The organism is Sphingomonas liriopis (genome assembly GCF_024211255.1).
Lineage (GTDB): Bacteria > Pseudomonadota > Alphaproteobacteria > Sphingomonadales > Sphingomonadaceae > Sphingomonas > Sphingomonas liriopis.
The window spans coordinates 1-50,049 of the sequence record NZ_JAMLDY010000025.1; the positions used below are offsets into that span (position 1 = coordinate 1).

Here is a 50,049-nt window from a genome sequence, read left to right on the forward strand (position 1 = left end):
GCGCGAGACGGTCGACGGCTGGCGATCCAGAGTTGCAGCGATTTGCCGGATCGATTGCCCGGCTTCATGAAGCCGGGCAATCGAACATCGTTCTTCAAGCGATAGCTGGCGATAGGTCGACATAGCAGCACCTGTCTCAGGTGTTGCACTTCGTTTGTGAACTCAGGGGGGGCCACCGATCCGCGCGCCCGAAGACCTGGGATGTGCGGAACCGTGGATGCCGGAACAAGTCCGGCATGACGGGGTCAGTGGGGCTGACGGTATACAGAGCCACCGTCCTGCGTCGCCGTCACACCAACAGCGTCGCCAACCCCATCGCCAGCCCCGCATGCACCATCGCGATCAGGTCGAGGTACGTCGCGAACGGCTGTTTGCGCGTCTTGTGCCGGAAGCGCTGCCGTGCCCATAGCGCGCCCGGCGATCCGCCCAGTGCGGCAAGGCCCAGCAACGTCGATTCGCGCACCCGCCAGCCACCGGACGTTGCGCGCGCCTTGTCATGCATGAAGGCCAGCACCGTCAGCAGATTGATCGCGACGAAGGCGGGCAGCAGCGCGACCGTCACCTATTTCGCCGGCGGCAGCGGGGTATATTGCGCCGAGACGAGTTTCCAGCCAGCGCCGCTGCGGACGGCGACGTAGCGGACGCGCAGCGCGCGGGTGAGCGACGTGCCGTCGGGCCGTGCCATCGTGAACGACAGGCGTTCGGTCTCGATGCCGAACGCGCCGTGCAGCGTGGTGAGCCGTTCGCTGCTCTGCAGGGCCGGCCCCGGCTTGCGCTGGTCGGGGGCGTAGAAGCCGAGCACCTTGGCACGGTCATCGACGTCGCCGATCGGCGAGATTTCCTGATAGTCGGACGCCAGCGTCTCGGCGAGCTGCGCGCTATCGAAAGCGGCGCGCGCAGCGTTGAAACGGTCGACCACCCGCTCCAGCGCTGCGGCGTCGGGCGTGGCCGCCGCCGCGACGGGCGTCACCATCGTCGTGGCGACCAGTGCGGCGGCAAGACTGAATGGCATCCGGCAGGCTCCATCGTGCAGGTGATGCACGCGAGTAATACGCTGCCGGCGACCGGGTCAAGCCGCCGTGGGCGCTCAGATCATGCCGAGCGCCTGCATGTACACCTCGAGGATCGCTTCCTCCTCCTGATATTCTTCCTTCTTCTTCTTGCGGATCGACAGGATCTTGCGGATCGCCTTGGGGTCGTAGCCGCGGCCCTTGGCCTCGGCCATCACGTCCTTGATGTCGTCGGCGATGCCCTTCTTCTCTTCCTCGAGCCGCTCGGCGCGCTCGATCAGCAGGCGCAGTTCGTCCGCCGCGACCTGACCGCCGCCCATGCCTTCTTGCCGTTCGTCCGCCATCGTCCCACCCCGCCGCAGATCCCTGCGGCCCTTCTGATTCGCGTGAAAAGGATACCGGTCGCGACCGGTAGGGGCGGGCGTCTAGGCGTTTACCACGTCGGGCTCAACCCCGGCCCTCATCCCCGGCCAGGCTCGGTCATCGCCGGCGGATCGCTCGCCGGGAACGATTCGTCGAGCGCCTCGTCCAGTGCTTCCTCGCGGGCCCCGTCATCTGTGGCGTTGCGCTTCAGGCTCTCGTCCATGCGGGCGAGCTGTTCGGGCGTCGCCTCGGTCTGGTAGCGCGCCTTCCACTCCGCCTGCGGCATGCCGTAGATCGTCTCGCGCGCCTCCGCCTTGTTCATGCCGCCCGCCTCCTCGATCCAGTCGGACAGGCAGTTGCGGCAGAAGCCCGACAGGCCCATCAGGTCGACGTTCTGCGCGTCGGTGCGGTGGCGCAGATGGCGGACCAGGCGGCGGAACGCCTGCGCGGCGACCGCATCGGGCAGCGCGGCAAGTTTGTCGGTCATGGGAGCCTTTCCGAAGTTGATCGACGTTAGATAGGGTTTAGAGGGGGGCGCGGCCATTCCCCAGGAGCCCCTTTCTATGACGACTGCCATTGCGCCCCGATCGCGGAAAGTGCGCGTGCTCGCGACGCTCGGTCCGGCGAGCAACACGCCGGAGATGATCGCGACGCTGTTCCAGGCGGGCGCCGATGCCTTCCGCATCAACATGAGCCATGGCGACCAGCAGTCGAAGGTCGCGGTGATCCAGGCGATCCGCGGGCTCGAAAAGCAGTTCCAGCGCCCCACCACGATCCTCGCCGATCTGCAGGGGCCCAAGCTGCGCGTCGGCAAGTTCGAGGGCGGCCGGACGGTGCTGGAGAGCGGCAGCACCTTCGTGCTCGACCGCGACGAGACGCCGGGCGACGCCACCCGCGTCGAGCTGCCGCACAAGGAGATCTTCGCCGCGATCGAACCGGGCGCGCGGCTGCTGCTCGACGACGGCAAGCTCGTGCTGCGTGTCACCGATCACGGACCCGAGCGGATCGAGACGATGGTCGAAGTCGGCGGCGCGCTGTCGAACAACAAGGGGCTGAACGTTCCCGACGTCGTGCTGCCGATGGCGGCGCTGACCGAAAAGGATCGCAGCGACCTCGCCTTCGCGGTCGAGCAGGGGGTCGACTGGATCGCGCTGTCGTTCGTGCAGCGGCCCGAGGATCTCGCCGAGGCGCGCAAACTGATCGGCGGCAAGGCGGCGCTGCTCGCCAAGATCGAGAAGCCCGCGGCGATCGATCGGCTCGAGGAGATCGTCGAAATGTGCGACGGCGTCATGGTCGCGCGCGGCGACCTCGGCGTCGAACTGCCCCCGCAGACGGTACCGCCGCTGCAGAAACGGATCGTCGAGACGTCGCGCCGGCTCGGCCGCCCGGTGGTGGTCGCGACGCAGATGCTCGAATCGATGATCCAGAGCCCGTCGCCGACGCGCGCCGAAGTGTCCGACGTCGCCACCGCGATCTACGATGGCGCCGACGCGATCATGCTGTCGGCGGAAAGCGCGGCGGGCGCGTGGCCGGTCGAATCGGTCGCGATGATGAACGCGATCGGCATCTCGGTCGAGGGCGACCCGATGCATGGCGACCGCATCCACTTCACGGTGACGCGCCCCGATCCGACCACCGCCGATGCGCTGTCGGAAGCCGCCAAGCAGATCGCCAGGACGGTGTCGGCGACCGCGATCATCTGCTTCACCACCTCGGGCTCGACCGCGCGGCGGATCGCGCGCGAGCGGCCGTCGGTGCCGCTGCTGGTGCTGACGCCCAGCAAGGACACCGCGCGGCGCCTCGGCCTGTTGTGGGGCACGCATGCGGTCCACACCCGCGACGTCGAATCGTTCGAGGACATGGTCGGCAAGGCCAAGCGCATGGCGCTGCGCACCGGCATCGCGCATGCGGGCGACCGGGTGATCGTGATGGCCGGCGTGCCGTTCCGCACGCCGGGTTCGACCAACGTGCTGCATGTCGTGCACATCACCGGCGATGAGTTGCGGGATTACGTGTGATCGTTCCGGTCGCTCCCCCACTACCGTTCGCCCTGGTGAGCAGGTCGTCGAGGCCCCCGGCCTCGACTGAAACGTCCGGGGGACGTTTCACCTGCTCACTGTCGAAGGGCTGCTGACTGCAAGCGCGTCGCTCGTGGATAGAGGGCTTCGACAGGCTCAGCCCGAACGGTTTTTGGGGCGCTCGACGCCCTCCGATTGCGACCTGACGCCCGCATGACAGCCAATTCACTGGCACCACCCCGGCCATGACGGCACAGGCGGCGCCATGGAGTTCGAGGTCAGCGCCGAGGCGAAGGACAAGCGCCTCAACCGCCGCGTCGCGGTCACCGTCGTCATCCTGTCGGTCGCGATGGGGCTGGGCAATATCAAGGACGGCAATATCGTCCAGGCGATGGACCAGGCGCAGGCGCGTTCGGTCGATCTGTGGAACGAATATCAGGCGACGCGCACCAAGTTGCGCGTGACCGAGATCGCGCAGCTGCAACTGGCGGCGATGCATGGCGCGCCCTCGCCGCAGCTCGCCGCCGATGCCGCGCGCTATCGGGGCGAGGCGCCGCGGCTGGCGGCGCAGGCAAAGGCGGCGAGCGCGCGCTACGATGCGCTCAACGTCCACGACGACCAGTTCGACGCCAGCGAGGCGGCGATCGCCACCGCCATCTCGATCTGCGCGGTCGCGGCGCTGGCGGAGAGCGGCTGGCTGCTGGTGGCGGCCTGGGGATTCGCGGGGTTCGGACTGTTCCTGTCGCTGTGTGGGTTCGCGGGATGGGGGTTTCATCCCGATGTGTTGAGTAGCGTGCTGGGGTGACCCGACATCTTCTTCCGTTCGTGCTGAGCCTGTCGAAGCACATGGTTCCACGGGCGAGCATCGGGTTGGTGGCACCGGCCCTTCGACAGTGAGCAGGTGAAACGTCCCCCGGACGTTTCAGTCGAGGCCGGGGGCCTCGACGACCTGCTCACCAGGGCGAACGGAAGCGGAGGGCGGGGCACGCGACTCCTACGTTACGTGTGGATGACCAGCGCCCGAGCCGTTAAAGGCGGTACATTATGTACCGTCCCGCTTTGTCCGTCGTCATCCCCTGCTACAACGAGGCCCCGTGCCTCGAGTTGCTCCACGCGCGCGTGTCCGCCGCGGCGCGTGCGGCGGTGGGGGACGATCACGAGATCGTGCTCATCAACGACGGCAGCCGCGACGACAGCTGGGCGGTGATGCAGCGGCTCGCCGCGCAGGACCCGCGGCTGGTGGCGATCAACCTGTCGCGCAACCACGGCCACCAGCTGGCGCTGACCGCGGGACTGGACCTGTGTTCGGGCGCGCAGATCCTCATCATCGACGCCGATCTGCAGGATCCGCCCGAACTGCTGACCGACATGCGCGCGACGATGGCCGCGCAAGGCGCGGACGTCGTCTATGCGGTGCGCCGCAAGCGCGAGGGCGAGACGATCTTCAAGAAGGCGACGGCCGCCGCCTTCTACCGCGTGCTCGACCGCGTCACCGATACGCCGATCCCGCTCGACACCGGCGATTTCCGGCTGATGAGCCGGCGCGCACTCGATGCGTTGCTGTCGCTGCCCGAGCAGGCGCGTTTCATCCGCGGCATGGTGGCGTGGGTGGGGTTCCGGCAGGTGCCGTTTCCCTACGACCGTGCCGAACGGCATGCGGGCGAAACCAATTATCCGCTCGGCAAGATGGTGCGGCTCGCGTTCGACGCGGTCACCGGTTTCTCGACGGCACCCTTACGCTTCGCCAGCCACGCCTCGGTGATCCTGGCGGGGGCGTCGCTGCTGCTGCTCTTTTACATCCTGTGGGGGTTCTTCGAAGGCTCGCCGGTGCAGGGCTGGACCTCGACGATGCTGGTGGTGACCGTGCTCAGCGCGGTGCAGATGTTCGTGCTGGGGATGATCGGCGAATATCTCGGGCGGCTGTACATCGAATCGAAGCGGCGGCCACTGTATCTGGTCGCCGACATCGCCGGGCCCGTGAAGGGGCATTCGACGCTGGGGTTCAACGCCGCCGAGCCGTCGCCGGAATTCGAGGTGGAGTGAATCCACCTCCCTCTCCCCCTCGGGGAGAGGGCATCAAAGTTACTGCGGCTCGGCAAGCGTCACGATCGACACGCCGGGGGTCAGCGGTACGCGGCCCACCACATGGCGTTCCAGGCGGAAGATTCGTTCGAACAGCGCGTTCAAAGGCTTGGCCGGGGGCGAATCGTCGCTGTCGTCGCGGCCTGTGAGGCGGCCGGCGATGCGCGCCGCCGCCGCCAGCGGGAAGAGCAGCGAGTTGAAATAGGTGAGCTTGCGTGAGCGCAGGCCGGCCGCTTCGATGGCCTTGACCAGCGATGCCTTGGAATAGCGGCGATGGTGATGGTTCACCACGTCGTGCGCGCTCCACAGCCACTGGTGCGCGGGTACCGCGATCAGGATCTTGCCGCCGGGCTTGAGCAGGCTGGCCATGCCCTTCAGCGCGGCGACGTCGTCCGCGATATGCTCGACCACGTCGAGCACCGCGACGAGATCGTAGCTCCCGCGCGTGACGCCGGGCAGGTCGGGCAGCGGCGCGTCGCCGACCGGCTTGCCGAGCCGTTCGCCGGCGATGGCGCGGGCGGCGGGGTCGATCTCGATCGCATCCACCTCGCCGAAGCTCGCCAGCATCGGCAGGTTATGGCCGGTGCCGCAGCCGATCTCGAGGATGCGCGCGCCCTTGGGGACATTGCCGTAGCGGGTCAGGTAATCGCTCAGGATGTCGCGGCGGGCGCGATACCACCAATGGGTGGAATCATGCGCGGCCATGCGGTCGTAGACGATGCGATCCATCAGAAGTCCTTGGCCATGTTACGCGAATACCAGCCAGCGATTGAGGATGAAGGTGAAGACCGTGGCCAGCGCCACGGCGGGGAGCAATGGCGCCCAGGCGGGCAGCCCGAAATGCGCGGTGCCGATCCAGGTGACGAGCGCATTCAGCGCCATGCCCGACGCCTGCACGCCGACGAACTGCGCCTGTTGCCGCATTCCGGGCGAGCGCGTGCCATGCCCCTTGAAGCTCCAGCGGCTGTGCAGGATATAGCCTGCACTGACCGCGACCGCGAAGGCGAAGGGGACGGCATAGACCGCATGTTCGCGGCGAAAGACCCAGGCGGTGAGCGGCAGGTAGACCGCCGAATAGATCAGCGTCGAGATACCGCCGGCGATCCCGAAACGGACGATCTGCCCCAGCAGGCCGCTGTTGCGCCATTCGTCCAGCCGTCCGGATGCTTCCCTCGCCATCGCGCCCGCCCTAAAGGCAATGCATCGCGAACGAAACAGTCCATTCGAGGGTCAGCCGCTTGAACACCACTTCCCGCAGGTCGCTGGACGATATCCTCGTCCGGCACTGGATCGCGCTGACCCTGCTGGCCTGGGCGATGGTGGCGACCTGGTACGTCTGGCACGACTGGAACATGGTGCGCTGGCTGTCGCTGGGCGACACCGACGACAATATGCGGCTGATGCAGGTGCGCGCGTGGCTGGCGGGGCAGCCGTGGTACGACCTGCGCAACTATCGGCTCAACCCGCCGGTCGGTTTCGACATCCACTGGAGCCGGATCGTCGACCTGCCGATCGCGGGGCTGATCCTGTTCTTCCGCCTGTTCACCAGCAACGCCTGGGCGGAGCGGCTGGCGTGCGGCATCGCGCCGCTGATCCCGCTGTCGATCGCGATGCTCGGCGTCGCCGCGACGGTGCGGCGGCTGATCCATCCACTGGCGTGGCCGCTTGGCGTGCTGTTCCTGCTGGGCACGTCGGCGACGATGCTGATGTTCCTGCCCGAACGGATCGACCATCACGGCTGGCAGCTGGCGATGCTGAGCCTGACCGTCGCCGGGCTGTGCGATGCCCAAGGCGCGCGCGGCGGGCTGATGGTCGGGCTCGCCAGCGCGGTCAGCCTGTCGATCGGCCTCGAAATGCTGCCCTATTGCGCGATGGCGGGGGCGATCCTGACGCTACGCTGGGTGTGGGAGCGCGCCGAGGCGATACGGCTGCAGGCCTATGCCTTGAGCCTCGGCGGCGGCAGCGCGATCGGCTTTGCGGCCTTTGCGTCCAACGCCAATTACGCGATGCGCTGCGACGCGCTGACTCCGGTATGGCTCAGCGTCACCGTCGCGGCGGGCGCGCTCTTGTTCCTGATGGCGCGGCTCAACCCGCAGGCGCGGGGGGTGCGCATCGGCCTTGCCGTGGCGGCGGGGGCGGTGATCGCGGCGGGCTTCGTCCACTTCTTCCCCCAATGCCTCGGCCGCCCCGAGGGCGTGTCGCCCGAGCTGCAGAAGAACTGGCTCGACAACGTCCGCGAGGCGAAGCCGATCTACAAACACCCCTTCCGCCTGGGCTTTCCGATCGCGGCGCTGCCGGTGGTGGGCGTGATCGGCGTGATCCTCGGCACCTGGCGCGCGCGGCGCAGCCCGATGCTGATCGGCTGGAGCGCGGTGGCGCTGTTCGTCACCTTCGCCTGCGCCATGCTGCTGTGGCAGGTGCGCGCCGGGCCCGCGGCGCAACTGCTCGCGGTGCCGGGCGCGACGTTGCTCGGCTGGATCGTGCTGCCGTGGCTGCTCGAGCATCGCTCGATGCCGGTGCGGATCGGCGGCACGGTGGCGGCGTTTCTGATCGTCTCCGGCCTGTTCGCGGGCCTCATCATCAAATATCTGCCGGTCGACCGGCCCAACGCCTATACCAAGCGGGTCAACGGCGCGACGGGCAGCTGCGTGCGCTATACCGTGCTGAAGGCGCTCGACCGCTATCCGGCGCAGACGATCTTCACCTTCACCGATCTGGGGCCGCGGCTCATCACCGTGACGCACCACGATGCGATCGCCGGGCCGTACCATCGCAACGGCGATGCGATCCTCGACGTGCAGCATGCCTTCGGCCGTTCGGCGGATGAGGCGCATGCGATCATCCGCCGCCATGGCGCGACGATGTTGCTGATCTGCCCCAACCATTCGGAATCGACCAATTACCGCGCGCGCAATCCGGGCGGCTTCTACGACCAGCTGGCGCACGGGCAGGTGCCGGCGTGGCTGACGCCGCTGCCGCTGCCGCGCAACTCGCCGCTGCGCCTGTTCAAGGTGGATTGAAGGTCATCCTCGTCCTACGGGCGGCGGGGGCGTCCGATCAGGCGAGCGCGGGTTCGCCTGTCGTCGCCTCACCGAGCAGCCCCTGCCGCTTGGCGACGATCGCGGGGACCAGCGCCTGCCCCGCGACGTTGACGGCGGTACGGCCCATATCGAGGATCGGATCGATCGCCAGCAGCAGCCCCGCGCCCTCCAGCGGCAGGCCCAGCGTCGACAGCGTCAGCGTCAGCATGACGAGCGCGCCGGTGAGGCCGGCGGTCGCCGCCGATCCCAGCACCGAGACGAGCACGATCAGCAGATAGTCGGTGCCGTGCAGCGGGATGCCGTAATATTGCGCCACGAACAAAGCCGCGATTGCCGGATAGATGGCGGCGCAGCCGTCCATCTTGGTCGTCGCGGCGAACGGCACGGCGAAGGCGGCATAGCTGCGCGGCACGCCCAGCCGTTCGGCGACCTGTTCGGTGACCGGCAGCGTCGCGATCGACGAGCGCGAGACGAAGCCCAGCTGGATCGCCGGCCAGGCGGTGGCGAAGAAACGCCGCGGGCTCATCCCGTTGGCGAGCAGCAACAGCGGATAGACGACGAACAGCACTAGGGCGAGGCCGATATAGACCGCGATCGCGAAGGTGCCGAGCGCCGACAGCGACTGCCAGCCGTAGCGCACCACCGCGCTGCCGAGCAGCGCACCCGTGCCGATCGGCGTCAGCCGCACCACCCAGCGCAGGATGCGGCGGAAGATCGCGAGCGCCGAGGCGTTGAATGCGAGGAACGGTGCGCCCGCATCGCCGGTGCGCACCGCGGCGACGCCGATCGCGATCGCGACGACGATCAGCTGGAGGACGTTGAACGACAGGCCGGTCTTCGCCGCGCCGTCGGCGAGCTTGGTCGAGGCTTCGAGCCCGAGGATGTTGACCGGCACCAGCCCGCGCAGGAAATCGAGCCACGACCCCGCGGTATCGGGCCGCACCGCCGCGGCGGCGCTCACCCCCGCCTGCGCGCCCGGCTGCAGCAGCGTGCCGAGCGTCAGCCCGATCGACACCGCGATCAATGCGGTGATCGCGAACCAGACGAACGTGCCCGCGACCAGCTTCGCCGCATCGTTGAGGTCGCGCAGCGCCGCGATCGACGCGACGATCGCGGTGAACACCAGCGGCACGACCAGCGCTTTCAGCAACTGGACGAAGATGTCGCCGATGATCTTGAGCGCATCGGCGAGGCCGGTCGCGTCATACTGGCGCGCGACGAAGCCCAAGGCGAGGCCGATGGCCATGCCGATGAACACCTGTACGCCGAAGGAGGGTCTGGTCATCGCCCCGATGTAGGCGCTCGGGACACGCGGACGAGCCAAGAAATGGCCGTGCGCCCCTAAACCAAGGCTTGCCCGCCCTGTCGATCCGCGCGCGACGGGTGTAGGGGATCGCGATGGACCGTACGCCTGCCGCTGCCCGTATCGACCGCCGCTGGCTCGCCGAGGCGGTGCGGCGGATCGAGGCGGACTATAACCGCTCCGCCGACACGCACCTGATCCGCCTGCCGCTGCCGCGTTGTCCGGGCGTGACGCTGTACCTGAAGGACGAGAGCAGCCACCCGACCGGCAGCCTGAAGCACCGGCTCGCGCGCTCGCTATTCCTCTACGCGCTGTGCAACGAATGGATCGGCCCGGACACGGTGGTGATCGAGGCATCGTCGGGATCGACCGCGGTGTCGGAGGCGTATTTCGCGCGCATGCTCGGGCTGCGCTTCATCGCGGTGGTGCCGGCGCAGACCGCCGCGCCCAAGCTCGACGCGATCCGCTTCCATGGCGGCGAGATCCACGCGGTCGACGATCCGCGTACCGTCTACGACGCCGCACACCGGCTCGCGCGGGAAACCGGCGGACATTACATGGACCAGTTCACCTATGCCGAGCGCGCCACCGACTGGCGCGGCAACAACAATATCGCGCAGAGCATCTTCGCACAGATGGCGCACGAGGAGCATCCCGTGCCCGCCTGGGTGGTGTGCGGCGCGGGGACCGGCGGCACCTCGGCCACGATCGGCCGCTTCATCCGCTACCAGCGTCACACGACGCGATTGTGCGTCGCCGATCCGGTCGCATCGGTCTTCCACCGTCATTTCGCCGATCCCGCCGTCATCGCCTTGCCCGACGGCTGCGCCAGCCGCGTCGAGGGGATCGGCCGGCCGCGGCTGGAGCCCAGTTTCATCCCCTCGATCGTCGACCGGATGATCGCGGTCGAGGATGCCGCCAGCCTGGGCGCGATGCGCGCGCTGTCGGAGGCGCTCGGGCGCAGCGTAGGCGGCTCGACCGGTACCAACCTGCAGGCGTGCGCGACCATCGCCACCGAGATGGCGGCGGCGGGCGAGCAGGGCAGCATCGTCACGTTGCTGTGCGATGGCGGCGACCGTTACGCCTGCACCTATTACGACGACGCCTGGTGCGCCGGGCACGGCATCGCGTGGCAGCCGGCGGCGGCGGCGATGCGCGCCTTTCTCGACCCGCGGGGCTGAACCGTCAGGCGGTGGCGGCGAGCGCCGCGTCGATGTCCGTCGCGGCATGGCGTTCGCGCAGGAAGGTGCCGGGTTCGCCGGTGATGCGGTTGACGATGCGGCCGCGGTGCACGCCCTCGCGCGCGGCGATCCGGTCGGACCAGCGGGCGAGGTTGGCGTATTCGCCGACACTCAGGAAGTCCTGCGCGCCATAGGCACCATTGAGCAACCCGCCGTACCAGGGCCACACCGCGATATCGGCGATCGTGTAATCGTCGCCGGCCAGATAGGTGCGATGCGCCAGATGCGTGTCGAGCACGTGGAGCTGGCGCTTGGCCTCCATCGCATAGCGGTCGATCGCATATTGGATCTTGAACGGCGCATAGGCGTAGAAATGGCCGAAGCCGCCGCCGACGAAGGGCGACGACCCTATCTGCCACATCAGCCAGTTGATCGTCTCGACCCGCGCCGGCCCGGCAGCGGGCAGGAAGGCGCCGAACTTTTCGGCGAGGTAGAGCAGGATCGATCCGCTCTCGAACAGCCGCGTCGGCGGCTCGGTCGTGTGGTCGGCGAGTGCCGGGATCTTCGAATTGGGGTTGAGCGCGACGAAGCCGCTGCCGAACTGGTCGCCCTTGCCGATCTCGACCAGCCAGGCATCGTATTCGGCGCCCGCGTGACCCGCGGCGAGCAGCTCCTCGAGCAGGATCGTCACCTTCTGCCCGTTGGGCGTGCCGAGCGAATAGAGCTGGAGCGGATGCGTGCCGACCGGCAGCGCGCGATCATGCGTGGCGCCGGACACCGGGCGGTTGATGCTGGCGAACTGGCCGCCGTTCGCCGTGTCCCACGTCCACACCGCGGGCGGGACATAGCCCGCGGGCTGGTTCGCGCTGTCGCTATCCGCCATCGATCGTGCCTCGTCTGTTACGAGGGCGATGTAGGGACACCGGCGCCACATGCCAGCTGTCGGCGATGTTCCGGTCGTCCCGGAAATCGTCAAAAAATGGTGCTGCCGGTGAGGATTGAACTCACGACCTCAGCCTTACCAAGGATGCGCTCTACCACTGAGCTACGGCAGCACTGCCCTTTCGAGCGAAGCGCGCCTAGAGACGACCGGGACCGGATTGTCAAGCGTTTGCCGACGCGGCTAGGGTCGCGGCATGGCGAACACCGACGAACGGGCCGTGCGGCTGGCGGCGCAATTGCGCGCCAACCTGCATCGACGCAAGGCGCAGGCGCGCGCGGGGGCGCGGTCAGCGCAGGCCGGTGACGATCATCCCGGCGGCGAGCAGCGAGGTGGCGGCGAGATAGGACAGCCCGCTCGCGATCAGGAACAGACCGAGTAACGCGCCGATCGTCATCACCCGATGGCCGAACACTTTGATATGAGCCATGCCCTGTCATCCCCATCCAGCACCGGGCCGATCGTGGCGGCGACCCTAGCGTGATAGGCATTGAGCCATGACCGTTCGGCCGGTGTCAATAGGGCCGGATCGATCAGATCGCGCTCGATCGGCGCGAAGGTCAGTGTCTCGAACCCCAGCATGGTGCGGTCGGGATCGCCGCCGGGGATGGTGACCGGTACGGTGAGCAGCAGGTTTTCGATGCGGATGCCGTATTCGCCGGCCTTGTAATAGCCCGGCTCGTTGGACAGCATCATGCCGGCGCGCAGCGGCTCGAGGCTGGCGCCGCCGGGGTAATTGGGTGCAGCGATCCGCTGCGGCCCTTCGTGCACCGACAGGTAGCTGCCGATGCCGTGGCCGGTGCCGTGGCCGAAGTCGAGGCCCGCTTCCCACAAGGGGCGGCGGGCGAAGCCGTCGATCTGCGCGCCGCTGGTGCCGTCGGGGAAGATCGCGGTGGCGATGGCGATATGGCCCTTGAGCACGCGGGTGAAACGGTCGCGCATTTCGGCGGTCGGTGCGCCGACAGGCACGACGCGGGTGACGTCGGTGGTGCCGTCCACGTACTGCCCGCCCGAATCGATCAGGAAGAGCTCGCCCAGCCGCAGCGGCGCGTTCGACTCTTCGGTGACGTGATAATGCGGGCTGGCGCCGTGGGCGCCGGTCGCCGAGATCGTGTCGAACGAGGTGTCGAGCAGGCAGCCCGTCTCCTGCCGGAACGCGAGCAGCTGCGCGGCGGCGGAGAGTTCGGTGACGCCACCCCTGGGCGCCTCCGCCTCGACCCAGCGCAAGAAGCGGCTGAGCGCGGCACCGTCGCGGAGCGAGGCGGCACGGTGGCCGGCGACCTCTGCGGGGTTCTTGAGCGCCTTGGCGAGGACGACGGGGTCGCGCAGCGGCAGGACCTTCGCGCCGCCGGTGGCGAGGGAATCGAAGATCGCGGCGACGGCGCGTTCTGGGTCGGCGGCGACGCGCTTGCCGGCATAGCCCTGCAGCGCGTCGGCGAAGGCGGCGCGGTCGTGCAGGCGGACGGCGTTGCCGAGGTGCTGGCGTACCGCGTCGTCGAGCTTGTCGGGGGCGACGAACAGGTCGGTGGTGCCGTCGGCCTGGACGATCGCATAGGCGAGCGCGACCGGCGTGTGCGCCACGTCGGCGCCGCGGATATTGAGCGCCCAGGCGATCGAATCGAGCGCGGTAAGGACGACGGCGTCGGCCTTTTGCCCGGCGAGCCAGTCGGCGATGTGTGCACGCTTGGCGGCGGAGCCTTCGCCGGCATGGGTGTCATGGTGGACGGTGAGCGGGGCGGGCGAGGGGGCGGGGCGGTCATGCCAGACCGCATCGATCGGGTTGGCGACGACGGGGATGAGGCTGGCGCCGCGGTCGGCGAGCGCGGCGGCGGTGGCCTTCACCCACGGATCGGTGTGCAGCCACGGGTCGTAGCCGATCCGCTGGCCTTCGCCGATGTGCGCGGCGAGCCAGCCGGTGACGCTTTCCTGCGGTACGGGGATATAGGACCAGTCGTCGGCAGAGACCTGTTCGCGGACCTGCAGCGTGTAGCGGCCGTCGGTGAAGATCGCCGCCGCGTCCGCCAGCACCACTGCGGTGCCCGCCGACCCGCCGAAGCCGGTCAGCCAGCCGAGCCGTTGCGCATAGGCGCCGACATATTCGCTCATATGTTCGTCGGTGAGCGGGACGACGAAACCGTCGAGTCCTGAGCGGGCGAGTTCGGCGCGGAGCGCGGCGAGGCGGGGGGCATGGGTCATCGAACGGGTCCGTCAAAGGTCACAAAGGTCACGCACAGGCATGTCGGCTGCGGCATACCACCGGGGGCGCGCCACGCCGAGTCGCGCACCGTGGCATGGATGGGGTGGTGTAGGACAGTTTCCCTTCGCCGGCGTCCAACATTGCGGATGTCGCTGGAGCGTAATTTGGCGCGCGGAGGCGCGGAGGACGCAGAGGTGTATCGGCTGGGGCAGCGTGGGCCTGTCGTTTCGGCTGATGCACTCCATCCGTTCGCCCTGAGCCTGTCGAAGGGCCTGAGTCTCACCTGCTCACCAGCACGAACGGTTTGTCTGGAGCCATCTCCAAGTTTGACGGGGAGAGGCAGGCTAAACCGGCGGGACGGCTCAGTGCGCCTTGCGGCGCGGCAGCAGGTGCAGCGCGCCGGCGATGATGCCGCCGACGATCAGGCCGAGGATGCCTGCGCCGATCGCGGCGACCAGCCATGCGATCACGCCGGGCAGTACGCCGACCGCGTGCGCCGCGCCCTCCGCCGCGCCGTGGATGGCGTGCGGGAGCGTGGTCAGGCCGAAACCCTCCATGCCATGGACGATGATGCCGCCGCCGACCCACAGCATCGCCGCGGTGCCGATCAACGACAGCGCGGTCAGCACGCGCGGCATCGCGGCGACGAGGCCGCGGCCGAGCGCCTGGCTCCCCGCGCCGGGGCGCCCGGCAAGATGGAGGCCGACGTCGTCCATCTTCACGATCAGCGCGACGACGCCATAGACGCCCGCGGTGATCGCGATGCCCACGAGTGCGAGCGCGATCGCCTGGTTGAGCAGCGTCTGGTCGGCGAGCTGGCCCAATGCGATCGCCATGATCTCGCCCGACAGGATCAGGTCGGTGCGCACCGCGCCCGCGACCTGGCGGTCTTCCAGCTCCTTGGGATCGGTGGTGGTCGCGGCCTCGTCGCCATGGCCGTGGCCGGTAATCGCGCCGATGATCTTCTCCGCGGCCTCGAAGCACAGGAAGGCGCCGCCCGCCATCAGGATCGGGGTGATCGCCCAGGGCGCGAAGGCGCTGAGGATCAGCGCGGCGGGGAGGAGGAAGATCAGTTTGTTGCGCAAGGACCCCTTGGCGATCTTCCAGATGATCGGCAGTTCGCGCGCCGGACTGAGGCCGACGACATAGGTGGGGGTGACGGCGGTATCGTCGATGACGACGCCCGCCGCCTTCGCGCCCGCCTTGCCCGCCGCGCCCGCGACGTCGTCGAGGCTGGCGGCGGCGAGCTTCGCCATCGCCGCGATGTCGTCGAGCAGTGCCACCAATCCGCCGGCCATTGACGTGTCCCCTTTGTATGTGGGCCGTGCATGGCGGCGCGAGCGCGCGGGTTCAACCTGTGAGATGTTGCTGGCGTGTTGCTTAGGCGGAAGCGGTCGCCCCACTCACGTCCTCACCCCGGACTTGTTCCGGGGTCCACCGTGCGGCGGGGGAAGAGCTTGAGCCTCTTGCCTCTCGCTCGTGGCGAAGTGGACCCCGGAACACGTCCGGGGTGACGAAAGGAAACTGGACGAGGGCGTGAGCCTCAAGACCGTTTCCCATCCCCTGCCATCGTGTTCTAAGGCAAGGCGATGACCGAGCCCACGCCCCCCGTCGCCGAACGCCGTCCGCACAGCTTCACCGCGCATGGCGTGACGATCGAAGACCCCTATGCCTGGCTGAAGGACCCGAACTATCCCGAGGTCGACGATGCCGACGTGCTCGCCTATCTCGAGGCGGAGAACGCCTATTTCGAAAGCGTGATGGCGCCGCACCGGCCGCTGGTCGACCGGCTGTACGAAGAGATGAAGGCGCGGATCAAGGAGGATGAATCCTCCGTGCCGCAGAAGGACGGCGACTGGGTCTATTGGACTGCCTACGAGACCGGTGGCCAGTATCGGAAGTGGTGGCGCAAGCCCGCCAACAATCAGGATGGGGCGGGCGGCGACGACCAGCTGCTGCTCGACGAGCCGGCGCTGGCCGAGGGCAAGGAGTATTTCCGGCTCGGCGCGTTCGCGGTCAGCAACGACGGCCGTTACCTCGCCTATGGAATCGACGACAGCGGCGCCGAACGGTTCGAGGTGCGGGTCAAGGATCTCGATACCGGCGAGCATCTGCCGGAGGTGATTCCGGGGATGCTGTCGGAGATCGTCTGGACGAGCGACGATGCGGGGTTCCTGTATGGCGTCGCCAACGACCAGTGGCGGACCGACAATGCGCGCTTCCACCGGCTCGGCACGCCGGTGAGCGAGGACGTCGAGCTGTTCCACGAGGACGACGAGGGCTATCGCGTCGCGGTCGCCGAGACGAGCGACCGGCAGTGGATCGTGATCGGCACCGGCGACCATGTGACGAGCGAAATCCGGCTGCTGCCCGCGAACGATCCCTTCGCCGAACCGATCCTCGTCGCTCCCCGGCAGGCGGGACGCGAATATGACGTCGATGCGCATGACGGTACGCTGTTCATCCACACCAACGATACCGATCCGATGTGGCGGCTGTGCACCGCCAGCATCGACGCGCCCGGGGAGTGGCACGAGCTGATCCCGGCGGACCCGCATTTCTACATGACGGGGGTCGAATGCTACGCCGACTTCTTCGTGGTCGAGGGGCGACTGGACGGGTTGGATCAGATCGCGATCCACCGCTACGACGCGCCGACGGTGGCGCAGCGGATCACCTTTCCCGAGGCGAGCTATGCCGCGGGGCTGGGCGACAATCCCGAATATGCCGTCGACACGCTGCGGCTGGGCTATGAGTCGATGGTGACGCCGGGAACGGTGTACGATTACGACGTCGCGAGCGGTGCGCTGACCGTGCTGAAGGTGCAGGAGATTCCGGCGGGGTACGACGCCGGCGGCTATGCCACCGAGCGGTTGAAGATCAGGGTGCGCGACGGCACCGAGGTGCCGGTGTCGATCGTCTATCCCGCCGGCTTCGTGCGCGACGGGTCGCGGCCGTTGTTCCTCTATGCCTATGGGGCGTACGGCTATGCGATCCCGCCGGGGTTCTCGACCGGGCGATTGAGCCTGCTCGATCGCGGCTTCGCCTATGCCATCGCGCATATCCGCGGCGGCGACGACCTTGGCCAGCAATGGTATCACGACGGCAAGCTGGAGAAGCGCGTCAACACGTTCAACGACTTCGTCGATGTCGCGCAGGGGCTGATCGATGGCGGCTGGACCAGTGCCGGGCGGATCGCCACCGCGGGGCGCTCGGCGGGGGGTGAGCTGATGGGGGCGGTGGTCAATTCGAACCCCGAATTGTGGGGCGCGGTGATCGCCGACGTGCCGTTCGTCGACGTGCTCAACACGATGCTCGACGCCGATCTGCCGCTGACCCCGGGGGAATGGCCCGAATGGGGCAATCCAATTCTGGACAAGGCGGCGTTCGACCTGATCCGGTCGTACAGTCCGTACGACAATGTCGTCGCACAGGATTATCCGCCGTTGTTCATTTCGGGCGGGCTCAACGATCCGCGCGTGACGTACTGGGAGCCGGCGAAATGGGCGGCGAAATTGCGCGCCACGAAGACCGACGATAATTTGCTGCTCCTCAAGACCAACATGGGCGCCGGGCATGGCGGCAAGTCGGGGCGGTTCGAGAGCCTGCGCGAGGCGGCGGAGGAGCATGCCTTCGTGCTGTGGCAGCTGGGGATCGACTCCTGAGCATCGAATCGCTCATCGCCGATTACGGGCTGGTCGCGATCTTCCTGGGCGCCGGGATCGAGGGCGAGACGATGGTGCTCGCCGGTGGATTGTTCGCGCATGAGGGGATGCTGTCGCTGCCCGGTGCGGCGATCGCGGCGGCGGCGGGGTCGTTCGTCGCGGATCAGGGGTTCTTCGCCGCCGGGCGGCGCTTCCGCAACCATCGCTGGGTGCGGCGGGCGCAGGGCAAGCCGGCGTTCGCCAGGGCGCTGGAGACGCTGGAACGCCGTCCGATCGGGTTCATCTTCGCCTTCCGCTTCCTCTATGGCCTGCGCACGGTCAGCCCGATCGCGATCGGCACCAGCGACGTGCCGACGCGCACCTTCCTGTGGATCAACGCGGTCGCGGCGGCGGTGTGGGGGGTGCTGTTCACCGGCCTGGGCTACGTGTTCGGGACGGGAGTCGCCGAATTGCTCGGCCGCTATCGCCCGCATGGGCGGCAGTGGCTGTGGGTGGCGGGGGCGGCGGTGGTGCTGGGTCTCGCATTCGGTGCGTTCCGCTGGTGGCGCAGGAGGGACGGATGAGCGCACGCTTCACGCTGACGATCACCGCGGTCGAGGACGACATCGACGAGCTCGGCCACGTCAACAATGCGGTCTGGGTGCGCTGGATCCAGGATATCGCGGTGGCGCATTGGGACGCGGTCGCGCCGGCGGTGCATCGCGAGACGATGGTGTGGGTCGTGACGCGCCACGAGATCGATTACCGCGGCAATGTGGTGGCGGGCGAGACGGTGACGGGCGAGACCTGGGTGCCGGAACCGCCGAAGGGCGCGCGGTTCGATCGGCATGTGCGGTTCGTCGGCGCGGACGGCCGGGTCAAGGTGGAGGCGGTGACCACCTGGGCGCTGCTGGAGCGCAGCACCGGGCGGTTGCTGCGGGTGCGGCCGGAAGTGGCGGCGCCGTTTTTGTCCTGAATCCTCCCCGGCACGGGGAGGTGGCACCGCGTAGCGGTGACGGAGGGGGGCTTCCACCAATGGCATCGCTCGTGGAGACCCCCCTCCACCATTCGCTGCGCGAACGGTCCCCCTCCCCGTGCCGGGGAGGAATTCAGCCCGAATTGCGCAGCGCCGTCGCGATGGCGTTGATCGACAGGAGGATGCCTTCGCCGATGCGGGGGTCGTCCTCGCCGGCGCGGTGGCGTTTCATCAGTTCGATCTGCAGGAAGTTCAAGGGCTCGATATAGGGGAGGCGGAGGCGGATCGAGGCTTCGAGCGCGGGGTGTTTCTCGAGCAGGCGGGTCTGGCCGGTGACTGCGAGCAGGCCGTCGTGGGTCTGGTGCCAGGCGTCGCGGATGCGGGTGAAGACCGAGTCTCGCAGGGCGGGGTCTTCGACCAGTTCGGCGTAGTGGCCGGCGATCGCGATGTCGGATTTCGCCAGCACCATCTCCATGTTGGCGAGGGTCGAGGCGAAGAGCGGCCAGCCCTGTGCCATGTCCTTCAGCAGCCCCTTGTCCGCGAAGCCGGCGAGCGCCTGGCCGACGCCGTACCAGCCGGGCAGCATGACGCGCGCCTGCGCCCAGCTGAACACCCAGGGGATGGCGCGCAGGTCCTCGATCGCGTCCGATTTCTTGCGGCTCGCCGGGCGGCTGCCGATCTTGAGGCCGGCGATCTCGCCGATCGGGGTCATCTGGCGGAAGAAGGTGCGGAAGCCTTCGGTGCCGTAGACGAGGTCGCGATAGGCGTGGAAGGCGGTGTCGGACAGCGCGTCCATCGCCGCGCCGAATTCGTCGTTTTCGGCGTTCGAGCGGCGTTCCGGTTCGAGGCTGGCGAGCAGCGTCGCGGCGGCGATCGCCTCCAGGTTGGTCATCGCGCTGTCGCGGGTGCCGTATTTGGCGGCGATCACCTCGCCCTGTTCGGTGATGCGGATGCGGCCCTGCACGGTGCCGTGCGGCTGTGCGCGGATCGCGGCGAAGGCCGATCCGCCGCCGCGCCCGACCGCGCCGCCACGGCCGTGGAACAGCTGCATGCCGACGCCGGCCGCCTCGAACACCGGCTTGAGCGCGGTCGACGCCTTGGACAATTGCCACGTCGAGGTGAGGTAGCCGCCGTCCTTGTTGCTGTCCGAATAGCCGATCATCACCTCCTGATGGCCGCGCTTGCTGGCGATTGCGGCGATCTCGGGGAGCGCGAACCAGTCGGTCATGATGCCGGGGGCGGCCTCGAGATCGCCGACCGTCTCGAACAGCGGCACGGCCATGATCGCGGCGCTGGGCTCATCCCCGGCGCGATAGAGGCCGACTTCCTTCAGGAGCAGGTTGATCTCGAGCAGGTCGGACACCGACTGTGCCATCGAGACGATGTAATTGGTGATACACGCCGGGCCGTATTTGGCGTGCGCTTCGGCGGCGGCGAGGACGATCTGCAGCTCGGAGTGGGTTTCGTCCGAATAGGTGGTGAAGCGGCTGGCGAGCGGGCGCGCGTGGGCGAGTTCGCGGCGGAGGAGGGCGACGCGGGCGTCTTCGTCGAGGCTTAGGTAATCGTCCGCGACGCCGGCGGTCTTGAGCAGTTCGGCGACGACGCGTTCGTGGACGGCGCTGTTCTGGCGCAGGTCGAGCGTGGCGAGGTGGAAGCCGAACGTCTCGACCGCGCGGATCAGGCGACCGAGCGCGCCGCCGGTCTTGAGCGCGCCCGCGGAGGACAGGCCGTGCGCGATCGCGACGAGGTCGGCGCGGAACGCCTGCGGGTCGGAATAGGCCTTGCCGGTGAGGTGGCCGGGGCGGGCGGCGGGCTTGCCGGTCAGCGCCTGATGCGTCGCGGCGAGGCGCGCGTAGATGCCCGAGAGCGCGCGGCGATAGGGTTCGTCGGCGCGGCTGGCGGCGGTGTCGCCGCTCGCCTCGGCCAGCGCCTCGACCGCGGCGTCGACGGGGGCGTGTTCGGTCGAGATCGACAGTTCGGCACCCAGCGCATGGACCGCGTCGAGGTAGAAGCCGAGCACCGCCTCGCAGGCGCGGCCCAGCGCGGTGCGCAGCGAATCGGCGGTGACGAAGGGGTTGCCGTCGCGGTCGCCGCCGATCCAGCTGCCGGGCTTGACGAAGCTCGGCACGCGTTCCCCGAACGCGCGGTCCCAGCGCTGGTAGAGCGCGGGCAGCGCCGGCAGGAACACGTCGCGCATGTAGGAGAGCGCGGTTTCGACCTCGTCGGTGACGTAGAGGCGTTCGCGGCGCAGCACGCGCGTCTGCCACAGCAGCGCGATCTGGCGGGTGATCGCGTCGTCGACGCGGTCGCCGTCGGGGGTCTCGTCGCGGCCGGCGTCCTTCAGCGTCATCAGCTGCGCGATGCGGTTGCGGTGGTCGATCATGCTCTTGCGCCGCACCTCGGTGGGGTGCGCGGTGAGCACGGGGACGATCAGCGCGTGGGCGAGGAGTTGCTGGACCGTGTCGCGGTCGATGCCTTCGGCCTCCAGCGTCGCGAGCGCGGCGGCGACGTCGGCGCCCTGTTCGGCGGCGATGCCCTGGCGATCCTCGGCGAGGTTGGCGAGCATCGAGAAGAGCATGAAGCCGCGGACGAAATCGAGCGTCTCGTCGAGGCCGAGGTCCTGCAGATGGCGGTGGACCGCATCGCCGTCGCCGGTGCCGCGGTGGCGCTCGACCGAGGCGCGGCGGATCGCCTCGGTCGCCTCGAACAGCGCATCGCCGCCATAGGCGCGGATGACGTCGCCGAGCTTCGCGCCGAGGAAGCGGACGTCGGGGTTGTTGGCGATCGGAGGGAGCGATGCGGGGTCGAGCGTGGCCATGCGACCATGCTGCGCTGCGGTAGGGGCGGGGTCAACCGCGGATGGGATTGGGGTGGGGATAGCGGGGGTTGGTCTGGTTGGTTCGTCCCCCGCGAACGCAGGGATATCGCTTAGGGTCGGGTGGCTGGCGTAGCGGCTTCCCCACCTCCTCCGTCACCGCGGACTTGTTCCGGGGTCCACGGTTCGGCCAGCGTGAAGCTGGAGTCTCTTGTCTGACGCCCGCGGCCCGGTGGACCCCGGAACAAGTCCGGGGTGACGAAGGCGTTTGGATAGTCGGTCGGTGCGCAACCGACCGGGGCGTCCGGTCGCTACCGCGCGCCCGTGCCCCGGTTGCTCAGCGCATCGCCCAGCACCGGGCCGGTCGGCTGTGCCGCTGGTGCGCGGCCTGCGTCGCGGGCGGCGCGCCATTCGCTTTCCTCTTCGGAGGTGACGGTGCCGTCGTGGTTGAGGTCCATCTGGTCGAAGCGCCGGAGCGTGCCCTCGCTCCATTCGATCGCGCTGATCTGGCCGTCCTTGTCCCGGTCCATCGCCATCAGGCGGCTGTTGGCGCGGGGCAGTTCGGTGGCGTCGAGATGGTCGTCGCCGTTGTGGTCGAGCCCGCGGAAGCGGCGCTCCATCGCGCTGGTGAAATCGACGCGGCTGGTCACCGCGGGCGGCACGAAGTCCGCCGCATTGGCATCCGCCGCGGCGAGCTTCTCGTCGCGCTTGCCGCAGCCTGTGAGCATGGTCACAACAACCAGGCCGATGATGATCCCCTGACGCAAAACCCCGCCTTTCGTCTCGTTACGCTTCAAGCTCGACATCCCAGTAGAGCCAGTCGTGCCAGGTGTCGTGGAGATAGTTGGGCGGAAAGGCGCGGCCATGTTCCTGCAGATGCCAGTTGGTCGGGCGGATCGGCTCGACGTAGAGCGGCATGTGCGCCTGTTTCGGCGTGCGACCGCCCTTCTTGAGGTTGCACGGCGCGCAGGCGGTGACGACATTCTCCCACGTCGTCCGGCCGCCTTGCGCGCGCGGCACGACATGGTCGAAGGTGAGGTCGCGACCCTGCCCGCAATACTGGCAGGCGAAGCGGTCGCGCAGGAACAGGTTGAAGCGGGTGAAGGCGGGAAAGGCGGACGGACGCACATATTGCTTGAGCGCGATCACCGAGGGGAGCTTGATCTCCGCGGTCGGGCTGCGCACGGCGCGCTCGTAATGCGCGACGATATCGACGCGGTCGAGGAACACCGCCTTGATCGCGGTCTGCCACGGCCAGACGCTGAGCGGGTAATAGGACAGCGGCGTGTAGTCGGCGTTGAGCACCAGCGCCGGACAGCTGTCGGGGTGACGGATCAGATCGGGATGAAACACGGCTCCTCCCACGGATTGCCCGCGAGCCATGTCGCCCACGAGAGTGACGCACGTATGACAGCACGGGCGATGGATGCGGGTCAAGCGGCTTGCGTTAACCTTTGGTCGCAAACCGGGCGGTGGGGCCGGTGAGCGGACTGGTCACACGCTTTGCGCCGAGCCCGACGGGGCGGCTGCATCTGGGGCATGCCTATGCCGCGATCCGCGCGCATGACGTCGCGCGGGAGGCGGGCGGGCGGTTCCTGCTGCGGATCGAGGATATCGACGGGACGCGCAGTCGGGAGAGCCACGTCGCGGGGATCTTCGAGGATCTCGCGTGGCTGGGGTTGACGTGGGACGGGCCGGTTTTGCGGCAATCGACGCGCGGGGCCGCGTACGAGGATGCGCTGGACCGGTTGCGGGCGATGGGGCTGCTCTACCCCTGTTTCTGTACGCGTGCCGATATCGCGGGAAGCGCCAGTGCGCCGCATCATGGGCCGGACGGGCTGGTCTATCCGGGCACCTGCCGCCGTCGTTCGGCCGGTGAGGTCGCGGGCCTGATCGCGGCGGGCGCGCCGCATGCGTGGCGGCTGGCGATGGATGCGGCGGTGGCGCGGGTCGGGCCGCTGGTCTGGACCGATCGCATCGCGGGCGAGCAACGCGCCGATCCGGCGGCGTTCGGCGACGTCGTGCTGGCGCGCAAGGATGCGCTGGCGAGCTATCACCTTGCGGTCACGATCGACGATGCCGCGCAGGGGGTGACCGACGTGGTGCGCGGCGTCGACCTGTTGCGCGCGACCGATGTTCAACGGTTGCTGCAGGCGCTGCTCGGGCTGCCGACGCCGGTCTATCGGCATCATCCGCTGCTGATCGGGGCCGACGGCGCGCGGCTGGCCAAGCGCAACGGCGCGCCGGCGCTCGCCGATCTGCGGGAAGCGGGAGAGGACGGTTCGGCGCTCGCCGCGGCGCTGCGTGCCGGGCGGCTTCCCATCGGCGCCCGGGAGGAGTAGGCTTGCGCGCATGAACACCTTCCTCGTCATACTGCTGATCGCGGCGATGCTGGCGACGGTGGTCGCGCTGGTCCGCGGCATCATCGCCTTCCTCCAGGAAAGCCACGCGCAGGTTCGCGGCGGTGAGGGGCCGTCGGCGGCGTCGCTGAAATCGAACCGGATGATGCAGCAGCGCATCTTCTTCCAGGCGCTGGCGATCCTGATCGTCGTCGTGATCCTGTTCGCCGCCGGGCGCACCTGATCGCGCTTGTTTGCGTCCAAGGGCCTGAGTCTCAACGCACTTCGACAGGCTCAGCACGAACGGATCACTTGAAGTTCTCATAGCTCATCATGGTCAAGCTCAACCGCATCTACACGCGCACCGGCGACGCCGGGACGACGGGCCTCGTCGATGGATCGCGCGTGTCGAAGGCGGATGCGCGGATGGCGGCGATCGGCGACGTCGACGAGGCGAACAGCGCGATCGGGGCGGCGGTCGCGGCGCTGGCGGGGGCCGATCCGGCGGCGCGGCTGGTGGTGATCCAGAACGACCTGTTCGACCTCGGCGCGGATATCGCCACCCCCGAAGGCATCGACGGTGCGCTGCGCATCGTGCCGGCGCAGGTCGCGCGGCTGGAGGCGGAGATCGACGCGATGAACGCGGGGCTGGCGCCCCTGACCAGCTTCATCCTGCCCGGTGGCGATGCCGCGGCGGCGGCGCTGCATCTGGCACGCGCGATCGTGCGGCGCGCGGAGCGGAGTGCGGTGGCGGTCGGCGGGTTGAACGTCGATGCGATGGCCTATCTCAACCGCCTGTCCGACTGGCTGTTCGTCGCGGCGCGCGCGGTGAATGGGCGTGGCGAGGGCGACGTGCTGTGGCGGCCGGGGGCGAGCCGGTAGCCTGCCGATCGTCACCCCGGCGCACGCTGGGGTCTGTGCATAGCGGATCCGCCTGCCGCCCGAAGACCCCAGCGTTCGCTGGGGTGACGGTTTGGGGCGGAGGCGTTTCTGCCGAAAACGTCCTGATCTGCTGCAACCCTTTCCGGTTTCGCGCGCTGTCCCGTCTTGCGGCGGAATAAGCGGGGGATATTGGCCATGTTGAAGATCGCCCCGAAGCCCTCGATACCGCTCGTCGCACGGTACGAAGCGGTGCGTGCGCTGACGCTGGCGCTGACCGCGCCGCTGTCCGATGCCGATGCGACCGTGCAGTCGATGCCCGATGCGTCGCCGGCCAAATGGCATCTGGCGCATACGACGTGGTTCTTCGAGACGTTCGTGCTGCGCGATTCCGTGCCGGGTTATCGGCTGCACGACGAGCGTTTTCCGTTCCTGTTCAACAGCTATTACGAGGCGGAGGGGCGGCGCCATGCGCGCGACCGCCGCGGGATGATTACCCGGCCGACGCTGGACGAGGTGCGCGCCTATCGCGCCTATGTCGATGCGGCGCTGGTCGCGGCGCTGCCCGATCTGCCCGCTGCGGCGCAGGAATTGGTGGCGCTCGGCTGTCATCACGAGGAGCAGCATCAGGAGCTGCTCGTCACCGACATGCTCCACCTGTTCGGCGAAAACCCGCTCGAACCGGCGATCTGGCCAGCGGCGCCCAAGGTGCCGGTGGCGATGCCCGCCGCGATCCGCTGGATCGAACGGCCGGCGGGGATCGTGCGGGTCGGGCATGACGGTGATGGCTTCGCGTTCGATTGCGAGGGGCCGCGGCACGATGCGCTGCTCGTGCGCCATGCGATCGCCGACCGCACCGTCACCAACGGCGAATGGGCGGCGTTCATCGCCGATGGCGGTTATCGCGACCCGGCGCATTGGCTCGCCGATGGTTGGGCGTGGGTGAAGGCGGAAGGGATTTCCGCGCCACTGTATTGGGAAGAGCAGGACGGCGGCTGGACGCGGTTCGGGCTCGATGGACGACGTGGACTCGACCCCGCCGCGCCGGTGACGCATGTCAGCTTCTACGAGGCGGATGCCTATGCCAGCTGGGCGGGCGCGCGGCTGCCGACCGAGTTCGAATGGGAGGCGGCGGCACAGGCCCATGACGCGGCGGGCGGCAACCAGCTCGACGCCGCGGGGCCGGTCGAGCCGCGGCCGGCAACAAATGCGCCGGGCTTCTTCGGCGACGTCTGGGAATGGACGGGCAGCGCCTATCGTCCCTATCCCGGCTTTCGTGCCTGCGAGGGCGCGGTCGGCGAATATAACGGCAAGTTCATGAGCGGCCAGTTCGTGCTGCGCGGCGGCAGCTGCGCGACCCCGCGCGGCCATGCGCGGGCGAGCTATCGCAATTTCTTCTATCCCCACCAGCGCTGGCAGTTCACCGGCGTGCGGCTCGCCAAGGACGTCTGAATGCTGAAGCCCGAGATCGAGGACGGTCAGGCGAGCCTCGCCGATCCGCAGTTCCGCGCCGATGTGCTCGCCGGGCTGGAACGCCGGCCGCGCGCGATCCCCGCGCGCTGGTTCTACGACCGGCGCGGGTCGGAGCTGTTCGAGGCGATCACCGATCTGCCCGAATATTATCCGACGCGGACCGAGACGGCGATGCTTGGAACCGCCTGTCCGCAGGTGGCGGAGATCGCCGGGCCGGGGCGTGCGGTGGTCGAGTTCGGGTCGGGGTCGTCGGTGAAGACCCCGCTGCTGCTGAGCACGGTGCGGCCGTCGGCCTATGTGCCGATCGATATCTCGGGCGACTTCCTGCGCGAATCGTCGCGGGTGCTGTCGGCGGCGTTTCCCGAGCTGCTGGTGCTGCCGTTCGAGGCGGATTTCCTGCGCCCGCTCGCGCTGCCGCAGACGATCGCGGCGACGCCCAAGCTGGGGTTTTTTCCCGGATCGACGATCGGCAACATGATCCCGCTGATGGCGGTCGACCTGCTGCGTGCGATGCGCGCGTCGCTAGGGGAGGGTGCGATGCTGCTGATCGGGATGGACCGGATCAAGGACGAAGGCACGCTGGTCGCCGCCTATGACGATGCCGCCGGCGTGACCGCGGCGTTCAACCGCAACCTGCTCGAACGGATCAACCGCGAGCTGGACGGTACGATCCCCATCGACGCCTTCGCGCACGAGGCGCGGTGGAACGACGATCGCGCGCGGATCGAGATGCATCTGGTGGCGACGCGCGACGTGTCCTTTGCCGTCGACGGGCGGCCGTTTTCGGTTGGGGCGGGCGAGAGCATCCACACCGAGAACAGCCACAAATACGGATCGCGCGATGCGCGCATCCTGCTGCGGTCGGGCGGGTGGACGCCGATCCGCGAATGGACCGATCCCGATAGCCTGTTCGGCCTCTACCTCGCCGAAGCGCAGGCGGAGCGGCCGGCGCCCTGACCCACGCGCCCGGTGCCGGTCTGCGTGCGGACGGGCACACGCCGGACGGCTGACGATCCGCGCGAAAGCCGCTAGAGCGGCCGGCAAAAGGAGAGTCATGATGCAGGCAGTTGGTGTGATCGGCGCAGGCCAGATGGGCGCGGGCATCGCGCAGGTGTCCGCCGCGGCGGGTTATCGCGTGATCCTGTCCGACGTGTCGCAGGAGCGCGCCGAGGCGGGCAAGGCGGGGATCGCCAAGCAGCTCGCGCGCGCGGTCGAGAAGGAGAAGATCGATGCCGCGACGCGCGACGCGACGCTCGGCCGGATCGAGACGGTCGGCGACGTCGCGGCGATGGGTGACTGCGCGCTGGTGATCGAGGCGGCGACCGAGCGCGAGGAGATCAAGCGCGCGATCTTCAAGAATGTCGGCGCGGTGATGGGTGCGGATGCGATCCTGGCGTCGAATACCTCGTCGATCCCGATCACGCGGCTGGCACAGAGCTCGCCCGATCCGGCGCGGTTCATCGGCGTGCATTTCTTCAATCCGGTGCCGGTGATGGGGCTGATCGAGGTGATCCGTGGGCTTGCGACCTCGGATACGACGGTCGCGAGAATCGAGGATTATGCCGAACGTCTCGGCAAGGCGGTGGTGCGCGCGAACGATGCGCCGGGGTTCATCGTCAACCGCGTGCTGATGCCGATGATCAACGAAGCCGTCTTCGCGCTCGGCGAGGGCGTGGCGACGATCCGCGATATCGATCTCGCCTGCCAGCTGGGGCTCAATCATCCGATGGGGCCGCTGACGCTCGCCGATTTCATCGGGCTCGATACGTGCCTGGAGATCACGCGGGTACTGTACGAGGGGACGGGCGATCCCAAGTTCCGGCCGGCGCCGCTGCTGGTGAAATATGTCGAGGCGGGCTGGTACGGGCGCAAGACCGGGCGCGGCTTCTACGATTACAGCGGGGCGACGCCGGAGCCGACCCGATGAGCCTGGATGATACGATCGTCGATACACCCGAGGGTCCGATGACCTACAAGGAGTGGAAGAAGAAGAACCCGGTGCAGCTGCCGTCGCGCCGGACCAAGGGCAAGGACCTGCCCAACAAGGTGAAGATGCGGACCGACGAATAGGCTGCCGCCACTTCTCCGTCATCCCGGCGAACGCCGGGACCCATGGTTTCAGTGCGCTCGGTTGGATCGCCTTGCCATCAGCCGCCTGCATCCATGGGTCCCGACTTTCGTCGGGATGACGAGAGAGGGCCGAACCGGACGAGGTAAACACCGGCCAGCACCGCCAGGAACGGCACCCCGTACACCAGCGTCAGCGCGAACGGCGCGGTGAAGGGCGTCGTCAGCAGGATCGCAAGGATCGCCAGCGCGCCGGCGAGGCTGGTCCACGGATGGCCCCACAGCCGGAACGCGGCCGGCGCGCCATGCCGGCGGCGGAAGGCGAGGTGGGTGACGAAGATCATCCCCCACGTGAACAGCGCGCCGAAGATCGACACCGCGATCATCACCCCGAATGCGGCATCCGGCCGCCAGGCGTAGACGCCGCCCGCCACCGCGATTCCCGCCGCCGACACCAGCAGCGCCGCGACCGGCACGCCGCGCGAATCGACCCGCGCCAATGCGACCGGCGCGAGGCCGCTTTCGGCGAGGCTGAACAGCATGCGCGAGGCGGTGTAGAGCTGGCTGTTCATCGCCGACAGCGCCGCGACCAGCACCACCGCATTGATGATCCCGGCGGCATAGGGCAGGCCGCTCGCCGCCATGACGGTGACGAACGGGCTAGTCGCGGTCCCGGCCTCAGTCCACGGCAGCACCGCCAGCATCACCGCGAGGCTGCCGAGGTAGAAGAGCGCGAGGCGCAGCATCGTCGAACGGAAGGCGCGGACGATCGCGCGTTCGGGATCGCGCGCCTCGCCCGCGGCGACCGCGATCATCTCGATGCTGAGATAGCTGAAGATCGACACGATCACCGCGGTCCAGATGCCGCCGATCCCGTGCGGCGCGAACCCGCCGTGCGCGGTGTAGTTGGCCAGTCCCGTGCCGTTGCGCACGATCAGCCAGCCGCCGAGCAGGATGAAGGCGAGGATCGCGGCGATCTTGATCGCGGAGAAGAGGTATTCGACCGCCCCGAAGGCGCGCACGCTGGCGAGGTTGACCCCGAGCAGCGCCAGCGCGAACCCCGCGATCCACCACAGCCCCGGCACCTCGGGCGCCCAGTAGCGCATGTAGATCGCGACCGCGGTCACCTCCGTCCCGATCGCGAGGATGATGCAGGTGACATAGGCGTAGCGGACCAGGAAGCCGGCGAAGCGGCCGAGATAACGTTCGGCGAACAGCCCGAACGATCCCGTCGCCGGGTCCGCGACGGTCATCTCGGCGAGGCACCCCATCAGCGACAGCGTGACGAGCCCGCCGATCGCATAGCTGACCAGCACTGCGGGCCCGGCGAGTTGGATCGCGAAGCCGCTGCCGAGGAACAGCCCGGTGCCGATCGCGCCGCCGATCGCGATCATCGCCAGCTGGCCCGGCCCCAGGGTGCGCTTGAGGCCGGTCATCGTCGCACGGCTCAGCCGATCAGCAGGCCGGCGAGCGCCGCCGACATGAGGTTGGCGAGGCTGCCCGCGGCGAGCGCGCGCAGGCCCAGCCTGGCGATCATCGGCCGCTGGTTGGGGGCGAGGCTGCCGGTGACCGCCATCTGGATCGCGATCGACGAGAAATTGGCGAAGCCGCACAGCGCGAAGGTGACGACCGCGACGGTGCGCGCCGACAGTGCGGTCTGCTTGCCGAGGTCGATATAGGCGACGAATTCGTTGAGCACGATCTTCTCGCCGAACAGCCCGCCGGCGATGGCCGCCTCGTCCCATGGCACGTTCAGGAGGAACATCACCGGCTGGAAGACGTAACCGAGCAGCGCCTGGAAGCTGAGGCCGGGCAGGCCGACGAGGCTGCCGAGCCCGCCGAGCAGGCCGTTGGCGAGCGCGACCAGCGCGACGAACGCCAGCACCATCGCGCCGACCGCGACCGCGAGCCGCACGCCGGTCTGCGCACCCTGTGCGGCGGCCATGATGAGGTTGGCGGGCTTTTCCTCGTCGTGCGTCGCCTCGGGCAGCGGTTCGCCCGGCGTGCCGCCTTCGGGCAGCAGCGCGGCGGGGCCGGCGCCGCTGATCCGGTGTTCGGCGAGCGCGATGACCCGGTTCTCGTCGGGCTGGTCGCCGAGCGGCAATTCGCCTTCGGGCGGCACGCTGCGGTCGGGCATGATGATCTTGGCCATCAGGATGCCGCCGGGCGCGGCCATGAAGCTCGCCGCGAGGAGGTATTCGATGCGGATGCCCATCGACGCGTATGCGGCGAGGATGGTGCCGGCGACGCCCGCCATGCCGCTGGTCATCACCGTGAACAGCTGCGGCGGGGTGAGGCCGGCGAGGTAGGGGCGGATGACGAGCGGCGATTCGGACTGGCCGACGAAGATGTTCGCCGCGGCGCAGAGCGATTCGACCTTGGACGTGCCGACGACCTTCTCGATTCCGCCGCCGACCCAGCGCACCACCAGCTGCATGACGCCGAGGTAGTAGAGGATCGAGACGAGGCTGGCGAAGAAGATGATGACCGGCAGCGCGGCGATCGCGAAGCTCTGCCCGCCGATCTCGGGCGTGGCGAGCTTGCCGAACAGGAATTCGGTGCCGCGCTGCGAATAGCCGAGCAGCGCCGAGACGCCCGCCGAGGCGCCGGCGAGCGCCTGCCGCCCCGGCCCCCAGTAGAGCACGATCGTCGCGATCACCGCCTGCAGCGCGAACGCCGCGCCGACGACGCGCAGCCGGATCGCGCGGCGATCGGTGGAGAGCGCGAAGGCGATGCCGAGGATGACGAGGATACCGGCGACGCCGATCAGGATACGATGCATGAATGGCCCTGCGGGAATGAACCGCCGCAGCCCCCCGGCGGCGACAGGCCAGCATACACGGCGTTTTTCGTGAGACCAGCGGGGATTGAGGGTGTGCTCCGTCAAGCTCCCTCCGTCACCCCGGACTCGTTCCGGGGTCCACTCCGCGGCGAGGCGTACGGCTCGAGCCTCTTGCCCTGTGCTCGCGGCCCGGTGGACCCCGGAACGAGTCCGGGGTGACGGAGGAGGTATGGCGATCGGTCGCCTCCTACATCGCGCCCACCGGCGGCAACCCGTTTGACCTTGGCGCCAAAGCCGTTAGCGTCGCGGTGATGGACACTCCCGCCCGCGCCATTCCGCGCTCGCTCTTCGCCTTCTCGATCTTCTACGGCGGCATGGTCTGCATCGCGGGCGTGCTCGGCAACAAGCAGGTGGCGCTGGGGCCGCTGTCGGCGCTGGGGCCGCTCGTCGGGCTGGGGCCGCTGGCGGTGGAGGCGGGGATCTTCGCGTTCCTGCTGCTCGTCGTCGTGTCGAGCGCGGTCGCCGAGCTGCACGGGCGGCACGTCGCCAACCGGCTGGTGCAGATCGGCTTCGTGCCGCTGGTGGTGTCGATCCTGCTGTCGATCGTCGTGCTGTCGGTGCCCGCCGCCGCCGACATGGACCCGGTGCGGCGCGATGCGTTCGCGACGATCATGGGCGGGACGCCACGGATCTGGCTGGGCGGGATCGTCGCCTATGGCATATCGCAGACGCTCAATGTGACGATCTTTGCGGCGTTGAAGGGGCGCGAGGGCGGCGGGCTGCTGTGGCTGCGTGCGGGGATCGCCAGCGTGCTGAGCCAAGTGGTCGATACGCTGCTGTTCGTGTCGATCGCGTTCGCCGGCGTGTTCCCGATCGGCGAGCTGCTGCTCGGGCAGATGATCGCCAAGGTGCTGCTGTCGGCGATCCTGGTGCCGCCGTTGATCTATCTGTTCGTCGGGCTGGGGCGGCGGCTGGATCGGGGGGCGTAACGGCTTTTCCCGTTTGCCCTGAGCCTGTCGAAGGGCATGAGTCTCACCTGTTCACCAGCACGAACGGTTCGGGGGGTGGCATCGCTAAACCCGCTACTCAGGCGTCGCGCTCCCCGCTAAAGGCGCGGCCATGACCGACTCCCCGCACCATGCCGCGCTGCTCCACAAGGCCGAGACGCTGACCGAGGCGCTGCCGTATCTGCAGCGCTATGCCGGGCAGACGTTCGTGGTGAAATACGGCGGCCACGCGATGGGCGATCCCGAGCTGGCGCGCGACTTCGCCGAGGATGTGGTGCTGCTGAAGGCGGTCGGGATCAACCCGGTCGTCGTCCATGGCGGCGGGCCGCAGATCGGCGCGATGCTGAAGCGGCTGGGGGTCGAATCACGCTTCATCGACGGTCTGCGCGTCACCGATGCGGAGACCGCGCGGATCGCCGAGATGGTCCTTGCCGGATCGATCAACAAGGAAATCGTCGCCTGGATCGGCCAGGCGGGCGGGCGCGCGGTCGGCATTTCGGGCAAGGACGCCAACCTCGTCACCGCGGTGAAAGTGGGGCGCGAGACGCCCGACACGCTGCAGGGGATCGAGCGCCACGTCGATCTGGGCTTCGTCGGCGAACCGGTCGCGGTCGACCGGACGATCATCGATACGCTGTCGGGCAGCGGCATCATCCCGGTGGTCGCGCCGATCGCGCTGGGCGCGGACGGGCATACCTACAACATCAATGCCGACACGATGGCGGGCGCGATCGCGGCGGCGCTGGGCGCGTCGCGCTTCTTCCTGCTGACCGACGTCGCCGGCGTGCTCGACAAGGACAAGGTACTGCTGACCGACCTCGACCCGGCGCGGATCGCCGCGCTGAAGGCAGACGGGACGATTTCGGGGGGGATGATCCCCAAGGTCGATACGTGCGTCGCCGCGGTCGAATCGGGGGTGGACGCCGCGGTGATCCTCGACGGGCGCGTGCCGCATGCGATGCTGCTGGAGATCTTTACGTCGGCGGGCGCGGGGACGTTGGTGCACGCGTAAGCCGACCGCCCGAGCGCGGTTGGCCGATGGGATTGATGCGGCCGTTCTCCATCCCTTCGTCACCCCGGACGTGTTCCGGGGTCCACCCTTCGGCAAGCGCGACGCTGGAACCTCCTGTCCAACGCCTGTGGCCCGGTGGACCCCGGAACAAGTCCGGGGTGACGAGGGATGTGGGGCGCTCCGCTGGTTACCCCTCCATATGCGACGGTCGCTATGTAGGCGTGCACCGATCCACCATCCAACCGTTCGCCCTGAGCCTGTCGAAGGGCATTGGACTCACCGTACTTCGACAGTGAGCAGGTGAAACATCCCCCGGATGTTTCAGTCGAGCCTGGGGGGCTCGGCGACCTGCTCACCAGCACGAACGGAGTTTCGTGTCGATGAGGAATTAGGGGCACCCCCTGTTCGGCGAGGCGCTTGATCGCTACGTCCGGCACGACCCCCTTATCCGGAGCCTCCGTGTGATCGCGCTCACCCTTATCCAGATCCTCCAGGTGCTGCTGAACGTGCTGTGGTGGATCATCATGGTCCAGTTCGTGCTGTCGCTGCTGATCGTGTTCAACGTCATCAACACGTCGAACAATTTCGTCAGCTCGCTGCATTACGGGCTCGATCGGCTGACCGAGCCGCTCTACCGGCCGCTGCGCCGGATCCTGCCCAATATCAGCGGTATCGATCTGGCGCCGCTGGTGGTGCTGATCGTGATCCGCATCCTCGACAGCGTCATCCTGCCCAATATCGCGATGAGCCTGCTGGCGAACGGCGCCGTCTGAAGGCGATCGTGCCGGCGTGGGCCGCGCGCGACGACGGTATCGTGCTGGCCGTCCGGGTGACGCCGCGCGGCAGGCGTAACGCGCTGGTTGCGGGGACGGACGAGCATCTTGCCGCGCGGCTCGCCGCGGCGCCGGTCGATGGCAAGGCGAATGCGGCGCTGATCGCGCTGGTCGCCGACCGGTTCGGCGTGGCGAAGCGTGCGGTGACGCTGGTCGCGGGCGAGACGGCGCGGGTGAAGCGGCTGCACGTCGCCGGCGATCCGGCCGCGCTGGCGAAGATCGCCGCCAGCCTCTATGAGGCCGCGGCATGACCGCCACGATCATCGACGGCAAGGCGCACGCCCTTGCGCTCCGCACCCGCGTCGCCGCGCAGGTCGCGACCTTCCGCGCCGCCACCGGCCGTGCGCCGGGCCTCGCCGTCGTGCTGGTCGGCGAGGACCCCGCGTCGGCCGTCTACGTCCGCAACAAGGGCAAGGCGACGCGTGACGCGGGCATGGAGAGCTTCGAGCATCGCCTGCCCGCCGATACGACCTCGGACGTGCTGCTGGCGCTGGTGGCGCGGCTCAACGCCGATCCGGCGGTCGATGGCATCCTCGTCCAGCTGCCGCTGCCGGCGCATATCGATGCGCAGGCCGTGCTGCTCGCGATCGACCCGGACAAGGACGTCGATGGCTTCCACCCGGTCAACGCCGGGCGGCTGGCGATCGGCGCCGAGGGCTTCGTACCGTGTACGCCCCTGGGTTGCCTGATGCTGCTGCAGGACGTCCACCCGCATCTGGCGGGGCTGGAGGCGGTGGTCGTCGGCCGCTCGAACATCGTCGGCAAGCCGATGGCGCAATTGCTGCTCCAGCAGAGCTGCACGGTGACGATCGTCCACAGCCGCACCCGCGACGTCTTCGGGCATACCCGTCAGGCGGACATCGTGGTCGCCGCGGTCGGCATCCCGCAGTTCATCCGCGGCGACTGGATCAAGCCCGGCGCCACCGTGATCGACGTCGGCATCAACCGCACCGATGCGGGCCTCGTCGGCGACGTCGACTTCGCCGCGGCCGCCCAGGTCGCGGGCGCGATCACGCCGGTGCCGGGCGGGGTCGGGCCGATGACGATCGCCTGCCTGATCCGCAACACCTATGTCTCCGCCTGCCGCCGGGATGGCGTGGAGGCGAGGCTGTGATCGAGCTGTTCGTCTCGACGCTCATCACCTTCTTCGTCATCATCGATCCGCTCGGCTGCGCGCCGATCTATGCCGGCCTGTCGGCAGGCGCGTCGGCGGCGCAGCGGCGGACGATGGCGATCCGCGCGGTCGGTGTCGCCTCGGCGATCCTGCTCGTCTTCGCGCTGGTCGGCGAGGATTTGCTGCGCGGGCTCGGCATCAGCCTGGCGAGCTTTCGCATCGCGGGCGGCATCATGCTGTTCCTGATCGCGCTCGAAATGGTGTTCGAGAAACGCACGCAGCGCCGCGAGGACCGCGCCGCCGAGGTGGCGCGCGATCCCGAGGTCGAGGACGTGTCGATCTTTCCGATGGCGATGCCGATGATCGCCGGGCCGGGGTCGATCGCCTCGGTCATGCTGCTGATGGCGCGCACCAACGGGGTGGAGGCGACCGCGGTGGTGCTTGCCGCGTTGGGCACGATTCTGGTGCTGACGCTGGTCGCGCTGCTCGCCGCGGGGCCGCTGATGCGGTTGCTGGGCGCGCGGATCGAGGCGGTCATCACGCGGCTGCTCGGCGTACTGCTGGCGGCGCTGGCGGTGCAGTTCGTGATGGACGGGTTGCAGGTCAGTTTGCGGTAAGGCGACACACGTTCACACGAACGGTGAGGAAGCCGTCAGCTTGCGGCGACCAGCGGCGCGAAGCGGGCGACCTGGCGGCCGATCATGCTGAGCTGTTCCACCACCGCGGGATCGCTCGCGCCGCCCTCGGCGTCGAATTTGGTGACCTGCGTGTTGATCGCCGCGGCGAAGGGCGTCGGCCATCCGCGCAGGGCATGGACGATCGAGCGCAGCGCGGCGATCGTCGATCCGGTCGCCTGCCAGCCATAAGCGGTGGCGATCAGCCCGACCGGCATGTCGGCGAGATAGGGGCGATCGTCCTTCGCCGTCTCCTCGAGCAGGTCGAGCGCGTTCTTGACCACGCCCGAGATGCTGCCGTGATAGCCGGGGCTGGCGATGATGACCGCCGACGCCTCGCGCACCGCCGCGACGAACGCCTGCTCGTCGGCGGTGCGCGTGGTGGCGCGGGGGTCGTAGAGCGGCAGCCGCGCCATGTCGGCACCGCCGAACATGCGGGTGTGAAAGCCCTCGCGCTCCGCCGCGTCGAGCGCGATGCGCAGCGCGCGTTCGGTCGACGAGATGCCGCCGATCGTGCCGCCGATGCCGACGACGAGCGGGGGGGAAGCGGGATCAACGGCCATGCCGGGTGCGATAGCGCGGCTCGACGGACGGCGCCAGCCAAGGTAAACTCGATGGCGTCACGCAGACCGAAGCCCTTGCGCCAGCTGTTTTAGGATTATAATACACCTTATGGCTGACCGCTGGGACGAGCCGATGCGTCACGATCCTGTCGATACCTCGCGCCGCGCGATCGGCCAGCGCTACCGGCTGGACGACGAACCTGTGGTGCCGCCGCGCGAACGCGCGCCCGATCCGCGGCTGAGCGGACGGTTCGACGATTTCGCGAGCGATGCGCCCGACGGCGACAGCACGCCGCCGCGCCGTCCGCGCAACATCGGCCGCTGGATCCTGCGCGGGATCGCGGCGGGGATCATCCTGCTGGTGCTGGCGATCGGCTGGCTTGCCGTGAAGGCACCGCTCAGCCAATCGCTCAAACCACTGACACCGCCGTCGATCACGCTGACCGCCGCCGACGACCAGCCGATTGCGCGGCGCGGCGCGATCATCGGCGCGCCGGTCGATGCCGCCAAGCTGCCGCCGCACGTCACGGAGGCGTTCCTGGCGATCGAGGATCGCCGCTTTCGTTCGCACTGGGGGGTCGATCCGCGCGGCATCCTGCGCGCCTTCGTTCACAACGTCGGGTCGGGCGGCGTGCGCGAGGGCGGCAGCACGATCACGCAGCAGCTCGCCAAGAACGCCTTCCTCGATTCGGATCGCACCGCGGCGCGCAAGCTCCGCGAGGTCATGATCGCCTTCTGGCTCGAGGCATGGCTGTCGAAGGACGAGATCCTGTCACGCTATCTGTCGAACGTCTATTTCGGCGACAACGTCTATGGCCTGCGCGCCGCGTCGAAACACTATTTCGGACGCGAGCCGGAAAAGATGAACATCGGGCAGGCGGCGATGCTGGCGGGGCTGGTCAAGGCGCCTTCGCGGCTGGCGCCGACCGGCAACCTCGAAGGCGCGCGCAAGCGCGAGATGCTCGTCGTGCGCGCGATGGTCGACGCCGGTTTCCTGACCAAGGCGGAAGGCGACGAGGTTCAGCCGCAGCGCGTGCTGGCGAGCCGGCCGACGCAGCTGCCGAGCGGCACCTATTTCGCCGACTGGGTGCTGCCCGAGGCGCGCGATCAGGCGGGCGAGATCAAGACCGAGGCGACGGTGAAGACGACGCTCGACCGCCGGCTGCAGAACACCGCCGAGCGGGTGATCCGCCAGGCGGGGCTGCGCCAGGCGCAGGCGGCGATCGTCGCGATGCGTACCGACGGCCGCGTCGTCGCGATGGTCGGCGGCAAGGATTACGCCAAGAGCCCGTTCAACCGCGCGACGCAGGCGCGCCGCCAGCCGGGATCGACGTTCAAATTGTTCGTCTATCTCGCCGCGATGCGTGCGGGGATGACCCCCGACACGATGGCCGACGACAATCCGGTCGAGATCGCCGGGTGGAAGCCGAAGAACGACGACGGTCGCTACCTCGGCCAGATCCCGCTGCGCCGCGCCTTCGCCCGTTCGAGCAACGTCGTCGCGGCGCGGCTGACGCAGGAAGTCGGCGTGCGCAACGTCATCAAGGCGGCGCGCGACCTCGGCATCTCGACCCCGATCCCCAACGAGGCCACCATCGGCCTCGGCACCGCGGAGGTCTCGCTGCTCGAACTGACCGCCGCCTATGCGGGGATCGCCAACGGCACCTATCCGGTGCATCCGCGCGGGCTGGAGGAGAGCAAGACCGACAAGAGCTGGCTGCAGTCGCTGACGGGCGGCACGACGAAGATGCCCGACGATATCCGCGAGAAGATGCTCGACCTGCTTTCGTCGTCGTTGCGCGGCACGGGGCGCGAGGCGGTGCTGACGCTGCCCGCCTATGGCAAGACGGGGACGTCGCAGCAGAGCCGCGATGCGTGGTTCATCGGCTTCGCGGGCGATCTGGTCGTCGGCGTGTGGGTCGGCAACGACGACAGCTCGCCCAACCCTGGGCTGCACGGCGGCGGCATCCCGGCGCAGCTGTGGCGGCAGTTCATGGTGTCGGCGCTGCACATCGCACCGGTCGAGGCGCCGGTGGTGGTCGAGGAGAATGCGATCGATCCCGAGGCGGTCGTCGGCCCCGAGGAAGGGATGGAGGATGCGGAGGGCGCGCCGATCCCACCGATCCAGGGCGAGGCCGACGTCTTCGGGTTGCAGATGAAGATGGGCCGCGACGGCAGCATCAGCATCACTCCCGGTCGCGACCGCGCCCCGCCCGCGCCGCAGGGCCCGCCGCCGCGCGACCGGCGTGGCGATGAGGGTGACGAGGGCGGGGAGCAGTAGGCGCGCGCGTTCGACCTGTTGCTGCGACCGTCGTTCCAACTCCTGCGTCACCCCGGACTTGTTCCGGGGTCCACCCGTCCGCGCGGGCAAGGCAAGAGGCTCATGCCCTGCGCCTCGCCGCAGAGTGGACCCCGGAACAAGTCCGGGGTGACGAGGGAGTGGTGTTGGCGGCCGGAGACTCGCGCATCCAAGCTGGCATCGCCGTCCATCTCGGCTAGACCGCCGCCATGGCGCAGCGACGCACCTCTTCCCGGCGGCGTCGCACGTCGCACGATCTTGCCGCCGAACGCTGGCTGCTGTTGCTGTTCGTCGTCGCGGGGATCGTCGTTGTGGCCGGATCGCTCGGGCCGTGGCGGCCGGCGGGCGGGCCGGCGGCGAAGCCGCTGACCATGGCGGAGGCGCGGGCGTCGAATGCGCGCGTGCCGATCGAAACCGACCTGAGGCGATCCGCGGCGCGCTATCGCTTCCGCGGCGGGCCGGCGGCACGGGCGCAGGCGGTGGAATGCCTCGCGACGGCGGCGCTGTACGAGGCGGGCGACGACGTGCGGGGGCAGCGGGCGGTGATCCAGGTGATCCTCAACCGCGTCGCCGCGCCGGGCTTCCCCAAGACGGTGTGCGGCGTGGTCTATCAGGGGTCGGGGCGGGCCACCGGCTGCCAGTTCTCGTTCACCTGCGACGGATCGGTCGCGCGGCGGCCGGTGCATCTGGGCTGGGGACAGGCGCGGCGGGCGGCGCGGCGGGCGCTTGCCGGCGAGGTCTTTGCCGAGGTCGGGCGGGCGACGCACTACCATACCGACTGGATGGTCCCCTATTGGCGCGACACATTGGTCAAGGTGGCGCGGGTCCGCTCGCACCTGTTCTACGTCCGCGCGCGGCACGCCTAGGCCGGATCGGCCTTCGGCACGGCAAGCGCGTCATCTCTGTGCCCCCCGCGCCTCCGCGCGAACACAGCTCTTCTTCGGTACGCTTCTCTGAGCGCCGCGACAGCTTTAGCCGGAGCCTTCGCGCGCGCGATCTGGCATGGCGGGGGATCAACGAAGGACGAGCGACATGGCGAAACGATATTGGGCGCAGCTGATCGAGATGGACGAGGAGGTCGAGGCGGCGAGCATTCCCGGCGCGAGCGACCACGAAAGCGCGGCGGATGCGATCGTCACCGACTTCGTCGGCGCGATGGGCGGCGCGATCACCAGCGGCGCGGTGCGCGTGTGGGTCGAGGGCGGCGCGTCCAAGACCTACGACTGGAGCGCCGAGTTCGAGCTGCCCGAGGACAGTGGCCTCGACGACGACGAGGATATCGAGGTCGAGGGCGAGATCGTGCTGACCGAACGAATGGGCTGACCCGCGCGGAATCGCGCTGGCCGGATGGTCGCCCCGCGCTAGACTGACGCTTCCAACAGGGAGTGGCGGCGATGCGGTTCGATGCGACGCGGGCGTTGATCCTCTATGCGGGCGGGCTGACGCTCGCGCTGGGCTGGGCCATCGTGACCGGGGCGACGGCCCCGCCGGCGGCGCGGGGAATCGACACGCTCGACGTGCGGCGGATCAACCTGCGCGAGCGCGACGGCACGCTGCGGATGGTGATCGCGGCCCGCGACCGCTTTCCCGGCCTCGTCATCCGCGGACGCGAACAGCCGCATCCCGGGCGAGCCGATGCGGCGGGCATGCTGTTCTACAACGACGAAGGCACCGAGAATGGCGGGCTGATCTTCGGCGGGCGCAGGACCGACGGTCGCGCCACCGGCTTCGGCCACCTCAGCTTCGACCAGTACGAACAGGATCAGGTGGTGGCGCTCGAGCAGAACGAGGATGCGGCCGGGCGCAATGCCGGGCTGCGTATCGCCGACCGTCCCGACGCACCGCTCGACGTCGCCGCGATCCGGCGGCTCGATCCGCTCACCCCCGCGGCGCGCGAGGCGGCGGTGCAGCGGATGAAGGCGGCGGGCACGTTCGGGCGCGACCGCGCCTTCTTCGGCAAGGACCGCGATGGCGATGCCCTGCTGAACCTGCAGGACGGGATGGGGCGGGTGCGCCTCCGCCTGCGCGTCACCAGGGCGGGCACCGCGCGGATCGAATTCCTCGATGCCGCGGGCAAGGTGACACGGGCGGAGGGGGCGTAGCGGCTACTTCACCCCCGCCATCCAGCCGCGCAGCTTCGCCTCCAGCACCGGCATCGGCAGCGCGCCGCTGTCGAGCACCGCGGCGTGGAAGGCGCGGGGATCGAAGGCGGCGCCCTGTTTCGCCTGCGCCTCCGCCTTCAGCTTCAGGATGGTCAGCTGGCCGATCTTGTAGGCGAGCGCCTGCCCCGGAATCGCGATATAGCGTTCGACCTCGGCGGTGGCGTCGGTCTTCGGCATCGGCGAGTTCGCCAGCATGTAGGCGATCGCCTGGTCGCGGCTCCAGCCCTTGGCGTGGATGCCGGTGTCGACGACGAGGCGCATCGCGCGCAGCATCTCGTCGTTGAGGCCGCCCATCCGCTGGTAGGGATCGGTCTCCATGCCGAGCGGCTTCCACAGGGTTTCCGCATAGAGCGCCCAGCCCTCGACATAGGCGGTGTTGCCGCCGAAGCGCATGAACGCGGGCAGCGCGGTGTTTTCCTGCGCGAGGGCAATCTGGAAATGATGCCCCGGCACCGCTTCGTGCAGGTACAATGTCTCCATCCCCCAGGTGTAGCGGCTGGGGAGGTCGTAGGTGTTGTAGTAGAAGATGCCCGGACGCTTGCCGTCGGGCGTGCCGTCCTGATAGCTGCCCGCCGCATCGCCTTTCGCGCGATAATCGGGGACCGGGCGGATCTCGAGCGGGGTCTTCGGGATGAGCGCGAACTGGTCGCGGATGCGCGCGTCGATGCGCTTGCCGATGCTCTCGTAATCGCGGCGGACCTCGTCGGCGCTGGTCGGCTGGAAGCGCTTTTCGGTGCGCAGATAGGTGAAGAATTCGGGCAGCGTGCCCTTGAAGCCGGCGGCGGTCTTCTGCTGTTCCATCGCGGCGGTGATGCGCGCGACCTCGGACAGGCCGAGCTGGTGGACGTCCTCCGCCTTCAGCGGCAGCGTCGTGTTCTGTTCGATGCGATAGGCGTAGAGCGCGTCGCCGCCGGGCATCGCCGACAGGCCGACGGTGGCGCGTGCCTTTGGCAGATATTCGGTCTTGAGGAAATCGCGCATCCTGACGTGCGCCGGCGTGATGACGTCGCGGACCTGCGCGGCATAAGCGGCGGTCAGCCGCTGGCGGTCGGCGGCGGGGATGGTGTCCGGGAACATGGTGACGGGGGCGTAGAAGACCGAGCCTTGCACCCCTTGCGCGATCAGCGCGTCGAACTGCGCGATCATGTTCTCGACGACGAGGCGCGGGTGGACGACGCCCCTGGCCATGCCTTCACGGAAACGCGCGATCGCGCGGTCGTACAGCGCGGCATAGCCGATGTTGCGCTTCAGGTTGTTGTCGTAGTCGGCGACCGTCTTGAACGGCGCGCCGCCCTTGCCGCTGGCGAAATCGGGGTAGAAGGTCTGGATGCCGCCGAAATGGTTGATCGGCAGCAGCCGCTGGATCGACTGGATCGCGGGCGTGTAGCCGCGCAGATTGACCTCCGCGGTGTTGCGGAAGACGTCGTAGGCGAGCTGGTCGACGCGGGTGAGCTTCGCGCGATCGATCGCCTTCAATGCGGCGAGGTCGGATTCGAGGTTGCGCTGCTCGCGCGCCGTCGCGGAGTCGGTCAGATAGTCGCCGAACTGGTCGGCATAGCGCATGTCGCCGCGCAGGATCGCCGAGATCGGATCGAGCGCGAGGTCGCGTTCGTCGCTGTCGTAGAACAGCCGCTTGAGCTTCATGTCCTCCGCGCCGTCGCCGGGCAGCGCGACGGGGGGCGGCAGCGCCTGTCCCAGCGCGGGCGTGGCGACGGTGGCGAGCAGCAGAGCCGCGGCGGCGAGATGGCGCATCGATAATCCCCTTTGCGGCGTCCTGTACCAGCGTGGCGGCGATTGGCGATAGCCATGGTTGACGCTGCCGCGCCCGCGCCGCAAGGCAACGCCCATGCGCTTCTTCTCCGACAATGCCGCGCCCGTTCACCCGCAGGTGATGGCGGCGCTGGCCGCGGCCAACACGCTCGACACCGCCTACGACGGCGATGCGCGCTCGCAGGGGCTCGACGCGCGGCTGTCGGCGCTGTTCGGCACCGATGTCGCGGCGTTGTGGGTGCCGACCGGAACCGCGGCCAATTGCCTGGCGCTCGCCGCGCTCTGCCCACCGCACGGCGGCATCGTCTGCCACCGCGACGCGCACATCCAGAACGACGAGGGCGGTGCGCCGGAGTTCTATACGCACGGGGCCAAATTATTCCTGGCGGACGGCAAGGGCGCGAAGCTGACCCCGGCGAGCATCGCCGACGTGATCGACGCGATCCCGGACGACGTGCACCGTGTCCAGCCGCATGCGATCTCGATCACCAACGCCACCGAATATGGCCGCGTCTATACGCCCGACGAGGTCGCGGCGATCGGCGGCCTCGCGAAGGCGCGCGGGCTGGGGCTGCACATGGACGGCGCGCGCTTCGCCAATGCGGTGGCGACGTTGGGCTGCACGCCGGCGGCGGTGACGTGGGAAGCGGGGGTCGATGCGCTGAGCTTCGGCTTCGTCAAGAACGGCGCGATGAGCGCGGAATTGCTGGTGTTCTTCACGCCGGCCCTCGCCGACGTGACCCGCTATCGCCGCAAGCGCGCGGGGCTGTTGTTCTCCAAGGGCCGCTATCTCGCCGCGCAGGTGCTGGCGATGCTGGACGACGACCTGTGGCTCGACAATGCCCGCGCCGCCAATGCGCGCGCGGCCGAACTCGCCGCCGCGGCGGGCGCGCGGCTGGTCCATCCGGTCGAGGCGAACGAGGTGTTCCTGCGCGCGACCCCCGACGAAGCGGCGGCGCTGCGCGCGAAGGGCTTCGACTTCTACGATTGGGCGGCGGGCGAGATCCGGCTGGTGACCGCGTGGGACAGCCCGGCGGATCAGGTCGCGGCGCTCGCGCAGGCGATCGGGCAGCTGTGAGCGAGGCGCCGCCGCCGGCATCGACGCGCGCGGCGATCCTCGTCCCCTTCGCGATCGTCACGCTGATCTGGGGATCGACGTGGCTGGTGATCCGCGACCAGCTGGGCGTGGTGCCGCCGAGCTGGTCGGTGACCTATCGCTTCATCGTCGCCGGCCTCGCGATGGCGGTGGTCGCGAAGGTCAGGGGCGAACGCTTCGCGCTCGACGCGCGCGGCTGGGCGTTCGCGGCGGCGGTGGGCGTGCTGCAATTCTGCCTCAACTTCAACTTCGTCTATCGGGCGGAGCATCACATCACATCCGGCCTCGTCGCGGTGGTGTTCGCGATGCTGCTGGTGCCCAATGCGCTGTTCGCCCGCGTGCTGCTGGGGCAACGGATGGGCGGGCAGCTGATCGCGGGATCGGCGGTGGCGATGGCGGGGATCGCGTTGCTGTTTCTGCACGAGGCACGGGTCGGGCCGGCGGGCACGGCGGCGACGCTGGCAGGGATCGGCTTCACCGCCGTCGCGATCCTCGCCGCATCGATGGCCAATGTGCTGCAGGCGACGCCGACCGCCAAACGCTATCCGATGATGGCGACGCTGGCGGTGGCGATGCTGATCGGCGCGGCGATCGACGGCGCGATCGCGTGGTGGCTGACCGGGCCGCCGGTGGTCGAGGCGCGGCCGGCCTATTGGGCGGGCATCCTGTGGCTCGGCCTCGCCGGATCGGCGCTCGCCTTCCCGCTCTATTATCGCGTGCTGCGCGTCATCGGGCCGGCCAAGGCCGCCTATTCGAGCGTCATCGTGCCGGTGATCGCGATGCTGCTGTCGACGGTGTTCGAGGGCTATCGCTGGTCGCCGCTCGCGGGGGCGGGCGCGGGGCTCGCGGGGGTCGGGCTGGTCATCGCGTTGAGGGCGCGCAGGCCCAACCGATAGTCGGGGTACGCCGGGCGCCAGCCGAGCACGCGCTTCGCCTTGCCGTTGGCGACGCGGCGGTTCTCGGCATAGAAACCGCGCGCCATCGGCGAGAGCGTCTCCAGCGCGACGAGCGGCGGTGGCGGCAGGCGGAGCAGCTGCGCGGCGAAGGCGACGACGTCGTCCTGCGGGCACGGATGATCGTCGGCGAGATTGTAGGCGCCCGCCGGCGCGTCGCGCGCGGCCAGCAGGCCGGCGACGATGTCGTCGACGTGGATGCGGCTGAAGACCTGATCGGGCAGTCCGACGCGGTGCGCCTTGCCTTCCGCCACGCGGGTCAGCGGCGAGCGGCCGGGGCCGTATATGCCGGGCAGGCGGAAGACGCGCGCGCCGCGCTCCAGCCATTCCATGTCGGCCGCGGCGCGCGCGGAGCGGCGGCCGGTGCCGGTCGGCGCGCTCTCGTCGACCCAGGCACCGCCCGAATCGCCATAGACGCCGGTCGAGGACAGATAGCCGAGCCAGCGGCCCTCCAGCGCATCGCCGTAACGGGCGAGGACGGGGTCGGCATCGTCCTGCGGCGGGACGGAGGAGAGGATATGCGTCGCCGCGGCGAGCACGGGGCGTACGGCGGCCTCGTCGTCGAAGCGCAAGGTCCCGTCGCGGCCGTCGCGGGTCGTGCCGAGGCTGGCGCCGGGCCAGGCGGCGGCGATGCGGGTGGCGGTGTAGCCGAGGCCGAAGATCAGGAGCATCGCTGGGCCCACGTCCGTTCGGGCTGAGCCTGTCGAAGCCCTCTTTCCAGGGGCGTGTCCGCTCGAGGAAAGCAGCCCGTCGACAGGCTCAGGGCGAACGGGACGGGACGTAGCGCCCTCACTTCGCCATCGGCCCCTTGTAGGTCGTGCCGAAATAGTCGCCCGTGTTCCACAGCGGCCGGACGGCCGCGTCGGCGATCTCGCGGGCGATCGCGTAATTGGTCGCGACGAAGCGGACACCCTGGTCCCACAGGATCGGCTGGGTCAGGTCATCGCCGGGGCGGTGGTAGCGGTTGGACAGGAAGTCCTCGAACGGCGCCTTGCCGGCGCCCTTGATGCCGGGCCACAGGAAGACCGCGGGGATGCCCTTGCGGACGAAGTTGAAATGGTCCGACCGGGTGAAGAACCCCTGTTCGGGCATCGGATCGGGCGACAGGCCGACGCCGACGGCGTTGACCGCGCGTCTCACAATCGGGCCGAGCGTCGAGCGGTCGGCACCGAAGGCGATCATGTCCTCGAACTTGTAGAGCAGCACCGGCATGTCGAGATTGACGTCGGCGACGATTGCACCGAGCGGCACGGTCGAGTGGTCGACGAACCAGCTCGATCCGATGAGCCCCTTTTCCTCGCCGGTCACCGCCAGGAACATGACGGTGCGCTTCGGCCGGGTGGGCGCGGTGGCGAAGCGTTTCGCCTCCTCGATCAGGCTGGCGATGCCGATCGCATTGTCGAGCGCGCCGTTGTTGATCCGGTCGCGGCCGGGCGCGTCGTCGGGGCGTGCGGGCGACACGCCGATATGGTCGAGGTGCGCGGACAGGATCACCACTTCCTTGCCCAGCACCGGATCGGCGCCGGGGACGATGCCGACGACGTTGCTGCTCGCGCCCGGCGTGAAGGCGGTGCGCGTCCTCGCGGTCAGCGTGCCGACGAGCGGCACCGGGGCGTAGCGCGGGTCGTCGGTCTGCGCCAAGGCGACGATCGCCGACCAGGGGGTGGCGGCGCCGGCGAACAGCTTCGCCGCGGCGGCCTGGCTCAGGGTGCCGAGCACCGGCGTGGTGGGTGCGGCGCTGGTGCCGGTGCCGTCGGGCATCGCCCAGGTCGTCTTGGGGTTGGCGTATCCGGCGGCGAGCGCGGCGAAGGGGCGCTGGCGCGGCCCGGCGCGGGGCGCGTCGAGCATGACGATGCCGACCGCGCCACGCGCGGCGGCGATCTGCGCCTTGGTCGCGGCGGAGGCGAAATAGGAGCGTTCCTCGCCCGGAAAGCGCGTCGGCGACCCCGCGAAGATCGCGACGATCTTGCCGCGGACGTCGACGCCGGCATAATCGTCGACGCCCAATTGCGGCGCGACGATGCCGCGGCCGGCGAAGACGACCGGTGCGGTGACGGTGGTCTCCGCGCGCGCCGGGTTGGCGGCGGGGATGTAATCCTCGGCGAAGACCAGTGGTTTGCCCGACCAGCTCATCGCGCCCTTGTCGGCCGCCTTGTAGACGACCAGCGGCACGCGCTGCAGATAGCCGCCGTCGTCGCCCGCCGGGCGCAGCCCCGCGGCGTAGAATTGCGCGGCGACATATTGCGCGGCGATGTCATATTCGGCGCTGCCTGCCTCGCGGCCCCGCAGCGCGTCGGAGGCGAGGAACATCACATGCGCCTTCATCGCCGCCTGATCGGCGGGCAAGGGCTGCGCGAGCAGGGCGTTGATGGTGGCGGCGTCTCGAGTTTGCGCGAACGCGGGCGTCGCGAGGGCCAGCGCGGCGAGCGCGGTGAAAGGACGCATCATGCGGGAAATCCTGAAAGCTGTATGGCCGTAGCGTAACAGTGTGTGGGATGGTGGCAAGATCACCCTCACCCTCGCCCATCGCCGCCTTCGGCGTCTCTCCCTCTCCCGATGGGAGAGGGAAGGGGCCCGCCCGGCGCAGCCGGGTGGGAAGGGTGAGGGCGACCGCCGGAATGACTGGCAGCCCGCGCCTGCGATCCTATAAAGGACGCATGCTCGACGTCTCGCACGCCATCGCCCAGCCCGCTCCCGCCAGTGACGGCGCGATCAGCCGGCACGATTACCGCCCGCCCGCCTGGACGGTGCCCGAGACGCGGCTGGTGTTCGACCTCGACCCCGCGACGACGCGGGTCACCGCGACGCTGAGCGTGGCGCGCAACGGCGAGCATGCCGAACCGCTGCGGCTCGACGGCGCGGGGCAGGAGCCGCTGGCGGTGCGCGTCGACGGCGTCGCGGTGAACGACTGGCGGATCGAGGGCGAACAGCTGGTGATCCCGCTGTCAGGCGATGCGCATGCGATCGAGACCGAAGTCGAGATCGCGCCCGAGCGCAACACCCAGCTGATGGGTCTCTACGCGAGCGGCGGCAATCTGTGCACGCAATGCGAGGCGGAGGGCTTCCGCCGCATCACCTATTTCCCCGACCGGCCCGACGTGCTGAGCCGCTATGCCGTGCGGCTGGTCGCGGACAAGGCGCGCTATCCGGTGCTGCTCGCCAACGGCGATCCGGTCGATGCCGGTGACCTGCCCGACGGGCGGCATTGGGCGGAGTGGAACGATCCCTTCCCCAAGCCCTCCTACCTCTTCGCGCTGGTCGCCGGCGACCTCGCGGTCAACCGCGGCAGCTTCACGACGCAATCGGGGCGCGACGTGCAGCTCGGCATCTGGGTGCGTGCCGCCGACATCGACAAGACGCATCACGCGCTCCACGCGCTCAAGCTGTCGATGGCGTGGGACGAGCGCGTCTATGGGCGCGAATATGACCTCGACGTGTTCAACATCGTCGCGGTCGACGATTTCAACTTCGGCGCGATGGAGAACAAGGGGCTGAACATCTTCAACAGCCGCTACATCCTTGCCGATCCCGACACCGCGACCGATTACGATTACGATGCGATCGCCGCCGTGGTGGCGCATGAATATTTCCACAACTGGTCGGGCAACCGCATCACCTGCCGCGACTGGTTCCAGCTGTCCTTGAAGGAAGGCTTCACCGTCTATCGCGATCAGGGCTTCTCCGCCGACCAAGGCTCGGCGGCGGTCAAGCGGATCGAGGACGTGCGGGGGCTGCGCGCCGCGCAATTCCCCGAGGATGCCGGGCCGCTCGCGCATCCGGTGCGCCCCGACAGCTATCTCGAGATCAGCAATTTCTACACGGCGACGATCTACAACAAGGGCGCCGAGCTGATCCGGATGATGGCGACCATTTTGGGGCCGCAGGGGTTCCGCGCCGGCACCGACCTGTACTTCGACCGCTTCGACGGCACCGCGGCGACGTGCGAGGACTTCGTCGCCTGCATGGAAGAGGCTGGCGGCGTCAACTTGGGCCAGTTCCGCTTGTGGTACAGCCAGGCGGGCACGCCGCGCGTCGCCGCCAGCCTGTCGCATCAGGCGGGCGAGGGGCGCGCGACGCTGCGGCTGGCGCAGCATGTGCCCGGCACGCCGGGGCAGCCCGACAAGCAGCCGATGGTGCTGCCGCTCAAGCTGCGGCTGTTCGGGGGGGAGACGGGGCGGCCACTCGGCCCCGAACAGCTCGTGCTGCTCGACCAGCCGGCGAGCACGATCGTGTTCGACGGCATCACCGAACGTCCCGTGCTGTCGATCAACCGCGGTTTCTCGACCCCGGTCATCATCGAGAGCGATCGCAGCGCGCGTGAGCTGGCCTTCCTCAGCGCGCACGACGACGATCCCTTCGCCCGGTACGAGGCGATGCAGCAGCTGATGCTCGATACGCTGGTCGCCGCGGCGGTCGAGGGGCGCGCCGATCACGATGCGGTGGTGACCGCGGTCGCCAACACGCTCGCCGACGCCGATCTCGATCCCGCGTTCGTCGCGGAGGCGGTGCTGCTGCCGTCGGAGAGCTTCATCGGCGACCAGCTGGCGAGCGTCGATCCCGAGGCGATCTTCCGGGCCCGCGAAGACCTGCGCGGGGCGCTCGGTCGGCGGCTGTCGGACCAGTGGCGCCATGCCTACGACCAGGCGCCGGCGGGGCCGTACGTCTATACGCCGGCGGCCAAGGGTCTGCGCCGGCTGCGCTCGGTCGCGCTCGGCTATATCGCGGCGAGCGGCGCGGACGATGCGGCGCGCCTTGCCTTCCGCCAGTTCGAGACGGCGGACAATATGACCGACCGGCAGGGCGCGCTGACGACGCTGGCGAGCGGCCAGTCCGACGAGCGCGAGGCGGCGCTCGACATCTTCTACAACCGCTATGCCGGCAACGGCCTCGTCATCGACAAATGGTTCCAGACGCAGGCGCTGTCGTCGCGCGACGATACCGGGCGGCTGGTGGAGGAACTGGCGCGGCATCCCGACTTCACGCTCGCCAACCCCAATCGCGCGCGGTCGCTGGTGGGGGCGTTCGGGGCGAACCAGCGTGCGTTCAACGCGGCGGACGGTTCGGGCTATCGCTTCCTCGCCGACCAGCTGATCGCGCTCGACCGGCTCAACCCGCAGACCGCAGCGAAGCTGTTGCCGCCGCTGGCGCGCTGGCGCCGGTTCGATGCGGGACGATCGGGGCTGATGCGCGGCGAACTGGAACGGATCGTCGCGACGCCGGGACTGTCGAAGGATATGTTCGAGCAGGTGTCGAAGAGTTTGGGGTGAGGGCGGGGTCTCGCCGACCGGTCCCATCGCCCTTCGTCACCCCGGACTTGTTCCGGGGTCCACTCTGCGGCGAGGCGGAGGGTGTCGAGGAGGGGCCAAACGCTTGCGGCCCGGTGGACCCCGGAACAAGTCCGGGGTTGTCTCTGAGGATTGTGGTTTAAGCTGATGCGGCTGGCGAGCGCGCTGCGG

The 50,049-nt window shown here is 69.0% G+C and carries 49 protein-coding genes and 1 tRNA gene; 28 read left to right on the forward strand and 22 right to left on the reverse strand.

Annotation, left to right across the window (positions count from 1 at the left end):
• From M9979_RS17460 to M9979_RS15955, 5 genes are all read right to left on the reverse strand, one after another.
• Window positions 1-123 (reverse strand): helix-turn-helix domain-containing protein (locus M9979_RS17460; RefSeq protein WP_422922304.1); only part of this gene is annotated, 123 nt, incomplete at its 3' end.
• A 166-nt stretch (window positions 124-289) separates the two neighbouring features.
• Complete coding sequence (locus tag M9979_RS15940) at window positions 290-562, reverse strand: DUF1294 domain-containing protein (RefSeq protein ID WP_340689078.1); 273 nt, start codon at window positions 560-562, stop codon at window positions 290-292.
• Window positions 563-1,012 carry a nuclear transport factor 2 family protein gene (locus M9979_RS15945; protein ID WP_254290348.1) on the reverse strand — a complete coding sequence of 150 codons (450 nt, stop codon included), beginning with the start codon at window positions 1,010-1,012 and terminating at the stop codon, window positions 563-565.
• A gap of 75 nt (window positions 1,013-1,087) precedes the next feature.
• Window positions 1,088-1,354, reverse strand: coding sequence for a DUF2312 domain-containing protein (locus M9979_RS15950; protein WP_254290349.1), 267 nt, complete (start codon window positions 1,352-1,354; stop codon window positions 1,088-1,090).
• A gap of 116 nt (window positions 1,355-1,470) precedes the next feature.
• The gene (locus tag M9979_RS15955; RefSeq protein ID WP_254290350.1) at window positions 1,471-1,860 is read right to left on the reverse strand and encodes a DUF1244 domain-containing protein; all 390 of its coding nucleotides are present in this window, start codon (window positions 1,858-1,860) and stop codon (window positions 1,471-1,473) included.
• 76 nt (window positions 1,861-1,936) lie between these two features.
• Between M9979_RS15955 and pyk the strand changes: the two genes are divergently transcribed.
• The 3 genes from pyk (at window position 1,937) to M9979_RS15970 (ending at window position 5,434) form a co-directional block, all read left to right on the forward strand.
• Window positions 1,937-3,391: a pyruvate kinase gene (gene pyk / locus M9979_RS15960; protein ID WP_254290351.1), complete on the forward strand. Its 1,455-nt coding sequence runs from the start codon at window positions 1,937-1,939 to the stop codon at window positions 3,389-3,391.
• A gap of 265 nt (window positions 3,392-3,656) precedes the next feature.
• Window positions 3,657-4,196, forward strand: coding sequence for a DUF4337 domain-containing protein (locus tag M9979_RS15965; protein WP_254290352.1), 540 nt, complete (start codon window positions 3,657-3,659; stop codon window positions 4,194-4,196).
• A 239-nt stretch (window positions 4,197-4,435) separates the two neighbouring features.
• Window positions 4,436-5,434, forward strand: coding sequence for a glycosyltransferase family 2 protein (locus M9979_RS15970; RefSeq protein ID WP_254290353.1), 999 nt, complete (start codon window positions 4,436-4,438; stop codon window positions 5,432-5,434).
• Window positions 5,435-5,473: 39 nt separating this feature from the next.
• On the opposite strand, the gene M9979_RS15975 is transcribed toward M9979_RS15970, so the two are convergent.
• Both M9979_RS15975 and M9979_RS15980 read right to left on the reverse strand, forming a co-directional pair.
• Complete coding sequence (locus tag M9979_RS15975; protein ID WP_254290354.1) at window positions 5,474-6,202, reverse strand: class I SAM-dependent methyltransferase; 729 nt, start codon at window positions 6,200-6,202, stop codon at window positions 5,474-5,476.
• An 18-nt stretch (window positions 6,203-6,220) separates the two neighbouring features.
• Entirely contained in the window at window positions 6,221-6,652 is a 432-nt protein-coding gene (locus M9979_RS15980) for a GtrA family protein (protein WP_254290355.1), read from the reverse strand.
• Between the two features lie 59 nt (window positions 6,653-6,711).
• Here M9979_RS15980 and M9979_RS15985 point away from each other — a divergent pair, with 59 nt between their 5' ends.
• On the forward strand, window positions 6,712-8,493 hold the full coding sequence (locus tag M9979_RS15985) for an AcrB/AcrD/AcrF family protein (protein WP_254290356.1): 1,782 nt from the start codon (window positions 6,712-6,714) through the stop codon (window positions 8,491-8,493).
• 37 nt (window positions 8,494-8,530) lie between these two features.
• Here M9979_RS15985 and M9979_RS15990 read toward each other — a convergent pair whose 3' ends face one another.
• Window positions 8,531-9,799: a dicarboxylate/amino acid:cation symporter gene (locus M9979_RS15990; protein WP_254290357.1), complete on the reverse strand. Its 1,269-nt coding sequence runs from the start codon at window positions 9,797-9,799 to the stop codon at window positions 8,531-8,533.
• Between the two features lie 113 nt (window positions 9,800-9,912).
• Here M9979_RS15990 and M9979_RS15995 point away from each other — a divergent pair, with 113 nt between their 5' ends.
• Window positions 9,913-10,998: a PLP-dependent cysteine synthase family protein gene (locus M9979_RS15995; RefSeq protein WP_254290358.1), complete on the forward strand. Its 1,086-nt coding sequence runs from the start codon at window positions 9,913-9,915 to the stop codon at window positions 10,996-10,998.
• Window positions 10,999-11,002: 4 nt separating this feature from the next.
• On the opposite strand, the gene yghU is transcribed toward M9979_RS15995, so the two are convergent.
• From yghU to M9979_RS16020, 5 genes are all read right to left on the reverse strand, one after another.
• Window positions 11,003-11,881, reverse strand: coding sequence for a glutathione-dependent disulfide-bond oxidoreductase (gene yghU / locus M9979_RS16000; protein ID WP_254290359.1), 879 nt, complete (start codon window positions 11,879-11,881; stop codon window positions 11,003-11,005).
• 97 nt (window positions 11,882-11,978) lie between these two features.
• Window positions 11,979-12,053, reverse strand: a tRNA-Thr gene (locus tag M9979_RS16005).
• 174 nt (window positions 12,054-12,227) lie between these two features.
• A complete protein-coding gene (locus tag M9979_RS16010; RefSeq protein WP_254290360.1) occupies window positions 12,228-12,368 on the reverse strand; it encodes a hypothetical protein in 141 nt (46 codons plus the stop codon).
• On the reverse strand, window positions 12,335-14,134 hold the full coding sequence (locus M9979_RS16015; RefSeq protein WP_254290361.1) for an aminopeptidase P family protein: 1,800 nt from the start codon (window positions 14,132-14,134) through the stop codon (window positions 12,335-12,337). Before M9979_RS16015 ends, M9979_RS16010 begins: the two co-directional genes overlap by 34 nt.
• A 363-nt stretch (window positions 14,135-14,497) precedes the next feature.
• Window positions 14,498-15,433 carry a DUF808 domain-containing protein gene (locus M9979_RS16020; RefSeq protein ID WP_254290362.1) on the reverse strand — a complete coding sequence of 312 codons (936 nt, stop codon included), beginning with the start codon at window positions 15,431-15,433 and terminating at the stop codon, window positions 14,498-14,500.
• 291 nt (window positions 15,434-15,724) lie between these two features.
• Between M9979_RS16020 and M9979_RS16025 the strand changes: the two genes are divergently transcribed.
• Genes M9979_RS16025 through M9979_RS16035 form a run of 3 tightly spaced genes read left to right on the forward strand, consistent with a single transcriptional unit; the run spans window position 15,725 to window position 18,755 of the window.
• On the forward strand, window positions 15,725-17,800 hold the full coding sequence (locus M9979_RS16025) for a S9 family peptidase (RefSeq protein WP_254290363.1): 2,076 nt from the start codon (window positions 15,725-15,727) through the stop codon (window positions 17,798-17,800).
• Complete coding sequence (locus M9979_RS16030; RefSeq protein WP_254290392.1) at window positions 17,797-18,363, forward strand: DedA family protein; 567 nt, start codon at window positions 17,797-17,799, stop codon at window positions 18,361-18,363. The genes M9979_RS16025 and M9979_RS16030 overlap by 4 nt, the downstream gene beginning before the upstream one ends.
• The gene (locus M9979_RS16035) at window positions 18,360-18,755 is read left to right on the forward strand and encodes an acyl-CoA thioesterase (protein ID WP_254290364.1); all 396 of its coding nucleotides are present in this window, start codon (window positions 18,360-18,362) and stop codon (window positions 18,753-18,755) included. Before M9979_RS16030 ends, M9979_RS16035 begins: the two co-directional genes overlap by 4 nt.
• A gap of 133 nt (window positions 18,756-18,888) precedes the next feature.
• On the opposite strand, the gene ppc is transcribed toward M9979_RS16035, so the two are convergent.
• The 3 genes from ppc to M9979_RS16050 form a co-directional block, all read right to left on the reverse strand.
• On the reverse strand, window positions 18,889-21,573 hold the full coding sequence (gene ppc / locus M9979_RS16040; RefSeq protein WP_254290365.1) for a phosphoenolpyruvate carboxylase: 2,685 nt from the start codon (window positions 21,571-21,573) through the stop codon (window positions 18,889-18,891).
• Window positions 21,574-21,881: 308 nt separating this feature from the next.
• Window positions 21,882-22,298 carry an EF-hand domain-containing protein gene (locus M9979_RS16045; protein WP_254290393.1) on the reverse strand — a complete coding sequence of 139 codons (417 nt, stop codon included), beginning with the start codon at window positions 22,296-22,298 and terminating at the stop codon, window positions 21,882-21,884.
• A 58-nt stretch (window positions 22,299-22,356) separates the two neighbouring features.
• Window positions 22,357-22,923, reverse strand: a complete 567-nt coding sequence (locus M9979_RS16050; protein ID WP_254290366.1) for an HNH endonuclease — start codon at window positions 22,921-22,923, stop codon at window positions 22,357-22,359.
• 128 nt (window positions 22,924-23,051) lie between these two features.
• Here M9979_RS16050 and gluQRS point away from each other — a divergent pair, with 128 nt between their 5' ends.
• From gluQRS to M9979_RS16085, 7 genes are all read left to right on the forward strand, one after another.
• Window positions 23,052-23,912: a tRNA glutamyl-Q(34) synthetase GluQRS gene (gene gluQRS / locus M9979_RS16055; protein ID WP_254290367.1), complete on the forward strand. Its 861-nt coding sequence runs from the start codon at window positions 23,052-23,054 to the stop codon at window positions 23,910-23,912.
• Between the two features lie 10 nt (window positions 23,913-23,922).
• Window positions 23,923-24,153: a twin transmembrane helix small protein gene (locus M9979_RS16060; RefSeq protein ID WP_254290368.1), complete on the forward strand. Its 231-nt coding sequence runs from the start codon at window positions 23,923-23,925 to the stop codon at window positions 24,151-24,153.
• 89 nt (window positions 24,154-24,242) lie between these two features.
• A complete protein-coding gene (locus tag M9979_RS16065) occupies window positions 24,243-24,791 on the forward strand; it encodes a cob(I)yrinic acid a,c-diamide adenosyltransferase (protein ID WP_254290369.1) in 549 nt (182 codons plus the stop codon).
• Between the two features lie 195 nt (window positions 24,792-24,986).
• Complete coding sequence (gene egtB, locus M9979_RS16070; RefSeq protein WP_254290370.1) at window positions 24,987-26,240, forward strand: ergothioneine biosynthesis protein EgtB; 1,254 nt, start codon at window positions 24,987-24,989, stop codon at window positions 26,238-26,240.
• A complete protein-coding gene (gene egtD, locus M9979_RS16075) occupies window positions 26,241-27,218 on the forward strand; it encodes an L-histidine N(alpha)-methyltransferase (protein ID WP_254290371.1) in 978 nt (325 codons plus the stop codon). It begins immediately after the preceding gene.
• A gap of 100 nt (window positions 27,219-27,318) precedes the next feature.
• A complete protein-coding gene (locus M9979_RS16080) occupies window positions 27,319-28,188 on the forward strand; it encodes a 3-hydroxybutyryl-CoA dehydrogenase (protein WP_254290394.1) in 870 nt (289 codons plus the stop codon).
• Window positions 28,185-28,331 (forward strand): hypothetical protein, encoded by a 147-nt coding sequence (locus tag M9979_RS16085; RefSeq protein WP_254290372.1) that lies wholly within the window; start codon window positions 28,185-28,187, stop codon window positions 28,329-28,331. The genes M9979_RS16080 and M9979_RS16085 overlap by 4 nt, the downstream gene beginning before the upstream one ends.
• Before the next feature lie 77 nt (window positions 28,332-28,408).
• Here M9979_RS16085 and M9979_RS16090 read toward each other — a convergent pair whose 3' ends face one another.
• Both M9979_RS16090 and M9979_RS16095 read right to left on the reverse strand, forming a co-directional pair.
• Entirely contained in the window at window positions 28,409-29,764 is a 1,356-nt protein-coding gene (locus tag M9979_RS16090) for an amino acid permease (protein ID WP_254290373.1), read from the reverse strand.
• Window positions 29,765-29,775: 11 nt separating this feature from the next.
• A complete protein-coding gene (locus M9979_RS16095) occupies window positions 29,776-31,110 on the reverse strand; it encodes a NupC/NupG family nucleoside CNT transporter (RefSeq protein WP_254290374.1) in 1,335 nt (444 codons plus the stop codon).
• A gap of 311 nt (window positions 31,111-31,421) precedes the next feature.
• Between M9979_RS16095 and M9979_RS16100 the strand changes: the two genes are divergently transcribed.
• The 6 genes from M9979_RS16100 (at window position 31,422) to M9979_RS16125 (ending at window position 35,693) form a co-directional block, all read left to right on the forward strand.
• The gene (locus M9979_RS16100) at window positions 31,422-32,099 is read left to right on the forward strand and encodes a queuosine precursor transporter (protein WP_254290375.1); all 678 of its coding nucleotides are present in this window, start codon (window positions 31,422-31,424) and stop codon (window positions 32,097-32,099) included.
• A 130-nt stretch (window positions 32,100-32,229) separates the two neighbouring features.
• On the forward strand, window positions 32,230-33,129 hold the full coding sequence (argB, locus tag M9979_RS16105; RefSeq protein ID WP_254290376.1) for an acetylglutamate kinase: 900 nt from the start codon (window positions 32,230-32,232) through the stop codon (window positions 33,127-33,129).
• Window positions 33,130-33,590: 461 nt separating this feature from the next.
• The gene (locus tag M9979_RS16110; protein WP_254290377.1) at window positions 33,591-33,902 is read left to right on the forward strand and encodes a YggT family protein; all 312 of its coding nucleotides are present in this window, start codon (window positions 33,591-33,593) and stop codon (window positions 33,900-33,902) included.
• Between the two features lie 8 nt (window positions 33,903-33,910).
• Window positions 33,911-34,213, forward strand: coding sequence for a DUF167 domain-containing protein (locus M9979_RS16115; protein ID WP_254290378.1), 303 nt, complete (start codon window positions 33,911-33,913; stop codon window positions 34,211-34,213).
• Window positions 34,210-35,076 (forward strand): bifunctional methylenetetrahydrofolate dehydrogenase/methenyltetrahydrofolate cyclohydrolase FolD, encoded by an 867-nt coding sequence (gene folD / locus M9979_RS16120; RefSeq protein ID WP_254290379.1) that lies wholly within the window; start codon window positions 34,210-34,212, stop codon window positions 35,074-35,076. Before M9979_RS16115 ends, folD begins: the two co-directional genes overlap by 4 nt.
• A complete protein-coding gene (locus tag M9979_RS16125) occupies window positions 35,073-35,693 on the forward strand; it encodes a MarC family protein (protein ID WP_254290380.1) in 621 nt (206 codons plus the stop codon). Before folD ends, M9979_RS16125 begins: the two co-directional genes overlap by 4 nt.
• 35 nt (window positions 35,694-35,728) lie before the next feature.
• Here the strand turns inward: M9979_RS16125 and M9979_RS16130 are convergent, their stop codons facing one another.
• Window positions 35,729-36,313 (reverse strand): NADPH-dependent FMN reductase, encoded by a 585-nt coding sequence (locus M9979_RS16130; RefSeq protein WP_254290381.1) that lies wholly within the window; start codon window positions 36,311-36,313, stop codon window positions 35,729-35,731.
• A 109-nt stretch (window positions 36,314-36,422) separates the two neighbouring features.
• On the opposite strand from M9979_RS16130, the gene M9979_RS16135 reads away from it, so the two are divergent.
• The 4 genes from M9979_RS16135 to M9979_RS16150 all read left to right on the forward strand — a co-directional run bounded on the left by M9979_RS16135 (window position 36,423) and on the right by M9979_RS16150 (window position 40,714).
• Window positions 36,423-38,594, forward strand: coding sequence for a transglycosylase domain-containing protein (locus tag M9979_RS16135; RefSeq protein ID WP_254290382.1), 2,172 nt, complete (start codon window positions 36,423-36,425; stop codon window positions 38,592-38,594).
• Window positions 38,595-38,821: 227 nt separating this feature from the next.
• Window positions 38,822-39,478 carry a cell wall hydrolase gene (locus M9979_RS17385; protein ID WP_340689080.1) on the forward strand — a complete coding sequence of 219 codons (657 nt, stop codon included), beginning with the start codon at window positions 38,822-38,824 and terminating at the stop codon, window positions 39,476-39,478.
• Between the two features lie 166 nt (window positions 39,479-39,644).
• Entirely contained in the window at window positions 39,645-39,935 is a 291-nt protein-coding gene (locus M9979_RS16145) for a hypothetical protein (RefSeq protein WP_254290383.1), read from the forward strand.
• Window positions 39,936-40,006: 71 nt separating this feature from the next.
• On the forward strand, window positions 40,007-40,714 hold the full coding sequence (locus M9979_RS16150) for a hypothetical protein (protein ID WP_254290384.1): 708 nt from the start codon (window positions 40,007-40,009) through the stop codon (window positions 40,712-40,714).
• Window positions 40,715-40,717: 3 nt separating this feature from the next.
• Here the strand turns inward: M9979_RS16150 and M9979_RS16155 are convergent, their stop codons facing one another.
• The gene (locus M9979_RS16155; RefSeq protein ID WP_254290385.1) at window positions 40,718-42,526 is read right to left on the reverse strand and encodes a DUF885 domain-containing protein; all 1,809 of its coding nucleotides are present in this window, start codon (window positions 42,524-42,526) and stop codon (window positions 40,718-40,720) included.
• A 94-nt stretch (window positions 42,527-42,620) separates the two neighbouring features.
• On the opposite strand from M9979_RS16155, the gene M9979_RS16160 reads away from it, so the two are divergent.
• A complete protein-coding gene (locus M9979_RS16160; RefSeq protein ID WP_254290386.1) occupies window positions 42,621-43,622 on the forward strand; it encodes a threonine aldolase family protein in 1,002 nt (333 codons plus the stop codon).
• Window positions 43,619-44,536 carry a DMT family transporter gene (locus M9979_RS16165; RefSeq protein ID WP_254290387.1) on the forward strand — a complete coding sequence of 306 codons (918 nt, stop codon included), beginning with the start codon at window positions 43,619-43,621 and terminating at the stop codon, window positions 44,534-44,536. The genes M9979_RS16160 and M9979_RS16165 overlap by 4 nt, the downstream gene beginning before the upstream one ends.
• Here M9979_RS16165 and M9979_RS16170 read toward each other — a convergent pair.
• Both M9979_RS16170 and M9979_RS16175 read right to left on the reverse strand, forming a co-directional pair.
• Window positions 44,446-45,264: a Rossmann-fold NAD(P)-binding domain-containing protein gene (locus M9979_RS16170; protein ID WP_254290388.1), complete on the reverse strand. Its 819-nt coding sequence runs from the start codon at window positions 45,262-45,264 to the stop codon at window positions 44,446-44,448. The two genes, M9979_RS16165 and M9979_RS16170, sit on opposite strands and share 91 nt — an antisense overlap.
• Window positions 45,265-45,382: 118 nt before the next feature.
• Complete coding sequence (locus tag M9979_RS16175) at window positions 45,383-47,041, reverse strand: M28 family peptidase (protein WP_254290389.1); 1,659 nt, start codon at window positions 47,039-47,041, stop codon at window positions 45,383-45,385.
• Window positions 47,042-47,250: 209 nt separating this feature from the next.
• On the opposite strand from M9979_RS16175, the gene pepN reads away from it, so the two are divergent.
• Window positions 47,251-49,860, forward strand: coding sequence for an aminopeptidase N (pepN, locus tag M9979_RS16180; protein WP_254290390.1), 2,610 nt, complete (start codon window positions 47,251-47,253; stop codon window positions 49,858-49,860).
• Window positions 49,861-50,049: the final 189 nt, after the last annotated feature.

What these genes read in the sequence shown, in the direction of transcription:
- M9979_RS16095 (WP_254290374.1), bottom strand. Translation starts at nt 31,110, where the DNA reads ATGCATCGTATCCTGATCGGCGTCGCCGGTATCCTCGTCATCCTCGGC.
- M9979_RS15990 (WP_254290357.1), bottom strand. Translation starts at nt 9,799, where the DNA reads ATGACCAGACCCTCCTTCGGCGTACAGGTGTTCATCGGCATGGCCATC.
- M9979_RS16010 (WP_254290360.1), bottom strand. Translation starts at nt 12,368, where the DNA reads ATGGCTCATATCAAAGTGTTCGGCCATCGGGTGATGACGATCGGCGCG.
- M9979_RS16145 (WP_254290383.1), top strand. Translation starts at nt 39,645, where the DNA reads ATGGCGAAACGATATTGGGCGCAGCTGATCGAGATGGACGAGGAGGTC.
- M9979_RS16020 (WP_254290362.1), bottom strand. Translation starts at nt 15,433, where the DNA reads ATGGCCGGCGGATTGGTGGCACTGCTCGACGACATCGCGGCGATGGCG.
- egtD (WP_254290371.1), top strand. Translation starts at nt 26,241, where the DNA reads ATGCTGAAGCCCGAGATCGAGGACGGTCAGGCGAGCCTCGCCGATCCG.
- egtB (WP_254290370.1), top strand. Translation starts at nt 24,987, where the DNA reads ATGTTGAAGATCGCCCCGAAGCCCTCGATACCGCTCGTCGCACGGTAC.
- M9979_RS16100 (WP_254290375.1), top strand. Translation starts at nt 31,422, where the DNA reads ATGGACACTCCCGCCCGCGCCATTCCGCGCTCGCTCTTCGCCTTCTCG.
- M9979_RS16130 (WP_254290381.1), bottom strand. Translation starts at nt 36,313, where the DNA reads ATGGCCGTTGATCCCGCTTCCCCCCCGCTCGTCGTCGGCATCGGCGGC.
- M9979_RS15950 (WP_254290349.1), bottom strand. Translation starts at nt 1,354, where the DNA reads ATGGCGGACGAACGGCAAGAAGGCATGGGCGGCGGTCAGGTCGCGGCG.
- M9979_RS16035 (WP_254290364.1), top strand. Translation starts at nt 18,360, where the DNA reads ATGAGCGCACGCTTCACGCTGACGATCACCGCGGTCGAGGACGACATC.
- M9979_RS16060 (WP_254290368.1), top strand. Translation starts at nt 23,923, where the DNA reads ATGAACACCTTCCTCGTCATACTGCTGATCGCGGCGATGCTGGCGACG.
- M9979_RS16155 (WP_254290385.1), bottom strand. Translation starts at nt 42,526, where the DNA reads ATGCGCCATCTCGCCGCCGCGGCTCTGCTGCTCGCCACCGTCGCCACG.
- pepN (WP_254290390.1), top strand. Translation starts at nt 47,251, where the DNA reads ATGCTCGACGTCTCGCACGCCATCGCCCAGCCCGCTCCCGCCAGTGAC.
- M9979_RS16080 (WP_254290394.1), top strand. Translation starts at nt 27,319, where the DNA reads ATGCAGGCAGTTGGTGTGATCGGCGCAGGCCAGATGGGCGCGGGCATC.
- M9979_RS16090 (WP_254290373.1), bottom strand. Translation starts at nt 29,764, where the DNA reads ATGACCGGCCTCAAGCGCACCCTGGGGCCGGGCCAGCTGGCGATGATC.
- argB (WP_254290376.1), top strand. Translation starts at nt 32,230, where the DNA reads ATGACCGACTCCCCGCACCATGCCGCGCTGCTCCACAAGGCCGAGACG.
- M9979_RS15965 (WP_254290352.1), top strand. Translation starts at nt 3,657, where the DNA reads ATGGAGTTCGAGGTCAGCGCCGAGGCGAAGGACAAGCGCCTCAACCGC.
- M9979_RS16175 (WP_254290389.1), bottom strand. Translation starts at nt 47,041, where the DNA reads ATGATGCGTCCTTTCACCGCGCTCGCCGCGCTGGCCCTCGCGACGCCC.
- M9979_RS16160 (WP_254290386.1), top strand. Translation starts at nt 42,621, where the DNA reads ATGCGCTTCTTCTCCGACAATGCCGCGCCCGTTCACCCGCAGGTGATG.
- M9979_RS16045 (WP_254290393.1), bottom strand. Translation starts at nt 22,298, where the DNA reads ATGCTCACAGGCTGCGGCAAGCGCGACGAGAAGCTCGCCGCGGCGGAT.
- M9979_RS16015 (WP_254290361.1), bottom strand. Translation starts at nt 14,134, where the DNA reads ATGACCCATGCCCCCCGCCTCGCCGCGCTCCGCGCCGAACTCGCCCGC.
- M9979_RS16170 (WP_254290388.1), bottom strand. Translation starts at nt 45,264, where the DNA reads ATGCTCCTGATCTTCGGCCTCGGCTACACCGCCACCCGCATCGCCGCC.
- M9979_RS15980 (WP_254290355.1), bottom strand. Translation starts at nt 6,652, where the DNA reads ATGGCGAGGGAAGCATCCGGACGGCTGGACGAATGGCGCAACAGCGGC.
- M9979_RS16085 (WP_254290372.1), top strand. Translation starts at nt 28,185, where the DNA reads ATGAGCCTGGATGATACGATCGTCGATACACCCGAGGGTCCGATGACC.
- pyk (WP_254290351.1), top strand. Translation starts at nt 1,937, where the DNA reads ATGACGACTGCCATTGCGCCCCGATCGCGGAAAGTGCGCGTGCTCGCG.
- M9979_RS15975 (WP_254290354.1), bottom strand. Translation starts at nt 6,202, where the DNA reads ATGGATCGCATCGTCTACGACCGCATGGCCGCGCATGATTCCACCCAT.
- M9979_RS15945 (WP_254290348.1), bottom strand. Translation starts at nt 1,012, where the DNA reads ATGCCATTCAGTCTTGCCGCCGCACTGGTCGCCACGACGATGGTGACG.
- yghU (WP_254290359.1), bottom strand. Translation starts at nt 11,881, where the DNA reads ATGGCGGATAGCGACAGCGCGAACCAGCCCGCGGGCTATGTCCCGCCC.
- M9979_RS15970 (WP_254290353.1), top strand. Translation starts at nt 4,436, where the DNA reads ATGTACCGTCCCGCTTTGTCCGTCGTCATCCCCTGCTACAACGAGGCC.
- M9979_RS17385 (WP_340689080.1), top strand. Translation starts at nt 38,822, where the DNA reads ATGGCGCAGCGACGCACCTCTTCCCGGCGGCGTCGCACGTCGCACGAT.
- M9979_RS16025 (WP_254290363.1), top strand. Translation starts at nt 15,725, where the DNA reads ATGACCGAGCCCACGCCCCCCGTCGCCGAACGCCGTCCGCACAGCTTC.
- M9979_RS16135 (WP_254290382.1), top strand. Translation starts at nt 36,423, where the DNA reads ATGGCTGACCGCTGGGACGAGCCGATGCGTCACGATCCTGTCGATACC.
- M9979_RS15955 (WP_254290350.1), bottom strand. Translation starts at nt 1,860, where the DNA reads ATGACCGACAAACTTGCCGCGCTGCCCGATGCGGTCGCCGCGCAGGCG.
- folD (WP_254290379.1), top strand. Translation starts at nt 34,210, where the DNA reads ATGACCGCCACGATCATCGACGGCAAGGCGCACGCCCTTGCGCTCCGC.
- M9979_RS16065 (WP_254290369.1), top strand. Translation starts at nt 24,243, where the DNA reads ATGGTCAAGCTCAACCGCATCTACACGCGCACCGGCGACGCCGGGACG.
- ppc (WP_254290365.1), bottom strand. Translation starts at nt 21,573, where the DNA reads ATGGCCACGCTCGACCCCGCATCGCTCCCTCCGATCGCCAACAACCCC.
- M9979_RS15995 (WP_254290358.1), top strand. Translation starts at nt 9,913, where the DNA reads ATGGACCGTACGCCTGCCGCTGCCCGTATCGACCGCCGCTGGCTCGCC.
- M9979_RS16150 (WP_254290384.1), top strand. Translation starts at nt 40,007, where the DNA reads ATGCGGTTCGATGCGACGCGGGCGTTGATCCTCTATGCGGGCGGGCTG.